A 44,988-nucleotide genomic window follows, 5' to 3' on the forward strand; every position below is an offset into this window, starting at 1 on the left:
CTCTTGTTGGCATGGATTGGATTCTTCAACGAGGCGGCTGTTCGTGGCGCGGCGTTTTCATATGCCGACAAGCTGATGCTGGCCTGTGAAAGTCTGCTGGCCTCCGAAAGTAAAGGCCGGAAGCCGCGGAGCACTTTGAAGCCGGCCTGTACATAGCGAATGTGTCTTGAAGCACTGTTCTCGTCCACGAGGTTCGTCCCTTGTGATAGAAGGGCGTCCAGCGTCAATCTGAAACTACGAGAATTCTGCCGATGGCGTGCTCTGGTGTGTATTCCGGCCCAACGTGACCGAGCATTCCGATTGATCGTGACCGGTCATTCCGGGCGAACGTGACCGATTTCCCGGGCTTTCCGGAATCCGCGGTCACGATGCCGGAATCGGCGGTCACGATACCGGAATGGTGTCGTACAGCGCCGTAACGGTGTTACGCATATCCACAACCTCGACGGGTACGCTGCCAGATTTTTTGTCTGGACAAGCATGCCCGCACCGAGGATCGCTATGCGTAAAATCAAGGAAGTACTGCGTCTGAAACTTGACGCCAGGTTGTCTCACGAGCAGATCGCTGCCGCCCTCGATCTGTCCAAAGGCGTCGTGACCAAATACGTTGGCCTGGCCGCTGCAGCCGGGCTGGACTGGGCCGCTGTCCAGTCGCTCGACGACGTGACGCTGGAGCGGCGCCTGTTGGCCTCCCCCGAGAAGCCGCGTCATCATGTGCAGCCCGACTTCGGGCGCATCCATCACGAACTGCGACGCAAGGGCGTGACGCTCATGCTGCTGTGGGAGGAGTACCGGGCCGAGTACGCCGAGCGTCAGACCTACGGCTATTCGCAGTTCTGTGAGAACTACCGGCACTTCGCCAAACGGCTCAAGCGCTCCATGCGGCAGATCCACCGCGGCGGCGAGAAACTGTTCATCGACTTCGCCGGCCCGACTCTCGCTCTAGCCGATGGCGGTCGCGCCCATATCTACGTCGCCGCGATGGGCGCGTCCGGCTATACGTTCGCCTGCGCCACCGAACGCGAAACGATGGCCGACTGGCTCGACTCGACGGCGCGGACCCTGGCCTTTTATGGTGGCGTGCCGGCACTGATCGTGCCCGACAATCCCCGCGCCCTGATCCCCGAGGCGAACCGTTACGAGCCGCGCGCTAACGACACCGTGCTCGACTTCGCCCGGCATTACTGCACCTCGTTTCTTCCGGCGCGCCCCTATCATCCACAGGACAAGGCCAAGGCGGAATCGGCCGTGCAGGTCGTCGAGCGCTGGATCCTCGCCCGCCTGCGTCACCAGCGCTTTGCCAGCGTACACGAGGTGAACCGGGCGATTGCCCCGCTGCTGCAGCGGCTCAACGACCACCCGTTCCAGAAACTGCCCGGCAGCCGTGCCAGCGCCTTTGCCCAGCTGGATGCGCCGGCGCTGTCGCCGTTGCCAGCACAACGTTACGAGCTGGCCACCTTCAAGACCGTCAAGGTGCACATCGACTATCACGTCGAGGTCGACCAGCATCGTTACAGCGTGCCGCATGCGTTGGTTGGGCAGTCCCTGGAGGCTCGCGTGACGCGCACCACTGTCGAACTCCTGCATCGCGGGCAACGAGTCGCCTGTCATGCCCACAGCTCGCAAGTCGGCAAATTCTCCACGGTCAACGAGCACATGCCGGCCGCTCACCGTGCCCACCGCGAGTGGAGCCCGCAACGCCTGATCGACTGGGGGCAGCGCATCGGCCCGGCCACGGCGGAAGTCGTCACGCGGCACCTGGCCGAGCACAAGCATCCGGAGCATGGCAACCGCGCCTGCCTAGGCTTGCTGTCGCTGGCCAAGCGTTATGGCCGCTCAAGGCTGGAAGCCGCCTGCATGCTGGCGCTGCAGCTGGGCGCCTGCAAATACCGGCATGTGCGCAACATCCTGGCTAACAACCGCGATCAAAGCGCACCGGCTCCCGCCCGCGACTGGGTCAGCCCCGATCACACGCACGTGCGCGGCCCCGGCTATTATCAATAAGGATAACGACATGATGATGCATCACACCCTTGCCCACCTGCGCACCCTGAAACTGGAGGGCCTCGCCGGCGCGCTGGAGGAACAACTCATCCAGCCGGGACTGGCGAACCTGAGCTTCGAGGAACGGCTCACGATGCTGGTGGACCGCGAGGTCCATCACCGCAACGAGCGCTAGCTGACGCGCCTGTTGAAGAACGCCCGGCTCAAATATGGGCAGGCGACGTTGGAAGATCTCGACAGCCGGGCCGGCCGGGGCGTCGACCGCTCTCAGATCATGAGCCTGGCCATGGGTGAGTGGGTCAGCGCAGGCCACTGCATCCTGATCACCGGACCGACGGGCGTCGGCAAGTCCTGGTTGGCTTGCGCACTGGCGCAGTATGCGTGCCGACGCGGCCACTCCGCGCTGTATCAGCGCGTGCCACGCCTGCCCGAAGAGCTGCGCATCCGCCACGGCAGCGGGGCGTTCGGCAAATGGCTGCTTCAACTGGCCAAAACCGACGTCGTTGTCCTGAACGACTGGGGCATGGGTGCCATCGACAGTATGACCCGCTCCGACCTGCTGGAAGTCGTCGACGACCGGGCCGGGCGCAAAGCCACCATCATCACATCACAACTGCCGATCGAGTACTGGCACGCGTGGATCGGCGACGCCACGATAGCCGATGCCATGCTCGACCGGCTGATGCAGCACCATCACCGCATTACGCTGACCGGCGATTCGCTGCGCCCGAGAAAGGCTCAGTCAGTACAGGGTGGCGAAGCAGGCATCGCCGCACCGATCGTCGTTGGCGCACAGGGATAAAGAAGAAATGGCAAAGACAGCAGCGCAGCGTCAGGCCCAGTACCGAGCCAAACGCCAGATGGCAGAGGCAGATGGCAACGGCGAACGTCAGTTGAGCATGTGGATCGGCACCAGCGCCTTCCTTGGATTGGCCCGGCTCGCATGCCGTTACGGAGTAACGAAACGGGAATTGATCGAAGGCCTCATCAAGATCGAGGATGACCGCGTGATCGCGACACTCGAACTGGATACGCCAGAATGGGACGAGTACTTCGCTGCCTGAACCGTTACGCAGGAACGCATCGAAAATCGTGATCAAAGGAGGAGAAAATCGACTCATCGTGACCGCGCCCTCTACAATCTGAACCGCGTAACACCCACCCGTGCGCAACGGTCACGTTGCGCCGGAATTGGCGGTCACGTTCACCGGAATACGCACTCTGGTCCTTTTGGGGCACGGTACGGCCTTTGGTGCCCAGCGGGCCTTCACAGATGGTTCGTGCGTCGGCGCTGCTAGATGCCACGCTGCGGGACGCCGCGGTGCTACTGATCAGGAATCGAGAGGGATATGCAAATGTATCGCGTTGTGGGCAGATCTCGCGAACATGATTGAAGGACCGTCGCATGTTGATCATCATTGAAAGGCCCTCTGTCCGCCCAAAGAAGGGGCGGCGAGGACCTACAGTTGAGATGCCACGCTCAACCATCGCCGTTCGAACGATAATTGGACGCCCAATATTAGGTGTCGGTCCTCTCTACGAAAACGACGGCGGGACGCATGCATGGAACACAATAAATCTGTCAATCCAGATTCCTGCGGAAAGCCCCGTCGCGCAACGAAAGGCGTGTGGCGGATTGACACTAATGTGCTCTACGGAGAGCGAGAGGATGGTGTTCGAGGCACTCTCACAGGCAGAGAAGCCTGGCGCCTGCACCTCGTAGAAGACACCGCCGAGAGAGCCGGTCTCGCGATGCATGGTGTCCGCGCCGACGAGCGGTGCGAGATTGCGGATGATTTCTTCAAGCGTGGCGCGCTGCGACTGGCTGGTAATCTTGGTCGTGGTGACAAAGCAGCTCCCCGAGCTGCGGGCGTCGACGATCTCAGCGCGCTCCGTGTTCCAGTCCGCCAGTGCTTCGTGTGTGCTTGTGGCTTTGGCCGACTGGTGACCGCACTTGCCGCAGACGAAGTGCTCAAAGGAGACGCTGTCCACGTGCGCCACCTCGATCGAGCCACATTTTTTACAGGGGAGGACACGTTGGGGCATACACCACCGCCCATCTCATGCGGCTCACTCGGTGGTAGCGCGCTTTTTTAGTGCTCGACCTGTAACTCTGCAACCAACTCCTCCCTGCTCGCGCCAGCGTAGTCATCGCGCTTGAGTTTAAGGTTATCGAGCATAAAGCCGTGCGTCAGTTCGAAGCCATCAAGCAGTGTGTACCAGTTCATGACATATAGCTTCATGCGCGGGTCATCAGTCACGAGGCCTGGGTCGTTGCGCAAGACGTGAGCGTTCAGACGACTGGTGATAATGGAGTCCGCAGAGGAAATCTGGCGCCCAAGGAGGATGAGCTCAAAATGCATTTTGTCTGACTTGAACTGTGGCTCATTAGCGATGATTTCCGCGTAGTCCTCGAGCTGCCGAAGGTGTTTCTTGTTAAGCGAGATCGCTGGCCGTTTTATCTCCACCACGATGCATTTGTAGACCCTGTTCCCCAGCGAATCAAAGGCGGGAAACTTTCGCGCCATGAAGAGGTCGACTTGCCTCTGTGCACCGGAAAAATCTGCCTCTTCATCTACGTCTTCCATGTTCAGCGGAGACCGTGCCATGACTTCATCTCGCATGCGACGAACAATCTTGGCGAAGGTGTCCTCCTCCGCGCCTATGGTCTCGTAGCGCGGCCCGAACAGCCATGTGTTGCTCTCGATAATCTTTTGCAGGTCAGGCGTCTCTAGAACCTCGCGGTAGTGTTCATTCATCACATACCGCAACTGCTGTACTGCGGTAGCCCGGCGTTGCAGCACCTCGATGCTAGCGACGATATTTTCGAGCGTTGTGCGATGCAGCTGCTTTGCTAGGTCTTGCATTGCCTTCGCATCAAGGTCGAGCGCGCTTTCTAGCAGCTCGAACAGAGCGTCGTTCTCATTCGATATGGCGAGCCTATCTAGAAGTCGAATAATGAGCTTCGCCTGCTTCTTGGTGGTCTTATGGAAGACACGGGGTTCAGCGATGTAAATGTTTCGCACCAGGTCGCGAGTATGCTGGTGCCGCCATGCCTTCTCTGTGTCATCCATTCCCGCGTAGCTCGGGAAATAGCCTTCATCTTCGTAGCCCTGCACGACCTCCTCGGCTCGTACGCGCAGGAAATCGTCATAGATAGACTGGCTCAAGCGGTCCAACTGTGACTTGAATTTCTTCCAGGTTGACGATGCCGGTGTGTGCGCTTCCGGAGTCAGCAGATCCTGCTCTTTCGAGAAGGTGTCAGCCCATGCGGATGTCACACATATGCTGGTGAAAAAATTGGGCTTCTGGTTGAGCGAGCTCAGCACTTTGTAGACCGGTGCACCACTCGAATTGAGCAGGTATAGGTATGACTTCTCCGAGGTGGGCCGTTTCTCCCAGCGAATCACCTGAGCTTGGAAGATAGCGTCCTCGGCTGCGATTTCCTCCTGAACCGTTTCATGTTTGGGAACCAGAACGGGAATTCCGTTCAGCACTACCTGCTTCTCCGGATGCACGACAAGGTACCAGCCGAACTCGGCCGAGAACTTCTCGCGAAGCTCGTCCAACTCCGGCAGAGCGCCCGTGAAGTGCGTGAGTTCCACCAGTGTGCCCTTTCCTTGCGTCAGTAGCACCTGCTTTTGCTCGGACCTCTCCAGAAGCCGCCCTTCAAAATCTTTAATGGTCGGTTCGGCGACGTCGATTACTGCATCGACGTTGTTGAACCTGGTGAACCATGATGCGTTACGGCAAAGCAGATGAAACGCGAGGCGCCCACGACCATGCTCACCTTTCATCGAGAGGTTGGCCTTCTTCGCCGAGTCGTTGAAGCTACCAAATGTGTCGTTTAAGGTATCGAACTCAATGCCGTCACCATTATCCAGTACGGCGACACCCTCCACGCCGTGCATATCGTTCTCGACCACCGTGACAGTTACGAAGCTCGCGGCAGCATCGAAGCCATTCCAGACGAGCTCGAACAGCGGTTGCCAAGGCTCCGCGTTCTTGAAGTGCTTCTTGATACCGGAATTGCCGATGGCGGCGCTACCCTTGAAGACAGTATTCTTTTTCATCCGTTCCCCCGTCATATTTCTGACGATTTTTGCATATTTCCTCGGGTGAGGGCCGTTCCGAAGCTGAAGCCGACATTTGGTACTAGAGCGCTGACGTCTACAACTGGCCTGCCGGTCGGATGCAGTTGGCCGCTTTCGAATGTGCCAATGACGTTCGAATGTCGAAGCCACCCTTCCGTCGACCGTCGCGTCATGGCCGACCAGCGCCCAACGACCTAGCGTAGGAACCTCCCCAAACGAACATTCTATGCAAAACACATAAGTCGACCCTGAGCAGCGGGCCGGCATCCCGCATTGCAATGGTCCTTACACGCTTAAGCGCCCGATGCGTCAAGCTTTCGCCATTCTCCCGAAGAACGCCGCGCGCGGACTCGGAGGCCCCCCGGTTCACAAAGAAATATGATGCCCGTTCATGGAGGGGCGATCCAGGTTGTTCGGCGCTCTGGGGCTCAGTCGTTAGACCGCGAACCCAGAAATGTCGCAACCTTCGCCTTGCTGGTTTTCTGCAATTGAGCCATGAGGGCGTGATCGATTCGCTTGAGCCCGTAAGTTTGAGCGATGTCGTGCTGCAATCGGCACCAGAGATGACTGGCGATCTCAGCGTCAACCATCGCCCGGTGCGCACGACCCGATTTCGGTAACCGAAGCACTTCCGCCAAGCTAGCCAGGCGGTGACTCTGGGCGCGTGGATAGATCCGCCTGGCGACGAGCATCGTGCAAGCAAACGAATGATCCGCTGGCACGCCAAGAAGCCCCAGTTCTGCCTGCCAAAACCGCTTGTCGAAACCGGCGTTGTGGGCAACGACAGGATGGTTTCCAACAAACGCAGCAGATTCCCTCATGACTTTCGATACTGGGGGAGCCGAGGCGATCATGTCGTTCGTGATGCCGGTGAGGGCAACGACATCGGACGGGATGCGCCGGCCAGCGTTCATCAAGCTCTGGTAACGATCAACAATCTGACCGTCACGCAGGAGGATGACGGCAATCTCGGTAGCGCGGTCGCCCAGATTCGGCGAAAGCCCGGTTGTTTCGAAGTCGAGTACCGCAACGGTCTGCATGTTTCTTTCGTTCACTATTCAGTTGATGCCGTACTACGCACGCTTGTCCAAGCCTGGCGAGCCGCACCTTGGTTTGTTCGCCCGGCAGCCGCTCAGGCCAGTTCGCCAACCAACGACACACGCAGAGCCTGGATTTTCAGGGTATTCGTGGCGACGCGCCCGGATCCGGAGGCGTTGAATGAAGGGCGTATTCTACGCCTCGTGAACCGCCATTCTTTATATCGGCGCTAACGCCGTCGCGCGTTACGGGGGCGAACGTGGAGGGTTGACAGATGCAAACGCCTGGACTGACGCGAAGCTCAAGGAGCTGCGCTTTCATCTCGCTGGAGTTGAGGATTGCGGGTTCACCGGCATCGGGCAAGCCGTCGGATTCAGCGGAGGGCGGGCCGCGGGACCGCATCCGGCGATTTTTGAAATCGCGTAGTTTAGTAGATAAACAGACATGTTTTGATAATTAAACTTATCTTAATGGTCACATTAAGGATCGGTTTATGAAGGGAACTCGAGCGGGCTAGTTGCTCTGAAAACCGCCGACGCCTTCCTGGAGCGCCCCTGTGGCTTGCGTCGAACAGTAGGGGCATTGCGGGTTCTGTCGCGATAGCGCGGTGCGCTAGAATTCGCATATCCTCATGAATCACGAACGAGATGGGCAGAACGAAGAATTCATCGCATGCGACGTCTACCGTGGGGATCGGCAAGGTTCTAAAGCGCTCGCACTATCCGCTGGACGTGATTCTGCTGTGTGTGCGGTGGTACGTGGCGTACTCGCTGAGCCTGCGCAACCTCGAAGAAGTGATTGCCGAGCGGGGAATTGAGGTCGATCACTCGAGCGTACACCGGTGGGTCATCAAGCTCGTACCCTTGATCGAAAAGGCATTTCGGCGAATCAAGCGCCCGGCCGGCAAAAGCTGGCGCATGGACGAGACATATGTCAAGGTCAAAGGCCACTGGAAATATTTGTACCGGGCCGTCGACAAGGAAGGCAACACCGTCGATTTCCTGTTGCGAGCCCATCGTGACAAGGCTCCTGCGCGCCGGTATTATCGAGAAGGCGATTGCCCAGAACGGCGAGCCCGAAACTGTCACCGTGGACAAGAGTGGCGCCAATCTGGCCGCGCTCGAAACGATCAACACCGAGCGGGAGACGCCGATCATGATCCGGCAGAACAAGTAGCTGAACAATATCGTCGAGCAGGATCACCGAGCCGCCAAACGCATCGTCAAGCCGATGATGGGCTTCAAGAGTTTCCGGTGCGCACGTATCATTCTGTCTGGCATTGAGCTGATGCACATGATTCGCAAAGGGCAGATGCTGGACAAGCGCGATATCAAAACTGCTGCCGAGCCATTCTATTCGCTGATCATATAAGCATTCCTATTCATGCCGGAATGCGCGTGCCTCACTTCTCTTATTGAGACACAACGTTGGGACCTGTTACCTCGAGAGATGGGTTGCGGCAGCGGCATGAGTTGCTGGCGTCACCTACGTGACTGGCAAGCCGCTGGCGTCTGGGAGCAGTTGCACGAGGTGCTGCTTGCGCGATTGCGCGCAGCTGACCAAATCGACTGGTCTCGCGTCATCGTCGATTCCTCTTCAATCCGCGCTGTGGGCTCAGGTCAAAAACAGGACCGAATCCGACAGACCGCGCGCGACCCGGTTCAAAGCACCATCTCATCACCGAAGCGCAGGGCATCCCGCTCGCGGTGATCCTGACCGGCGCCCACCGCAACGATGTCACTGAACTTCAAGCGCTGGTCGAGGCAATTCCGCCAATCTGCGGCAAGCGTGGCAAACCACTATCAAAGCCTCGGCTCGTTCAGGGCGACAGCGGTTATGACCACGACAAATATCGACGTCCACTACACGCCGCCGGCATTGCAACCGAAATCGCTCGACGTGGTCAGCCTCATGGTAATGGGCTGGGCAAAACACGCTGGGTCGTGGAGCGGACCATCTCGTGGCTTCGCAACTTCCGCCAACTGCGCATCCGCTTCGAACAGCTGGCTTTCATCCACGAGGCATTCCTCAGAATCGCCTGCTGCATCATATGCTGGCAACGCCTGCAAAAGTCATTCTGCTAACACCTCTTAAACTAGCGCGACAGAACCAAAAACTCACCGTTCCACCCGGGCAAATCGCGCGCTGTCTCCAGCGTGGCTCGCGGGCGCGGCGACAGGAGCCCTCTCGGCGGGTGTTTCAATCTGTGGCAGCGTCCTTACCCTGAATGCCACGAGCAGCAATTCGAGAAGACGGCGGACATTTCCGTCGCCCAGCGAATATAGAATCGATCGGGATTCCCTGCGCGTCTGAACCAGGCCCGCTTTGCGCAGCTCTGCAAGTTGCTGCGAAAGCGCGGGCTGCTTGATGTCCAGCTGCTCCTCGATCTGTCCCACGGACTGTTCGCCTTGCGCGATCTGGCAAAGCAATTGAAGCCGGTTAGCATTGCCAAGCAATCGCATAAGTTCTGCGGCTTCGCTCGCGTGCTCCTGTAGCGCCTCGAAGTCCTCCGGCGTGGTTCTCATGGCGATGGCCGCTCCCTGTAGTACCACGGCGCGCTGCCTTGCCCGCTTTGCAAGGCGCCATCGAGCGAGACCGGCGCCAGTTCCAGCATCGGCATGCCGGGCTGCCAGCCTTCGGGCGTGGACGCGCTGGCGTTGTCCGCGGCTTGCAGGGCGCGCACGAGACGCAGTTGCTCGTCGACCGAGCGGCCCACATTCAACGGATACCAGGTGATCGCCCGGATTATCCCTTCTGGATCGATCACATAGCTCGCCCGGATTGCCGCCGCATCGGGCGCAAGCGGGTCGAGCATGCCGTAGGCCGTGGCGACGGCCATCGATGGATCCTCGATGATAGGAAACGTCACCGTGACGCCGAAGTGCTCGTGGATGTCCCGCAACCACGCCAGATGCGCATAGAGGCTGTCGATGGACAGCCCGAGAAGCTTGCAGCCAATCGCGTCAAATTTGTCCTGGGCCTTCACGAGACTGACGAACTCGCTGGTGCATACCGGCGTGAAGTCGGCTGGGTGGGCGAAAAAGAGCAGCCAACTGCCGCGGTAGTCCGCGAGCGAGCGTTCGCCGCAAGTGGTTCGGGCGCGAAATTCTGGTGCGGGATCGCCGATTCGAATCGCGCGGGTGACCGTGAGGGGATCGTTCATGGTGTGCATTGTGTTCGTCGCAAGTATATCGGGGCAGCGGAGGGCCGTGTAACGAGACTTATTATTTCCTAACCTGTGAAAATAAAACGTTTGCTTCGCGAGAGTCGAACCGGAGCACGCGGCACGCCGCATAAGCCGCTGCGGCAGTTGGCCACGCTTGATCTGCTACTAAAAGTTACTCGATTACATAAAATATGAAACTATCAGAGGCGGGGACATATGTCGCCTCCGTGGTTTCACCGATGCAGTGAATCGAAGCGCCAATCGTTGAGCGCCGGTGCGTGGCCGACTATCCGCCGCAGGACCGGAATCCGGGATTCGGCTCGTCAAGCTTTTAGCGGAGCATTTCATGATCAACGACACCGTGGTTGAGCTGTCGCGGCTTCAGTTCGCCGCCACCGCGCTCTATCACTTCCTCTTCGTCCCGTTGACCTTGGGACTCACTTTTCTTCTCGCGGTGATGGAGACCGTGTACGTCATCACCGGCAAGAAGATCTACCGGGAGATCACGCAGTTCTGGAGCGGCTTGTTCCTCATTAATTTCGCGCTCGGCGTGGCGACCGGGCTCACGATGGAGTTCGAGTTCGGCACGAACTGGTCATTCTATTCGGGCTTCGTTGGCGACATCTTCGGCGCTCCCCTCGCGATCGAGGGGCTGATGGCCTTTTTCATGGAGTCCACTTTCATCGGCCTGATGGCGTTCGGCTGGGATCGCCTCTCGAAAGCGCAGCATCTGACCGTCACCTATCTCGTCGCGCTGGGTTCCAACTTCTCGGCGCTGTGGATTCTCGTGGCCAACGGCTTCATGCAGAACCCCCAGGGCGCGGCCTTCAACCCGGTCACGATGCGCATGGAACTCACGAGCCTCGGCGCGCTCATCTTTAGCGAGGACGCCCAGACGAAGTTCGTGCACACGAGTATCGCGGGCTACGTCACGGCCGCCATCTTCGTGACGGGCATCAGCGCGTACTACCTGCTGCGGGGCCGGCACGTCGAGATCGCGAAGCGTTCGTTTCGCATGGCGAGCCTGTTCGGCGTGCTTTCGGTGGCGGGCGTGATTACGCTCGGCGACGCACTGGGCTTCGTGGGCGGCCATGCGCAACCCTCGAAGCTGGCCGCCATGGAGGCGATGTGGCAGACGGAGAAGGCGCCCGCGCCGTTCAACATTGCGACCTGGCCGGTTCAGGGCGAACAGCGCAACGCGTGGAGCATTCAGATTCCCTATGTGCTCACGCCGCTCCTCACCCATACGTTCGATACGACCGTTCCGGGTATCGACCGCATCGAGGCCGATGCTGCCCGGCGCATCAAGAACGGTATTCCCGCCGTCGAGGCGCTCAAGGTGCTGAGTTCCGATCCGGCCAACGCCCTGGCGCTGGCGCAGTTCAATGCGCACCGCGAAGACCTCGGCTACGGCTTTCTCGTGAAGCGCTACGCGCAAGATCAGGACGTTGCGAACGCAACTGACGAGAATATCGCACGCGCATCCCGCGACGCCATCCCGAACGTGTTCACGATCTTCTGGGTGTTCCGCGCCATGGTGGCCTGCGGACTGCTGATGCTCGCGTATTTCGTGATATCGGTGATCCTTTCGCTGCGCGGCGATCTGATGCGGCATCGCTGGTTCCTCAAGCTGGCGCCGTGGATGATCCCCGTTCCCTTCATCGCCTGCGAAATGGGCTGGGTCACGGCGGAGGTCGGCCGGCAGCCCTGGACGGTGTTCGGCGTGCTTCCCACCTGGATGTCCGCGTCGAGCCACAGCGTGGGCTACATGATTTTCTCGCTGGCGGGCTTCGTGCTCATCTATACGGTGTTCGCCGCTGTCGAAATCTTTCTGATGGTCAGGGCGATTCGCAAGGGGCCGGAAAGTCACGATGCTGACGGACACGCAGACGGCATCGCCGCGGGCGGCGAACTGGCTGCGCTGGGCATCTCGACGGTCAAGGAGCATTAATGGAACTCTATCTTTTCTTCAAGGTGCTCTGGTGGCTACTCCTCGGCGTGCTGCTGATGGGGCTGGCGATCATGGTCGGCATGGACATGGGCGTGGGTGCGCTGCTGCGCTACGTCGGACGGACCGACACCGAGCGGCGCATCGCGCTCAATACGATCGCGCCGCATTGGGACGGCAATCAGGTCTGGTTCATTCTGGGCGGCGGCGCGATCTTTGCCGCCTTTCCCCTGATCTACGCAACCGCGTTTTCGGGGCTCTACATCGTCATGCTGCTGCTGCTGTGGACAATGATCGTGCGGCCGCTGGGATTCGAGTATCGAAGCAAGCTGCCGACGGCCGCATGGCGCAATGCGTGGGACTGGGCGCTCGTCGTGAGCGGCGCCGTGCCGATGATCGTGTACGGCGCCGGCATGGGGAACATGCTGCTGGGCGTGCCCTTCCATTTCGGCTGGGATTTGACCTCTTTCTACACGGGCAGCTTCCTCAGCCTGCTCAATCCGTTTGCCGTCATGTGCGGGGTGCTGTCGCTGTCGCTGTCGGCCTGGATGGGCGGCGCGATGCTCATGGGCCGCACCGAGCGCGGGCCGCTCTGGACGAGGGCCAGGCGTGCGGCGACGGTGGGCGGCATGGTCGCGATCGTGCTGTTCACGATCGGCGGGATCTGGGTGAGCCATCTGCATGGCTACCGCATCGCACACGCGCCGCTGCCGGGCGTGGCGCAGACGCCGCTGCAACAGAGCGTCGTGGTTGCCGAAGGCGCATGGCTCGACAATTTCCGAAGCCATCCCGTGTTGTGGGCCGTGCCGGCCCTCGGATATATCGGCATGCTGCTAGGTTTGCCAGCGATCCGCGCCGGCCGCTCCACGCTCGCCTGGTGGTTTGGCGCGCTTGCCTGGATTGGCGTGATCGGCACGGCAGGTGTGAGCCTGTTCCCGTTCCTCATGCCGTCGTCCAGCGATCCGTCACAAAGCCTGACGGTATGGAACGCGGTATCGAGCCGTAACACGCTCATGTGGATGACCGGATGGACGGCGGTGTTCATGCCCGCAATCATCGCGTACACGAGCTGGGCGTTCTACATCATGCGCGGCAAGGTGAAGGCCGAGCACGTCGAGTCGAATCCGCACGCCTATTGAGGAGTCCGTCATGAAAATCCTGCGTCATTTTCTGTTGTTCATGGTCGTTGCGATGCTGGCCATCGTGTTTGGCGTGGTGGTCGGCGACTATGGAGCCTGGTACTTCTCCTGGCTCATCGGGACGGCCACGATCGTGCTGTTTGCTGTGGCCGGCGGCGTTCTGTTCGATACACAGGAGAAAGAGCGACCCTGATGTCGCCGCGCAAGGAGCCCTCCATGAAGATTTCGCTTGGTGCACTTGCAGCGCGATGGAACCGCTCCGATTCCTTTGCGTTCTACGATGCCGTCGCGCTTTCGTCAGTCGATGTCGTCTACGTCGGTATCGCCGTTCGCGGGGTCCAGGGCGGTTTGCAACAGAGGGACTGTCTTGCGGTTGCACGCGAACTCTCGTCGGGTGGCAAGGAGGTCGTGCTTTCGGTGCGTGCAGGCGCGGACCTTCCTGGGAGCGAAGACGCGCATGCATGGATCGAGGATTGCGAACTCCCGGTTGAAGTCGGCGACGCGAGGACATTCCGGTTGCTGGCCGGGAAGGTGCCATTGGTGATGGGAGCGGGCATGCCGTGCGCAAGCGCTGTCGAACTCAGGCGGCTGGTCGAACTGGGGGCGCGGCGCCGGGTGATGACCGCGGTATGCAAGGGGGAGGTCGCGCAGGCGCTCGCCTGCGCGGTCGAATCTCGCTGCGAGATGGAGCTGCCGGTATTGTCGCCGCGCCGATTTGCGCGTTGGCGGTGTCGCGTCGAGGCTTGCAATTATGAAGGATGGCCGCTGCACGCGATGCCGGGTTGCGATCTCGCTGCATCGCCAGACGAGACCGCGCCCGACTGGGCATCCGATCTGGATGAGCTTCGGCGCGCGGGCGTGGGGGTTTTGCGCGTGACGCCGCGCGATACGGGGGACATCGGGTTGTCACAGGCGCTGTGCGAGTGGGTGCGGGGCGACATCGATGCGCGGGCCGCCTATGCGGAATATGCGGCGTCTCCCGAGCGTAGTCGTGTACGCGTGCCCGGCGCGCTTCACCCCTGGCAACGGTCCATCTTCCAGCGAATCTATGCTCGCGTCAGGTGATTTCGTGTTGCTCCTGTTGCGTGTCGAAAAGCACGCCGCCGGCGGTCGCGAACAAGACGATCAACGCCGTACCGACCAGCCACGAGAAGTACCAGAGGCCGTAGTTGCCGATGATGACGCCAAGCACGATGGCGCAGACGGCGAGCGTGAGGTACAGCATGAACTGCGAAGCGGTTTTCATTGTGTCTCCATGGCCCATCCGGCAGCGTAACGCCGTGCATGACGGCATCGGCAACGAAGGATTATAGGAGCCGCTGCGCTCACCAGGTATTCGCATATGTCCTCATCACAGGCACAGGCAGGTAAAACTATCGATCGCTGGCTCGCCGGACGCGCCGCGTCCGTTCGCGTCGGCATCGCAAGCGTAGTCACGCTCGGCATGGCGTCGGGTTTGCTCTTGATGGGGCAGGCAGCGTTGCTTGCGTGGACCCTGAGCGCCGTGGTGATGGACGGAGCCGGGCTTGCCCGGGTGTGGCCAGCGCTGGTGGCAATGTTGCCGATCTTCGCCCTGCGCTTCGTGCTGATCCGGCTGGCGGAGCGCACGGCCTTCACGAGTGCCGCCTCCATGCGGCAGACACTGCGCGGCGAACTGTTGCGCAAGTTGCAGGCGCTCGGTCCGGTGTGGCTCCGTGGTGAAGCGACCGGGGCGCTTGCGACTCATCTCGTCCAGGGTGTCGAGGCGATCGAGGGCTACTACGCGCGATGGCTGCCGGGGCGTGCGCTGACGGTCCTGCTGCCGTTCGCCATCCTGATCGTCATATTTCCGGTGGACTGGACTTCAGGGCTCGTACTGCTGATTACGGCGCCGTTGATTCCGCTGTTCATGATCTTGCTGGGCAAGGCCGCAGCCGAGGCGAGCCAGCGTCAGTGGACGCTGCTCGCGCAACTGGGCGCGCGGTTTCTCGACTCCTTGCAGGGCATCACGACGCTGAGGCTCTTCAATGCGGGTCGGCGCGAGGCGGCCGTCGTCGCACGGTTGTCGGAGGCGTATCGCAGCAGCACCATGAAGGTGCTGAGGGTCGCCTTCCTGTCGTCGGTCGTACTGGAATTTCTCGCCACGCTGGGTATCGCGGTGGTCGCCGTATTGGTGGGTTTTCACTTGTTTTACGGGAAAATCCCACTGCTGCGCGGGCTGTTCGTCCTGTTACTCGTGCCTGAGTTCTATATCCCGCTGCGCACGATGGGAAGCCATTATCACGAGCGGCTCGACGCGATCGCCGCAGCCGAACGCATCATGGAAATACTCGATCTCCCCACGCCGGCCGAAACCGGTGCGCGGCTGCCGTTGCCGGCCGCGAGCGATTACACCATCCGCTTCGACGATGTGCGTCATGTCTGGCCGACCGGGCAGGCCGCGCTCGACGGACTGCATTGCGTCGCGCAAGCCGGGCGTATCACGGCGCTGGTCGGGCCGAGTGGCGCAGGCAAGAGCACGGTGCTCAACCTGTTGCTGGGGTTTGCACGACCGACGGCCGGAACGATTTCCATCAACGGCCAGCCGCTGAACGAGACCGACCTCGACGACTGGCGTTCGCGAGTCGCATGGGTCCCGCAGCGCCCCCACGTTTTTGCCGGCACGGTACTGGACAATCTGCGGATCGCCCGGCCCGATGCCGACCGTGCCGCCGTGCGCGCGGCTGCGGCAAGCGCGGGCGCCGACGCATTTATTCAGTCGCTGCCGCATGGATACGACACCCAGCTCGGCGAGCGTGGCGCCGGGCTCTCGGGCGGGCAGATCCAGCGGCTCGCGCTGGCCCGCGCGTTCCTGAAAGACGCCCCGGTGTTGCTGCTCGACGAGCCGACTGCGTGCCTCGACGCCGATACCGAGGCGACGATCCACGATTCGCTGCGGCACCTCGCGCGCGGGCGGACCGTGCTGTTGATCGCGCACCGGCTTGCCACCGCAGCCCTGGCCGATACGATTGTCGTCATGGAGCAGGGCAGGGTCGTGCAGTCGGGCGCGCACGGGCAACTTGCGGCTGCGCAGGGACTTTATCGTCAACTCATTGAGGCTCAAGCCGATACGGAGGCCCGCACATGAAAGCGACTCCTCGCATCTCGCAGCCAGCGATGGACGACGGCGCCGTCGCTCGTGCCGACCTGTGGCGGCTCATCGCATTGTTTCGCCCTTACTGGTTATGGATGGCGGCGGGAGCGGCGTTGTCGCTGGCGACCGTGCTTGCCAACGTTGCGCTAATGGCCATTGCGGGTTGGTTCATTGCGTCGATGGCGCTGGCGGGCGTCACGCATCTCGCATTCGACTATTTCACGCCTGCCGCGCTGATCCGCGCCTGCGCGATCGTCCGCACAGGCGGCCGGTATCTCGAGCGGCTCGTTACGCACGAAGCGACGTTGCGGCTGCTCGCGCGGTTGCGCGTATGGCTCTATGTCCGCATCGAACCTCTCGCTCCGGCCGGGCTCGGACAGGTACGCGGCGCGGACCTCGCCACGCGCATTCAGTCCGACATCGACAGTCTCAGCAATCTCTATCTTCGCGCGCTCGTGCCCGTGGTTGCGGGTGGCGTTGGGACGCTGGTCATTGTCGCGATCGTGTCCGCGTACAGCGCTCCTGTCGCGGTGATCACGTTCGTGTTCTTGTTGCTGGCAGGGGCCGTGCTGCCTTGTTTCGGCTTTGCGTCGACGCGCGAACCGGCCCGTGCCTGTATTGCCTTGCGGGCCGAATTGCACGAAATCGTGGTGGACAGTCTGCAAGGGCTGGGCGAGCTTCAGGTCTACGGGGCTGCGCCCGCATACGCTCAAAAGGTCGACCGGTTATCGGCGCGGTTGATCGGCCAGCAGAAAACGATTAGTCATGCTAGAGGAACGTCCCAGGGCGCTCTCGCCGCTTGTGCATCGGGCGCGATGTGGTGTGCGTTGCTGCTCGCCATCCCACGACTGGCATCTCCTTCGCTGTCGCCCGCCGACATGGCCATGTTGGCGTTTCTGGTGTTTGCAAGTTTCGAGGCGGTCATGCCAATCCCTGCGGCGCTCCAGCTTGTCGGCGAGAGCCTTGCCGCCGCGCGCCGCATCTTCGAGCTGGCCGATGCCACGCTCCCGGTTCAGGATCCCGCCGAGCCGGTTGCGCTCACAGCGCGAAACGATCTGGTCGTGAGTCATCTGGAGTTCCGGTATGACGAAACGTCGCCTTGGGTGCTACGCGATCTTTCGTTCGATCTTCCGGCTGGCGGCCGGCTTGCGATAGTCGGAGCAAGCGGCGCAGGCAAGAGTACGCTCGTGCAGCTGTTGCTGCGCTTTCTGGAGTATTCGAATGGAAGCATTGAGCTGGGAGGCGTGGATCTGCGCGATTGCGCCGCCGACGCGGTGCGCGCCCGCATCGCCGTCGTTTCGCAGGATACGTATCTCTTCAACGACACGATCCGGGCGAATCTGCTGATCGCGCGGCCGGACGCAGACCAGACAAGCCTCGAGGCAGCGTGCCGCGATGCACAGCTGCATGAGTTCATCTGCGGTCTGCCGCGTGGCTACGACACACAGGTTGGCGAAGCGGGGACAAGGCTGTCGGGAGGGCAGGCGCGGCGGCTTGCCATTGCTCGCGCACTTCTGCTCGACGCACCGATCCTGGTACTGGACGAACCGACCGAGGGGCTGGACACGGTGACCGCGCAGGCCTTGATGAGCGCCATCGTCAGGCTGATGGCGGGGCGCAGCGTCGTGCTCATTACGCACAAGCTGACCGACGCGACACGGGAGTTCGACAAGATTCTCGTGCTGGACGAATCGATCGAGATGCACGCTTTATCAGCCACGATGTTCTGATGACTTCCGGCGAAACGGGCCGTAAATGGATCTAGCAACGCTTAAGCAAATTGAAGACCTGAAGCGCAAAGCCGATGAATATCGGTCTCAACGGCTTTCAAGGGTGACCAAGGCTTCGGAAGCTTTCAGTGAAACGATTGAGACAGACTTCTCCACGCATTTCGAAACGGCTGGGTTCACGGTGTCGCCCGTGCCTCAGGGGATCGATGCGTGCTATGGCACACTCGTTTTCGCACTGCGTAGAAGTGTGGCCTCGGAAAGCGGCACGACCGACTCCTTCACCTTGTCCGGCGGCCCGCTGCAAGCGCCCCTGGAGATCTTCGTCGTTCACGAAGGACCGCCGGATTGGAGCTTCCCAACGACCGTCACAGGCGAGCATTCAGAACTCGAGCAAGCGCGTCGCGCGCTAGACTTTGCGTATAGGGCAATAGACGGACCACTCGCACGTTTCAAGTTATTGCTGTGCGAAAACAGCGGCAACACCTGCTACACGTCGATGGCGGATCTTCTCAACCAATTTCTCCCGCAGTCTTGATTCTGATCGCGCGAAGTCAAGGCGTTCAAGGATAACGTCAAAGGTCGTCCAGACACGCCTGCGGGTAACTTGACTGACTTTCCATCGACCGGCTTCGAGTCCGGTCCGTTCGGCTCGCGGCGGTTCTGGGCCAGGCAGGCGCGAGAGATCGGCGGCAGGGGGAAGTGAGCGCTTCGGGCTTTTCGCAGAATGTCACATTGACATCGGTTGGTGTAACACTGACGCTGCACGCGGCCGTTTGACCCGAGCGTGAGCGGCACGTACATGGGTTCTGTCGCGGTAAGACCGATCGATTGGCCAAATCCAATATGGTATGGATTCCTCATCTAGCCAGCGAATAGAACTGCTGTGCGGGAGTTTGACCGATGCGGCTATCGTCCAGCTGCCCCTTGACGATCATGTGCATGACTTCGATGCCGCCCAGGAGAATGCGGGCGCAACGAAATTTCTTGAACCCGAGCATCGGGCGGGTCCGGCGCTTTATCGCTCGGTGGTCCTGTTCGACGATGTTATTCAGATACTTCGACTGACGGATCCTGATCGGCGTCTCGCGCTCCGCGTTGATCGACTCAAGCGCAGTGAGATTCGCCCCGCTTTTATCGATCGTCACCACCTCGGGTTCGCCGTTCTGCTCGATCGATTTTTCGAAGTAGCGCTTCGCGGCAGCCTTGTCACGGTGGGCGCGCAGCAGGAAATCGATCGTGTCTCCCGCCTTGTCCACGGCCCGGTACAAGTACTTCCACCGTCCCTTGACTTTGAGATACGTCTCATCTACGCGCCAGCTCCTGCCGACTGCCCGCTTGCGACGTCGGAACGTCTTTTCCAGAACGGGCAGCAACTTGATCACCCACCGGTGCACGGTCGAATGGTCGACATCGATGCCGCGCTCAGCCATCATCTCCTCGAGATTTCGCAGGCTCAGCCCATAAGCCACATACCAGCGCACGCACATCAGGATAACATCGAGCGGATAGTGCAGTCGCTTCAGAACCTTCGCGATACCAAGCGCAAGTGCCGTTCTCGGCGTCGGTGCCTTCTTCATCATGGGGTCAGTGTCGTTTCATCAGACGCGCATTCTAGCGCCCCCGCGCTAATGCGACACAACCACACTGAAGTGGCTCAGGAAAGAGCGTGAGCGTCGCTTGCGCGCAGCGGCAGCCTTACTGCGCAAGGACTGGAAATAGGTCTGCCAGTCACGGGCGCACTCTTGCACGGCGGGCCGCTCAGAGGTGGCCGTGCACACGGCTCGGCTCCCGCGATCTACCGAGCGGTGCGCGGGCCCGGTCACGTTCCACGGCATAGGGGGCATTCGAGCAAAGCAGGCGGCGACACGTCCGGGCTACATCCACTCATGACTAATATGATTAGAATACCTAACCAAAATAACATAAGCCTTATTATCGTACTTTTATTTATCTGTATTCCAAATAGGCGACCGCACGCGCCGGGCAGAATGTCCGCTCGGTCGAACTCGAGTTCCACAGGGTAACGTGCACCCCGACGCCGAACGCGCGGTGTGCAATCGCATCCGGGATGCAGAAAAGCGGCTGCTACGTCCTCTCGCCGCTGCTTTTCCCCCCACGCGCCTGCTCTGGCTGGATTTTCCCGACGACATGCATGCGCCGGAGGTTGTGGATCCCCGCATGCGTGTTGCCCTGCATAGAGAAACTGCAAACGACACCTGACATGATTTCCAATTCGCCGCGAGTCACGCTCATTGTTGCCTTAGTCACGCAGCCAATGACTGTATAGCGATGCTTCCAGAATGCGTCTCGACGATGTTACGCGCCGGTTCAGCATGAGAAACATCGTCCGCGCACCGTCGGCGAAGGTGCGACGCCAACTCGCGGTATCGGTAAATGCCGAAATGGCTGATCGTTGCGCTCGTGCTAGGATTTCCCCAACAGGGGAGGAAAAGCGATGGCAGTACACGCTATAACTGCGGTTCGGATGGACGGGAATTCGCAAAGGGTCACACACGTGCTTTGGGGCCAGGTGTCCGTGAGTGGAGAACAATTTGAGGTCGCTCCGCACCCATCGCCTGTAATCGAAGTGGTGGATGCACTGGCTAAGGGCGACACCGTCGTAACAGTCTTTCCACTGGATGGACAGCGTGTCGCCGGCCCAGAGGTCCGACGCGTTATCGACCAGGCTGGACGCGAAGGCATTGAAATGGTGGTCGCTGATTCCGATGCGGGTCGAACGCTCGCGGACCTGCCACGGCTTGATCACGAATAGACCGGGTCGGCTCCAACGGGTGCAGTACCCCCGCCCATGTACTGACGCCGAGCACTTGTCTTGAGTGATTCGGTCCCCGTCGATGGGAATGCGGTTACCTGTTCGGATACGTCCTTTGATGCCTATCGCGGCTCGGAATTTGCGCATCGAAGGACATCCATTGGTAAATCTCCGCACCGGCGGGAAGGGAGTTAAGGCATGAACGACCGGCCCATTTGCATAGGCGCACAGGAATACAAGGTGACCGCTTTGTCGAGCGGTCTGGGGCGCTGGATAGCGCGCATCGTCCACACTGACCACGCGGCTTGCCCGGCCACCATGGAGGTTGCCGATATTCAAGGTGACTTCGGAACGGTTGAAGAGACCCTTGATTCCGGCGTCCGCCTCTGCAAGCACATGGCGAAGCGTTTCGCGGTGCAATAACTGCTCAAAGGCCCCATACGCTTGTCTCTGAACACGCTTCACCTCCCGCGCAGTCAATGCGCTCGATCTTCGCGATAATCAGAGCGTTGGCTCGCGCCTCGGTGTCGATGGCTTCCACCATAGCGCAGACCACGGCCACAGAAAAGTGTTGTGAGGCACTGAAAGGCTTGGAACGCATAGCAGGCAACGGCGAGGGTGGCCGCCCTCCACCTGCCGCGCTCGCTCGGATAGCACATCGCGTTTAACCAGGGTACGTTGCCATGTCGCCAGGAGAGTTCTGATCGTCGTTCCCGTCCCCTTGGCCGGCCCGGCGACGCAGAATACGCAAGCCCCGCGCCTCCCGGGACGTTCACGATTCCCGATGAGATGCAAGGGCAAAATTTTTCACCAGCAGTATTGCTCCTTGGTTCCCATGCGGTATACGCTTCGTTCTGCGCGGGGAGCAAAAAAAGTTTGTTTTTTGATGCATATTTTTCGCGCCGGTTTTTGGAGAGGTCTCCCGACCTACCCAAAAAAGAGCCCCGGCTCTCGCCAGGGCTTCCCGTTAGGTGATGATGGAAACTAGCGAATCGAACGCGCGGTGTACCCACACATGAAACGTATTCGATCCGGCTAGCGCGACGGCTAGCTCAATGGCTAGCCTTGCGAAAAAATCGCTGAGCATTGCCGTGCTCCTTTTAGGTGGTCGGAGCGTGGTGAAGTTAGGCTTGTGGCTCTTACGGCCCCGCAGGTGGCAGCCTGCGGTGGCTGGAAGTGCCCTATCTTTTCGGCTGGAAGCGCCTATCCCTAGCTCCCAGCTATCGCACACTCTAGCGGAATAAATGAGCCGATCAAACGGCTTTTTTTGCTGGTCCTATCTTGACAAGACCGCAAGCCAAGCAGCCCGGGAGCCCCCGCCGCACGGGCTTTCGAGTGGTCTGCGAAGCGCGCGCAAAGTGGCCGTCTTTATCCACGCGTATTGCACAAGATTTCAGCACTTTCCGGAGCTTCACAACACTACATATGGCATTGGGTCGGTCGTCTCCCGATGCCGTCAATCACGAGGAGCTCGAGGAGCGTGACGTTGATACTTTGCCTGCGCATGATCTATTCGACGTCGTACACGTCCCCGAACTTGCAGCGCTTAACGTAAAAGAGGCCCGGGAAGGGGCCTCGGTGAAAACTTCAGCTTTCTGCTGACTGTGCTACTCTGAGCGCATCCGTTGAAAATTCAACGCGGTGCAACGCGCACAGATCCGCTCAATGTGCCATCGCAATGGCGATATACACCGTGCCGGCACAGTAGTACACGCCGGCAAGCAGCAAGTACAGGTTTGCTGTACCCATGTGCCTCCTCAAAGGTTGGTTGCATGGCTCGAAGGGTCCGTCCTGTATCTTTCCTAGGGACGCTGGACGGTTCCCTTCCCCTTCACAAAACGGCGCGAAATTCTCGCGCCGTTTGCTTTTTGGGCGCACAAAGCATCACGCCCGAATCAATGCTAACAGGTTCAAGACCCCTTGCCTGGAATTGGCGGTTCCCCGAATCCCGTTTGCGAGCGTTGTCCCGTCTGTTTGGCGGATCGGAAGGCGTGTGCCGACGCTTTGTAGTTGCCGACGAAAGTATCCTTGATACCGTTCCGCACGCTCACCATGGCGCGCCGCCCAAAAGCCGGTACAGCGTCACGCGCGAGATCACTTTTCGTCGACGAACGACATCATCACGTGCTCCTCGTCGATCTTCATGATGTTGTCGACGATCTCCACCACGCCGTGCATCACCCAGACGACCAGCTCGCGCACTTCGTCATCATGCTGCCGGACCCACGAAACGGATCGACGACAAGTCAGGCGCGCGGCCACACTTGCCACGCTCGCGACCGTAAAGCTCGAAACCGCGATACACCGCCGCGCCCTCGACGATCTGTTAGCCCGGCAGGTCAAACCACTCCCGCGGCTGGCTGTCCATCTGGTAAGGCTGCTCGAGGTGGTGACACAAACGCCCGCCGGCCGGAGCTTTTCGCGGCTGGCATGGCCGCGAAGGTCTACCTGGGTCGCAACGCCGCCCCAGCGCGGCAGAGCGACCTTGCCCGGTCCGCAGCCTCACGGTGAGCGCGCCAGTACCGTAGCAGGGCATTCGGTGTCCGCATCGAGCGCGAAAAATCAGAAAACCGCGAAAAATAAAAATAGTGCGAAAAATGCGAAAATGTGTATAATCGTTTTATCCCACAGTCCGCGAGGGCCGATCGCATGCCTAACCTTCCGCAGCTTGCACACCACTTCGTGATTGTTGCCAACGAGTTCGGGCGACTGTTCGTCCCGGTCACGCGTGCGGTGCGACCGGGTGAGTATGCCTTGCGCGAACCGAGCGTAGAGGTGACTGTCGGGCGTGAGCCGCTGGAATGGGATATTGAGCCTCCGCGATATTTCGGGGGCGTCGTCACGGAAATGAGGCTCGGGAGTTTGAGCAATAGAGATGACGTTTCGGGTGAATCGTCGGGCAACGCTGGTTTCGAATTCGAGGACCGATACGGGTTGGCTGAAGTCCGGCAGGGGGCAGCTTTTGCCACGAGCGGCCTAGGCGCGATCTGGGAACGATGGATCGCCAAGGTCCAACGCGCGCCCCGGCGCCAAGCCCTGGCGCGTGCCTGGCGGGTTCAAGAACCGTCCCGCGTGAGAAGGTACATGCTTGTGGAAGGTCTCCTCGTTTCGGCGGGGCGGCTCGCAAAGGATTATTTGCTCGAGACCTTGCGTGAACTTTCAGCCAGCCATCGTGATCTGGCCAGCAAGCGCGCGCTCGCGCGCGTCGCACACATGCACGTCCGGCCAACCAGCGGTCCGGCGGCTGAAACGGGTAGTGCAGCGGCGATCGCCAAGCGGATGAACCCGCTTGGCGCTCCCCCGCATCTCGTCTGAAGGAGACCGATATGCCACATGTAATTGACGACCGAAACCACGGATCCAGCGGAATCAAGATTCATGCGATTCTGGCTGAGGGAGACCGTAGTACCGGCGCGCGCGCAGCGCGGGATGTAGCCGAGATTTTCGCGACGGATATTGAAGGCGTCCTGCGCGAGAAAATGGCACCCGGTCTGGTTGATGAGCAGCTTCATCGCCTGGTTCGCAAGGCTCTTGAGGACCGTCTCACCACGATGCTTGTCATCGAGGCGGGAGTGTCGCAAGCGGCTGTGCCGGCGTCGTTGCCTGTGGGCAATCTCAAGCCCTCGGATGTGATAGGACAGGAACTGGTTCAACTCTCGCTCGCCAGCTTGTATCGATGCGTGGACACGAACCGGTTCTATTGCGTGAAGCCACCCGGCCAGAGCAATGGCCGCGTGTTTCCGGAATGGCAGTTTGTACAGCCGGTGCCCGAATTGCTTCCTGCCGTCTTGTCTGCGCTTCGAGGGTCGGCGACGACTGAGGTTCACGCCTTTCTCGTGACCGCTCGGGACGAGCTCAACGAGCTTGCGCCGGCCGAATTGTTGGCCGGCAAGCCGTTCGCAGGCCGTGGAGAACTCCACAGCAGCCAGAAGCGTCTTTTGCAACTGCCTGCTGCGGAACGACAACGGCGCGTTCTTGTCTCTGCCGAGCGTCAAAGGGAAGGTGTGGAGCGCTAAACGGCCCACCATGCAGAAAAACATCGAGCTGGACCCGCCCGGCGACTTCGTCGCAGCAATGCCGTCCGTCGGGCAAATCATCGCTGGTCTCGCTAATGAGACCGTACTCATCAGTAGTCGGGAACCTCTTTACCGTGCGGCGTGGTCGCCCCACGCGATTCTCCCGGTACAGGCATCGCGCCCGTATCGCTTTGGTCCGCCTGATGCCCTCCGCGCGGCAGACGGTACAGTGCCGTTCTGGTGGTTGTATCTCGCGCCGATGACCGACACGACGGTTTGGGAGGCACGTTTTTGCCTGAACGACGTCACGCGCCCCGGGACGTTCTACATCGACCCGGCCGCCGAGCGCAACGGACTGATCGCAACGCTGTCATTCCCCCGAGACTTGCTGCTATGGAACCTCAACGGTGAGGCATCGAGCCGCCTCGGCATTTATGACCAGCTGTCGAGTCCGGATTACGACTGGTGCCAGGAGTTCGGCGCCCGCGTGCATGCAGCCATGGCGCAGATCGACGTTCAGTCGAGGCCTGATGGATTCATGTATCCGTCGCGTCGCGTGCGTGGCTACGCGGCAATCGTTCTGTCGTCGGAAGCGGTTGGGTCGATGCGTACCCAGGTGACGTCGCAATGCGAAAAGTTTGTCGACCATCCAGTCTATGAGCGACTGCGCGACCATCCGCTACGCGTGCCACCGCCGCTCGCCTGAGTTCTGATATCGAGGGACCCACCCAGGTGTCCTTTTGATTTTCGTGCAGGATTCCGGTTAGGCTCACCACGTCTGGTGAGGCTTTGCCTTGTGCCCCCTCAATATTTTTAATTTAAAATCAACTTGTTGCTGACTACTTCGCTAACCACTGTCGGCTGACGTAGACCGAAATGAATCTGTCGCTGGCTAACAGGAGTGGACGCATGCTTTATCGGCCATCTTGTGGGTTTGCAGTGGAACCTACGGCGTCACGACAAGCTCCGTATGCATTCCCGCTGCATAGTGTCCCGGCTTGTTGCAGATCAGCGCGTAGTGTCCGGGCGCAAGCTTGAATGACACGCGCTTGCTGTTTCCCGGTGCGATATCTTCGATTTCACCGATCTTGTTGAGCCTGCGCTCAAGCACCTTTCCTTTACTGACGGGGAGTGCATCGTCCGAGAGATCTGTCTTGAGCACAACGAGTTCGTGTTCCATGTTGTTGTTCGCAGCATTCCTGACTTCTAGTGTGATGTGGCCTGCCTTCACGTTGTGCGTCCCAAGCTGGATCGAGTTCGATAGCAGTGTCGCGTTGACGGTTTGTTCCGCCCAGCTTGCATGTGATGTCATCCCGAGTGTGATCACGCCGGCGAGGATAGTGAATCTGGAAGTCGCATACATGGTCGCCTCCTTTGTGCATCGACATATCGCGCATGCCACGCGTCGAGTGATTACCGCGCGCAGTTTTTTTGGGCGCGCAAACGCCTCTGCCGGTTGGATGGCATGAACGCATTCTGCGCCGCGCAATACGTGAAGTAAGCGTGGACGATGGCGGGTATATTCCAGGTCCGCCCCACTCACGAACCCAGGATGGCGATCTTGCGGCTGTTTTGAAGATACCGGTACTCGTGCCACGTGAGGACGATGACGACAGCGTCCAGTGCCGTCACCAGCAGTAACCAGACCGAATGGGTGTTCGTGAAGCGGTAGGTCTGGTAGGCGATGAACAGCGCGAAGATAACGATCGAGACAGGGAAGTACCAGAGTTTTTCGCGCAGCAAACCGGCCACGAGCCAGAGCTTTATCACCCCGTGTCCAAGCAGATAGAGCGCGGCGAATCGCTGGGCATCGACAGACAGGTGCTGCACGGTGTGAAGGAGAAGGTTTGCCACGAGATCGTGTGGATCCTCGGCAAACTCATCACGGGTGACCCACAGCACAAGCGCCAGAAAGTACCGTTGCGGGACCAGCCAGGTCGCGACACCGGCGGCAATTTCGGCAATCGCGAAGACTGCCTTGAAGCCCAAAGTCAATTCGAACAGCAGGTGCAGGTTCTTCTCGCCCGGTGACCTCCTTTTGTCCGTCTCATGCATTCGTGGTCCCCGGTTCTGCGGCTTCGTCGCGCGCGAAGCGGCCGTAGCGCAAGGCCAGCGTTGGCAGGACGATCAGGTTCAGCGCGGTCGATGTGAGCAGGCCGCCAAGGATGACAATGGCCATCGGCCCTTCGATTTCGTTGCCTGGCGCGCCGCTCGTCACGGCGAGCGGCGCGAGCGCGAGCGCGGTGACCAACGCGGTCATGAGGATCGGCACGAGCCGTTCCGACGCGCCGCGCACAGCGGTGTCGGTAGTCCATGCCAACCCTTCGATGTGCACCAGATGCTCGTAATGGCTAATCAGCATGATCGAATTGCGCAGCGAGATGCCGAGCAGCGTGACGAAACCCACCATGCTGCCAAGCGACAGGTTCCCGCCGGTGAGCACCACGCCCAGCACGCCACCCACGAGTGCGAAGGGCAGGTTGATCAGAACCAGCAACACGGCGCGCCGGTTTTTCATCGCGAGGAATAGCAGCAACGCGATGCCCACCAGCGCCATCCCGCCGTACGCGAGCAGGTCGCGCTGCGACTGCGCGCGCTCTTCGCTCTCGCCGCTGAAAACGGCGTACGTACCCGTCGGCATCCTGATCTCGCGATTCACACGCGCCTGCGCTTCCTTCACGAAGTCACTGACCGCCCGGCTGCCGAGATTCACCGACACCGTCTGCACGCGCTGGCCGCCGCCGTGCGTGATCTGGTAGCGGCCGGCGACCTGCCAGATCGTCGCGAGCGTGGAAAGCGGCACGGAAAATCCATCTGCATTGCTTAGCATGAGTTTGCCCACGTCGCTGACCGATCTGCGCTGTGCCGGGTCGAGCACGACGGCGACGTCATAGGCGCGCCCGCCCTCGTAGATTTGCGTGACGGTTACACCGGCATACGCAGCCTGGATCGCGTCGAGCACTTCGACCGGGCGAAAGCTCCAGCGGCTCAGTGCGTCCGGATTGAGCTTCACGTCCAGTTCGGGAATGCCAGGTGGCGAATCCACCCGCACGCTGGCGACGCCGTGGATCGTACCGATCAACTGGGCAATCTGCTGCGCCGTTCGATCGATGACGTCGAGATTGCTGCCGAAGACATTCACAACCACGGGCGCTGTCGTACCCGAAATGGTTTCGTCGATCCGCTCTTCGAGAAACGTGTTGACCGAGGTGGAGAGGCCCGGAAAGCGCGCCAGCGCCTGTCGGATCCGGTATAGCGCCCAGTGCTGGGCCGATGCCCCCATCGGCTTGAGGTCGACCTCGAACTCGGAGAGCTGCACGCCGGTCGGGTCGACCACGCCGTTCGCGCGGCCCGCCCGTTGCGCGACGAGCCGCACGCCCGGCACCTGCATCAGCGCTTGCGAGACCTGCGTGCCGACCCGCATCGATTCCGCGAGCGAGGTGCCCGGCGCGAGCCCCATGTGAACGGTGTAGTGCCCTTCGCGCAGTTGCGGAATGAAGCTTCCGCTCATGAAGGGAAGCGACGCGAGCGCGGCGGCGCACATCACCGCGATGATCGTCATGATCGCCGTCACATGCTGTTCGACTTTCGTGAGCAGTGCGATGTAGCGGATCTTGAGGCGGCCGATCAGGCGAGGTTCCCGCTCCGGCAAGGGCCCCTTCGCCAGCAGTGCGAGCGCCATCGCGGGCGTAAGCGTGAGGGCGACGCCAAGCGACGCGAGCACAGCGAGGATATAGGCGACGCCCAGCGGGGCGAAGAGGCGTCCACCGATACCCGTGAGCGTGAGCACGGGCAAAAAGATCAGCATCACGATGAAGGTGGCGAATACCACGGCGCTGCGGACTTCGAGCGAGGCACGCAGCACGACGTGAAACGCCGGCAGCGGCTCATCCAATGTGCGGTTTTCGCGCAGGCGGCGATAGATATTCTCGACGTCGATGATGGCGTCGTCGACCACTTCGCCCAGCGCAATGGCGAGCCCGCCCAGCGTCATCGTGTTCAGACTGACGCCCAACGCGGTGAGCACGATGATCGCGACGAGCAGCGACATGGGAATCGCAACGGCGGAGATCACGGCGGTGCGCACGTTGAGCAGAAACAGGAACAGCACGGCGATGACCAGCAAGGCCCCGGCGATGAGCACCATACGCAGGTGGCCGACGGAAGCCTCGATGAAGTTGGCTGGCCGGAAGACGTCTGGATTCACGTCCACGCCCTGGCGGGTAAGTTCGGGCCCGAGCCCGGCAAGCGTCCTTTCGATGTCGCGCGTCACGGCCATCGTGTTGGTCCCGTACTGGCTCTCCATCACGACCATCACGCCGGGCCTGCCCATGATCGATGCCGCGCCCGCAGCGGGTGCGTCGCCCCAGGTCACGCTGGCGACGTCGCCAAGGCGAACCGCCGCGCCGTTGCTCGCACGCAGCACGACTCCGGCGAGTTTTTGCGGCGTGGCGATCTGGCCATCGGCGTTGACGGCAATGCGCTGATTGCGGGTCTCGATGAATCCGGCGCCGCGCACGCCCGTGGCCTGGCGCGCCGCGGCCACGACACCCTGGATCGACAGGCCGTGGCGGGTCAGCTTCGCGGGGTCGATCTGAATCTGCATCTGGCGCGTATCGCCGCCGAACACGATCACGTCGGCCACGCCGCGCGCACTCAGCAACTGCGGTTTGACGGTCCACTGCGCGATGTCGTAAAGGTCCGCGAGCGAGCGCGTCTTCGACGTCAGGCCGATGGTGCGCACGACGCTCGTCGTCGTGGTGAGCGGCAGGAGCTGGGGAGCCGGAACGCCTGCCGGAAGCGCACCCGCGAGAGCGCTGATGCGCTCGGTGACGAGCTGCCGTGTCTGCATCACGTTGGCATGGTCGTCGAAAACGAGCGTGACCGAGGAGAGGCCCTGCATGGACCGCGAGCGGATCGAGCGCAGGCCGGTCATGCCGCCGAGGGCGTTTTCGACCGGCTGTGTGACGAGGGTCTCTACCTGCTCGCTGGTCATGCCTGGCGCGGCCGTCTGCACGATGCTCATCGGCGGCGCGAATTCGGGAAAGACATCGAGCTTCGCGCGTGTGATCGAGAAGAGGCCGTAGCCGGCCGTCATGATGGCCAGCGAGAAAATGACGCCGCGAAAGCGCAGCGAAAAGCGGATGATCGCGTCAAGCATGGGACGTTGCGTGGGGTTGTTCTGGGCGCGGTCTGCACAGCCGGGTCGCGGGATCAGTCATCGCACTCCGGCGGGTCCTTGCAGGCGGTGCCGATGCTCTGCGGCCTGGTCTCTTCGGAGAGCAGCAGTTGTGCGCCCTGCGTGACGATCTGGTCGCCGGCGTGAAAGCCGGCTGTCACGCCGGCTGTCACCATGAAGCCGCGATCGCCCTCGTTGCCCGCCGGCACGTAGCGCCGCGTGAAGCGGTCCGGCGCCGTGCGCACGTAAGCCCACGTTTGACCGCCGTACCACACCACCGCCTGCCCGGGAATCAGCAGCCCGGATACCGCCTCGCTCGATGTCGGCACGCGCGCACTCGTGCGCAGGTTCGCGGGCAGTGCGGTATCGGCGACATAGAGCCACGGCGTTCCCTGTACGGCGGGATCGGCGAGCGGCGAAGCGGAGAGCCTTTGAGCGGGCACGGTATGGCCGTCGCGTGCGTCGATTGCGATTTGCACGGGCGGCGGCGCGGCGAAGCTGGAAGGCAGCGTGATACGGAGCACGACCGACTGGCCCGCCTGGAGACGCTGGAACAGCGTCGAGGCGGGCGCCGTCGCGGCGCTGGCGAGTGGAGCGCCGAACTGCTGGCGCAACGTGCCGGAAAGACCCTCCAGCGCGATTCGCGCAGACCGCAGTTTTGCCGCGTCGCCTTGCATTGCCGACTGCGCGGCCTGGAGACTTTTCTGCGAGATATTGCGGTCGTCGGCGAAGAGCGTGCGGCTGCTGTCGTACTGTGCCCGTGAGGCGGCCGCCTGAGCGCTGAACGTGTCGACGTCCGCGCGTGCGCTTGCGAGCCGGTTGCGCAGATCGAAAAGCGGCTGTAGATCGACGACCGTGGCGTCGGCGTGTATGCCGGGCTGGGTCCTGACGGCGGCAAGCGGTGCGACTTCGATGTGCCCCGCGCGCTGCGCATCGGGGCTCACGACCACGACCGTTTCGCCGTTGACCGTCTGCACGGCGGGCGGCGGTGCGGGCTGTGCCGCCGCGGCGGCCGACGCCCCGGAGTCGTCAAACGCCTGGTTGATGATGTACCAGCCCGTGCCTGCGCAGAGGGCCAGTGAAAGGGCGCAAAAGAAGATCAGCCGGAGTTTCATCGTGTCGTGCTTTCACTGAGGGTGCGGCTCGCTGCGTCGTGGTCGAGCGGCGACTGCATCGCATCTTCGAGTGCGCCGGCAGCCTGCTGGACGGCGACTTCGGCGTCCAGCCGGGCGTTTTCACTCGTCTGATAGTCGGCTTTCGCCTGTGTGAAGCTCAGCCGGTCTTCGTTGCCGGTGGAGAACGCCGCCGCCTGGCTGTCGCGTTGCCGCCGGGCCGCCGCGAGGTGGGCGTCGGCGATCTGCAATGCTTCGGTGCTCGACCGGTAGCGCGTCAGGGCGTGCGCCAGGTCGCCTATGATCCGGTCCTGGAGCGCGCCGGTGCGCACGGCCGCTTCCTTGCGTTTGGCCTCGGCCTGTTTGATGCCCCCCTGGTTCTGGTCGAAGATCGGCAACGTGATGCCGGCCAGGCCGAAGGCGATCTTGTTGGTGCCGGTGTCGTACGTGTAGCCGGGGCCGAGGTGGATGTCGGGGTACTGTTTCGCGACTTCGAGTTGAAGCGCCGATTCGGCTGCGGCGTAATCGGCAAGGGAGGCGCGCAGGTCGGCGCGATGGAAGATCGCCGTGCGCTGTGCGTCCGCCGCCGGCGGCGTGGGTGCTGCCGCGCCGAAAGCGCTCAGATCGAGCGTCACGCTGTCGAGCGCGCCGACCGGCACGCCGATGGCGGCCGCCAGTTGCGCGCGCGCGTCCGCTTCGGCGCTTCGCGCGGCGGCCAGATCGCTCTGGGCCTGGGTGTCGGCAAGCACGGCGGCGTCGACGTCGGGCTGCGAGAACTGGCCCGCTGCGAGGCGGTGGCGGCTCATGACCGTGATTTGCCGTTGGGCTTGCGCCTTCGCGGAGAGGATCACGATGCGCGCACTCGCGGCGTACAGGGCGAGCATGGCGTCCCGGACCTGCGCGCTGACCGACCACGCCGTGGTGACGATGTTCAGCCGCGCCGCTTCCGCCAGGTGCGTCGCCTGATCGACGCGATAGCCGCGCTTGTGCGCGGTCTCGATCGGGATATCGAGCGAAGGGCCCCACGTGAAGGGCGCTCCGGGCCCCGGATTGGGTGTGTTGAACTGGAACGGTAGCTGAAGGACCGGGTTGGGCAGCGCGTTGGCGACGTCGATGCCGGCGTTGGCGGTGCCCCATTGGGCGCGGGCCAGGTCGAGCGCGGGGCTGTAGTGGAACGCCGCCAGGGTGAGCAGTTCGCGGTTCCAGCGCGCGGGGGGCCACGGTGTGATCTCGTGGCCGGTTTCGCGCACGATCCATGCGTGCAGTTCGTCGTTTGCGAGCGAGCGCTGCCCGAACTCCCGGGCAATCTGGTCAGGGGCGATTGGCTGGGGATGATAGGTCGTACAGCCGCCCACCCCCGTCAAGGCGATGAAGACAATCCATAGCGCGCGGCGCATTCAGGCATCCCGTTGGACGTTGTGCCGCCCATGTGGGCGGCTTTCGGGACGAAGACTACGCCACGGCTTGTGAAGTTTTCGTCAAGAACCCGTTGGGTTCCCGTGGCGCCTCGCTCAGGTCCGGCTCGCAGCCGGAAGACGCAGCGAGACGCGCGTGCCCTGGCCGGGCTCGCTGCCGATCTCGATCGGCCACCCGTAGCGCTCGCACAGCTTCCTGACGATGGACAGGCCGATCCCGACACCAGCGGGCGAGGCGTCCGGCGATCCCGCCTGGTAGAACCGGTCAAAGACATGCGGGATCGCATGCGCCGGAATACCCGGCCCCGTGTCCTCGATAGACAGCCAGCCTTCGGCGTAGCGAAAGTGCAGGCCGCCGCGGTCGGTATGGCGCACGGCATTGTCGACGAGGTTGGAGAGCACGATCGCAAGCGCCGGCCGGTTCGCCATGACATGAAGGTCGCCGTCTATGTCGATGGTCGTCTGAAGCCCCTTTTGGGCGAGCCGGTCGGCAAACGGTGTCAGCGCGGTTTCGATCATCTTCGCCATCGCCACCGGCTCCACTTCGCACGCGGAGTCTTCCCGCGCGAGCATGAGCAGCGCGTTGGCGAGTTCGCGCATGTTGTCTGCCGCTCGCTCGATCTGCTGTAAACGCGCGCGCGATTTGCCGCGGATTGCCGCATCCTGCTCGAGCAGCTCGCAGCTTGTCTTGATGGTCGTGAGCGGCGTGCGCAGTTCATGGCTGACGTTCCCCGTGAACGCCTTCTCGCGCGCGATCATGCCGGCCATGCGCTGGTGGTAGTCGTTGAAGGCCTCCACAAGCCCTGCGAGTTCGGTTTCATCGTATTTGCCCGGCTGGATCGGCGCCGATTCTCCGAGCCGCAGCGTCTTCACCTGCCTGGCGAGCCCCGCAACCTGTCGCACCAGCAGGCCGGACAGGCCAAAGGACAGCCATATCGTAAGGAGTGCAAATATGCCCGTTCCGCCCATCAACGCATTGATGACTTCCTTGAAATGCTTTTCGTAGATGTTGAAGTCGTAGACCCGGTACAGGCGTGCCGTGCCTGCTGTTCCCATGGGCGCGATGGCGACGTGGATCTCCCGTTCGTCGATGATGATTTCGTGCGTGCCGAATGGCAGGTTCCTGACCGTCGCGGGCAGCGCGACGGACTCGCGATCCGCGCCGGAAACGTAGCCGTTCATTCGTACGTCGAATGGCGGCAGCAATGCCGGATTGGCCTGGTAGCCCTTGAGCACGTTTGTCATGTCGTCGCGGATAAGCGCCGCGATCAGGCGCTCTTCCTGCGCTTCGGCCAGCGCCCGCACGCCCAGCGCTTGGGCGAGCAGCAGCGCGATGGTCAGCACCGAAAAGAACAGGGCGACCTTGAAGCGCAGGCTATTTCGCATCGCCGCCACTCGTCGCGAGCCGGTACCCGACGCCATGCAGCGTTTCGATCACGTCCGTTTCGGCGGGCCGGGACAGCGCCCGGCGCAGGGTATAGACGTGTGTGCGCAGCGTGTCGCTGTCCGGCAGTTCCTCCCCCCAGACTTCGGCCTCGAGCTCGGCGCGGGTGAAGGTGCGGTGGGGCGACTGCATCAGGACGCGCAGCAAGTGAAGGCATTTGGGCGGAAGCTTGACGGGGCGTCCGGCGCGTTCGACCGTCATCGTCGACAGGTCGAGGCGCACGTCCGCGAAGCGAAGATCCATGGTGGCGACCTGGCCACGATAGCGCTTGATCATGGCGCCCAGCCGTGCGCCCACTTCTTTCAACGAGAACGGCTTGACCAGGTAATCATCGGCGCCGTGCACGAAACCCGCGAGCTTGTCGTCAAGCGCGTCGCGCGCGGTCAGCATCAGCACGGGGGTGTCGCGGGCCGCCTCTTCCCGCAGCCTGCGACAGAGCGTGAGGCCGTCCATGCCCGGCAGTGACAGATCGAGAAGGATGGCGTCCCAGGAGTCGGCGAGCGCCATCTGCAACCCCGCGTTGCCATTGGCCGCTACGTCGACCTCATAGCCGCCGGCCTCGAGATAGTCGTAGAGGTTCGCGGCGATCGCGGAGTCGTCTTCGACAATGAGTACCTTCATGGACATCCGATTAACACGTGCCAGCTGGAAGAGTGGTGATGCTACCGCAGACTGTGTCTTGTGCTGCGGTTGCGAAAATCCGGTTGCCTCTCGATCTCGCGTCGTCGGTGCTTATGCACGTAAGGTTGCGTCCAGATTACAGGTAAAGTTGCCGATATCGCGTCGGGGCGTCCCGAGCGCCCGATCCAGCGGACACTTGGGCCTGACCTTCTCACAACGCGGGCAGGCGGGGGGCATGGCGACCGACGCGTGCCGCAGGTTGTGTCCAGCACGGGTCACCGGAGGTTCCCGATGAAGCCGCTGAGCGCGTTTTTCTGCAAGTTGTTGCGACGGTTTTCCGATATGGAGCCTGGAGCTGTGGTTGGCGGCGAAGAGGGGTGGCGATTTGTGCTTCGCCGTACGGGTTTTGCGAAGTTGGCGGTGGCCGTCATGCTGGTACTTGGCGGCATCTGGCTGTTTCTCGGGATTCTCGAAGACATCCTCAGCGGGGACCCCCTGGTCGCCGTCGACCGGATGCTCCACAAGGGGCTGCATGGGCTTCGCACTCCGCTCGTCGACCACGTGATGGTGGCAGCTTCGGAGCTTGGCGATGCTGCGGTCACGATTCCCGTCTTTCTGGCCGTGCTGTCTGTGCTCCTGGTTCGGCGCGAATGGCGGACGGCCGGGTACTGGATCGTCGCAATCGCGATGGCTGAAGCATCAGTGAAATTAATCAAATTTGCTGTGCAACGGTCACGACCGGTGTCTATCTACGAAGGTATTGAAAGCTTTTCCTTTCCAAGCGGCCACGCGACACTGAGCATTGTCATCTATGGCTTCCTCACGTACCTCGTCTGTCGCGGCCATCAAAAGCGCGCGCAGTTCAGGATTGCCGTGATAAGTGGTTCGGTAATAGCACTGATATCCATCTCCCGCCTGTACCTCGGTGTTCACTGGTTATCCGACATTCTGGCCGGTCTAAGCCTCGGCACGGCATGGATCGTGTTTCTTTCCGTAGCCCATCATCTCAGGGACCGCGATACACGAGGTTCGCCCGTGCTGTTGGTGGTCGCGCTCGTCACATTGCTGACGACTGCTGTGGTTCACATATCACTCCACCACAGTGCTGATCTTGTTCGCTATGTGATGTAGCTGAAGACGCATATGTGGTCAAACCGGCTCGCGCATTGGATCCGGTCAGGGAACCTGCCAGCAACACAGCGATCGTGGACGGGATGCCAGGAATCGCGTCGGGCCGTCCACGCGCAGGCGGTTTTATGGTGACCGCCTTTCCTGGTCTTCGGCGCTGGACCGACATTGCGCAGAACAGCGCGGCGTCCGGCCAGGCATGCGCCGGTTCAAACGGGATTCTGGTCGATAAAAAGTTAACTTGTAGAGAGTGCTACATCAACGTAGCATATCCTACATGAAATCACTATCGACCTGGTCGGTCCTTGTACTGACCCTGCCCACCGAGAACGCGACGGCCCGCATGCGTTTCTGGCGCGCACTCAAGGCGCGGGGCTGCGCCGTCCTGCGCGACGGCATCTACCTCTTGCCGTACACGGAAGCGGGCGAGGGCGTGCTGCGTGAGCTTTCGAGCGCCATTGGTGAAAGCGGTGGCACAGCCCATCTGCTGCGCGCGCCCAGCCTGGACGAGTCGCAAGAAGGCGAATTCCGCGCGCTGTTTGACCGCGCCGACGAGTACGACGGCCTCATCCGCACGCTCGCCGATGCCCGGAAGGCGGTTTCAGGCCAGTCGGCCGCCGAACTGACGAAGGTGTTGCGGCGCCTGCGCAAGGACTACGAAGCCATTGCTGCGATCGACTTCTTTCCGGGCGAGGCGGCAACGCGTGCCGAGGCGGCCTGGCAGGATTTTGTGGCGCACGTCGATACGGTTCTCTCCCCTGGCGAGCCACACCCGGCAGACCGCGCAATCCGTTCGCTCTCTGCCGGGGACTATCAGGGGCGGACGTGGGCGACCCGCTGGCGAATGTGGGTCGACCGTGTGGCGAGTGCATGGCTGATCCGCCGGTTCATCGACCGGGACGCTCGCTTCATCTGGTTGACTTCGCCGGACGCCTGCCCGCCGGACGCGCTCGGCTTCGATTTCGACGGCGCCGCCTTTACCCATGTCGGCGAACGCGTCACGTTCGAGGTACTGCTGGCGAGTTTCGGGCTGGACACGGATCCGGCGCTACTGCGGCTCGGCGCACTGGTTCACGCGCTCGATGTGGGCGGTGCGAATGTGCCAGAAGCCATCGGTTTCGAAGCGGTCATGGCCGGCACCCGCGAGCGAGCGGCAGACGACGACCAGGTGCTCGACGGCATGAGCCCGGTGCTCGACTCGATGTATGCCCACTTCGCGGCAAGCGAAAAAGGCAGCGACAAGGGAAGGCGCTCATGAGCACGACGGCCGCGCATGTGCCCGGCTATACGCTCGGCCAGATGGCGCGCTCTACATGCTGAAGCTCGGCACGGTCGGTTTTGGCGGACCGGTTGCGCTCGTTGGCTACATGCGTCGCGATCTGGTTGAGCAGCGCGGCTGGATCGCCGAGGCGGACTATCGCGAAGGGCTCGCACTGGCGCAAATGATGCCCGGTCCACTCGCCGCGCAGCTTGGCATCTATCTCGGCTTCGTGCACTACCGACTTCTGGGCGCAACGGTCGCGGGCCTCGCTTTCGTACTGCCGTCATTCCTGATGGTCGTCGCGCTGGGCTGGGCCTATACGCATTTTGGTGGACTCTCGTGGATGCAGGCGGTTTTCTACGGCGTTGGTGCGGCGGTAGTCGGCATCATCGCGATGAGCGCCTGCAAGCTGACGACGAAGACGCTAGGCGCGGACCAGCTGCTCTGGGTCGTCTACCTGATTCTCGCGGCGGTGACGGTCGCCACGGAATCCGAAATTGCGTGGCTTTTCATCGCGGGTGGCGTCGTCAACTGGCTGCGCCGCTCGCCGCCCCGCTGGCTCGGTAAAGGCGGTCTCAACGCACTGGCTGTGACCCAGGCGCCCACACTTGCAGGCGTGTTCAGCGGCCTGGATCTCCCACTGCTTGGCCAGATTGGCCTTTTCTTCACGAAGGCGGGTGCCTTCGTGTTCGGCTCTGGCCTTGCGATCGTGCCGTTCCTCTACGGCGGCGTCGTGACCGAACACCACTGGCTCAACGACAAACAGTTCGTCGATGCCGTGGCAGTCGCGATGATCACACCGGGGCCGGTCGTCATCACGGTCGGCTTTATCGGCTATCTGGTTGCAGGCCTGGCTGGTGCCTGTGTCGCCGCGCTCGGCACGTTTCTGCCGTGCTATCTGTTCACCGTGCTACCCGCACCGTACTTCAAGAAATACGGGCGGCTTCCGGCCGTCAAGGCGTTTGTCGACGGCATTACCGCCGCGGCCGTTGGTGCGATTGCCGGTTCGGTCATCGTGATTGCGAGGCGTTCGGTCATCGACTGGCCTACCGCGCTGATCGCGCTCGCAACCGTGGTGCTGCTGTGGCGCTTCAGGAAGCTTCCGGAGCCTGTGATCGTCGTCGCAGCCGCCCTGATCGGGCTCACGCTCTATCCGCTTCTCCACCTGCACGCCACATAAACCGCGTGCGGGAAACCTGTGAGGAATGCAAATGAAAACGCGTCGCAACTTTCTGCACGACACCGCCGCAGTCGGCGCAGGAGTCATGCTTGCCCAGGCGCAGATGGTTCACGCTTCCAGTACGCCTGGCTATGTCGACAGGCTTGTCAGCGCGGACGGCAAGTATGCGGCGGCGCCACTGCCGTTTGCCTACGATGCGCTCGAACCAGTCGTTGATGCCCGAACGGTGGAGCTCCATTACAACTTCCATCACAAGCCGGCCGCCGCCGCCGCGAACAAGGCGGAGGAAGGGCTCGCCAGGGCACGCGAGACCGGCGACTTCGCGCTGGTGAAGTTTCACGAGAAGGAGCTTGCCTACCAGTTGTCCAGCCACATCCTGCACACTATTTACTGGACGAGCATTTCGGGCAAGGGTGGTGAGCCAAAGGGCGAGCTCGCAAAGGTGATCGACAGCCACTTCGGCTCCTACGAGAAGTTCAAGGCGCAACTCGTTGCAGCGACCGTTGCGACTGAAGCCTCAGGCTGGGGTGTCGTCGGCTATCTCCCGGCGTCCGGAAAGCTCATGATCCTCCAGTGCGAGAACCACCAGAAGCTCACGGCATGGGGCATCCAGCCGATCCTGGTCATCGACGTCTTTGAGCATGCCTACTACCTGAAGTATCAGAACCGCCGCAATGAGTATGTCAGCCAGCTGTTCAGCATCATCAACTGGGACAACGCTGCGATGAGACTTCAGGCGGCTATGCCGTCACGCTCGTCGGCCTGATCCCTGCGCGGAGTCTGTACGTGCGTGGCGTGCCTCCGACACGAAAGCACAGGTGCTGCAATGACTCCTGCCAGGGCGCCAGTATCTAGCCTGCCTCCGTCTGCGGACGTGGACCATAGCGTATGGCTGCTGCTCGCCGCACGGAGCCTGCGCGGACTCTGCGACGGATTCGTCGCCGTGCTGCTGCCGGCGTATCTGCTCTCGCTCGGTTTCGGCAAGCTTACGGTTGGCCTGATCGGCACTGTCACGCTGCTGGGATCGGCTGTTGCGACGATTGCCGTCGGCCTGCTGGGTAGCCATTACCCGCAGCGTGCGCTGCTGCTCTTCGCTGCGGCGCTGATGGCGGCAACGGGTGTTGCGTTTGGATTCCTGTCATCACTCTGGCCGCTGCTCGTGGTGGCGTTTGTCGGCACGCTCAATCCGGGTTCGGGTGATGTCAGCCTGTTTCTGCCACTTGAGCACGCACGCCTCGCAGAATCGGCGAAGGGCGACGCCCGAACCGCGCTCTTCGCCCGCTATAGCCTGGTGGGTGGATTCTCGGCTGCACTGGGCGCTTTGCTGGCCGGACTACCGGACTGGATTGCGGCGCATGCGGGCGTGTCCGCGCTCTTCGCCATGCGCGCAATGTTTATCGTCTACGCGGTAACGGGCCTCATGGTCTTCCTGCTGTACCTCAGGTTGCCGAAACGCGAGGCACACACGACGGCCGCCCGCACACCGCTCGGCCCGTCTCGCGGAATTGTCACACGTCTCGCAATGCTCTTCAGCGTAGATGCGTTTGCGGGAGGGCTGCTCGTGAACTCGCTGCTCACGCTGTGGCTGATCCAGCGCTTTGGCCTCTCGCTCGCGGCTGCTGGCCAGTTCTTTTTCTGGTCAGGCCTGCTCAGCGCGGGGTCGCAACTGGCCGCGGTCCCGATCGCGCGAAGGATCGGCCTGCTCAACACCATGGTGTTCACTCACATTCCGTCGAGCGTGTGCCTGATTGCTGCCGCCTTCACGCCAACGCTGTCGCTGACCCTGGTGTTATTGCTTGTGCGCAGCGCGCTCTCTCAGCTTGATGTGCCGACGCGCAGTGCTTACGTGATGGCCGTCGTGACGCCACCTGAACGGCCGGCCGCTGCCAGCTTTACGGCGGTGCCGCGTAGCCTGGCGGCGGCCGTCGCGCCAACGATTGCCGGCGGCCTGCTTGGAGCGGGATGGCTTGGGGCGCCGCTGATCGCATGTGGCGCACTCAAGATCGCCTACGATCTCGCGGTGCTTGCCTCTTTCCGTCATATCAAGGCGGACGGGGGACCATCGTGAAGAGCGCACGCGCAGGCCATCGCTTCGCCTCGGCACTCATCGGCGTGCTTTTCGCGATCGCGGTTGCAGCCGGGACCGGTGCCGGTTGCGGCGCACATGGTGCGGACGACGCGGAAACCGGCAATTTGCCACTGAAGCACGTGGAGGATGTCCCGCTACCCGGACGAGCAACGCGGTTCGACTATGAAAGCTACGACCCTGCCAGGCACCTGCTCTTCATCGCGCACCTGGGCGACAGCGAAGTGGTGGTGTTCGATACCGTTGCGTCCCGCGTCGTCGCGCGCATACCCGGCGTCGCGTCAGTGCATGGCGTGCTGGTCGTGCCCGAACTGTCCCGTGTGTACGCGTCGGCAACCGGCACGAATGAGGTCGTCGCGATAGACGAGCGCACGCTGAAAATCATCTCCCGGGCGCCTGGCGGCATCTATCCGGACGGCATGGCGTACGTGCCCGACTTACGCAGGCTCTACGTTTCAGATGAGACGGGAGAGACCGAGACGGTGATAGATGTCCCGGGCAATCGCGTGATTGCCACGATTGCGCTCGACGGAGAAGTTGGCAATTCGCAATACGACCCGGTTTCGCGCCACATCTTCGTCAACGTGCAGACGCGACGCCAGCTGGTGGAGATCGATCCGGGCAGCAATACGATTGTTTCCCGTATCGATCTGCCGGGTGCGAAAGGCAATCACGGCCTGCTGATTGTCCCGGAGTCGCGTCTTGCGTTGATCGCGTGTGAGGACAACGATCGCCTCTTGGTGCTCGACATGCGCACGATGAAGGTTGTCTCGGCGTTCGACGTCGGCGGCGATCCTGACGTGCTTACGTACGATCCCGCGTTGCGCGTGGCTTTTGTGGCAGGCGAGGCCGGCGTCGTCTCGATGTTCAGTGTCGACGCCTTCCGCGTGTCGAAGATTGGCGACGGACATGTGGGACCGAACGCGCACGTTGTCGATGTCGATGCGGCGACGCACCGGTCGTTCTTCCCGTTGAAAGGCGTCGACGGGCATCCTGTGCTGCGGATCATGGCGCCGCGATAAGGTATTCGCCCCGTCAGTCCTGTTTCGACGCCTGCGTCGTTTCGTGTCCCAGCTTCGCCTGTCGCCGGGACCTTTCATTGAGGATCTGGTGGCGCCGGTGGTCGGTCATCTTCCTCCAGCCCCGTGCTTCCTCGCGCGTCCGGTAGCAACCGGTACAGAATCCGGTCTTGCCATCGAACGCGCAAAGATCGATGCAGGGTGATTTGACGGCCATGGCTCAGGCCGCGGCGCGGGGGGCGTTTACCTCAACCGTCACGTGTGACAGTCCCTTGAAGCGCTTGAGTGCGGCATGGTAGTAGCCGGGGCTGCGCAGTGCCTCACGGGTGACCACCGACACGATCGCGCTCATGTGCCCGGGGCCTACACGCCACACATGGAGGTCAAGAACAGTGTCCCCGTTGTCTTCAATGAGATGGCGCACGTTCTCGGCCATGCGGCGGTCCGGGTTCATGTCGAGCAGAATGCCCCCCGTGTCGCGCATGAGACCCCACGACCAGTTTGCGATAACGAGGGCACCGATAATGCCCGCAAGCGGGTCCATCCAGACCCAGCCAAACTCGCGGGCCAGCAGCAGGCCAATGATGGCCAGCACGGAAACGGCGGCGTCCGCAATGACGTGAACGTAGGCCGATCGAATGTTGTGGTCGCGGTGCGCAGCTGCCGATGCGTCGTTGTGGTCGTGGTCATGCTCTTCGAACGCAAACTGCTGCTCGCCATCGGGCAGGTGGACAACAGCCTGGAATGCGTGCGGCTCGGGAATGTCATCCTTCGATTCCAGGTAGCCACCGCGGTCCGCGAACGCGAAGGTCTGCCGAGTGCCGTCCGGGCGGATCGTCGTGACGGAAACGGCATCGGCGCTCAGTTTCGAGGAAGCCGTTTCGGGCGTGATGCGGAAGACAGGCGGTACACCGTCTTCGAAGACCGACAAGGCAAATGCGCCAGCGCCAGCGAAGATGTGATGCACCTCGTCCTCGTGACCGTGTTCGTCATCATGGCCGTGGCTATGTCCATGACCGTGGCTATGTCCATGGCTATGGCCGTGGTGATTGCCGCTCAGCAGCCAGACGCTCGCAAGATTGACGAGCAGGCCAAGCACGGCAATTGGGATGGCTTCACCGAAGTGAATCGGTACCGGCGAAAGGAAGCGTGAAACGGCTTCGTACGCAATGAGCAGCGCGATCATGGCGAGCACGATGGCGCTGCTAAAGCCTGCAAGATCCCCCAGTTTGCCCGTGCCGAATACGAAACGGCTGTCGCTCGCATGCTTGCGTGCGTACGTGTACGCGAGCGCGGCAATGAGCATCGCGCCAGCGTGCGTCGACATGTGCAGGCCATCGGCGACAAGTGCCAGTGAGCCAAAAAGGCTGCCGCCAACGATCTCGGCCACCATCATCGCGCTGCACAGCGCAATCACCATCCACGTCCTGCGCTCGTTGTCCTCATGGGCCGCGCCCAGAAAGATATGGTCGTGTCCCGCCCCGAAAGCGGCGTCCTCAAACCTGCTCATGTTTCTCTCACTTGAAGTAGCTGTGGACAACTTCGATCAGCTGCTCTTTCCCGCTGCCATGATCGTGGTCGGCTTCCGCGTCGACGAGATGGGTGCGGATATGGTCCTCGAGCACCACGGCGAGCAGGCCGTTCATCGCGCCGCGGCTGCTCGTGATGAGTTGCAGCACATCCATGCAGCCGCGTTCATCCTCAAGCGCGCGCTCGATGGCCTCGACCTGTCCCTTGATGCGGCGCACCCGGTTAAGCAGTTTCTGTTTGTCGCGAATGGTGTGGCTCACAGCGGGCCCCTAAATACGGTAGGGGGGTATATTACCCTGGATAGGGTACTGAGGTATAGGTTTTACCTCGGAGCATGTCAGGAATTTCCCGGGACGATTCGGCGGGAGGCCGGGGCCTGCGAGGGAGGAGCGTGTCCGGGCAGCGGAGTCGCCGGAGTTGCAGCGGAGAGCCCGGGATCGAAGCTGGCACGCTTTAAGCCAGCCCTAAGCTACACCCGGATACGATCCCGGCGTTCGATAGTCAGCAGCGGTGGAATTAATAACTTCCTGGTAATTTTCGGCGTGAGCCTGTTCGCGCTCTCGTCACTGGTGTTTCTGGTTGCGCTCCTTGCCGGCGGCGTACCCTAGGCTTTTTCCTGGCCCGCGTATGCGGCCGCGCTCCTCGAACGTGCTATTTGATGCCGTCCCTATCGAATGCAAGGCGAACCGCAAGTCAGTGTCGTCAGGCAGATTCCGCGCAGCGTGTGGGTTCTCGGATGTGTGAGTCTTTTCATGGACATCTCATCCGAAATCATTCACAGCCTGCTGCCCATGTTTCTGCTGGCTACCCTCGGCGCCGGCGCGGGCACGATTGGATTCATTGAAGGCATCGCGGAGGCCACGGCTCCCATCGTCAAGGTATTTTCTGGGACGTTGAGTGATTACCTCGGCAACCGGAAATGGCTGGCTGTAGCCGGGTATTCGCTTGGTGCACTGAGCAAGCCGCTTTTTGCCCTCGCACCGAAAGTTGAAGTCGTGGTGGCGGCACGCGTCATTGACCGTGTCGGCAAGGGTATCCGCGGCGCGCCTCGCGATGCGCTCGTCGCGGATGTCACGCCGCAGCACCTGCGCGGCGCCGCCTTCGGCCTGCGTCAGTCACTCGATACGGTCGGTGCGTTCCTCGGACCGCTGCTGGCCGTTCTCATCATGCTGGTGTGGGCCGATAACTTTCGGCTCGCCTTCTGGCTTGCAGTCATTCCCGGCGTGCTCGCGGTTGCGCTGTTGACGTTTGGTATCAGGGAGCCCAAACACGAGGCAAGTGCTAAAAGAACTAACCCTGTGCGATGGGAAAATCTCAGGGGCCTTGGGTTGGACTACTGGTCGGTCGTCGCAATCGGCGCAATTTTCGCGCTCGCGCGTTTCAGCGAGGCGTTTCTGGTTCTTCGCGCCATGGGTAGCGGCGTACCGATTGCGCTCGTTCCGCTGGTCATGGTGGCAATGAATTTCGTCTACGCACTGTCCGCATATCCCAGTGGGAAACTCGCGGACACGATGAGCCATACGCGGCTGCTGGCAGGTGGTCTCATAGTCCTGATTGGCGCCGACCTCGTGCTCGCACACGGCACCAACTGGAGCGTGGTCGTCGTGGGCGTCGCGCTTTGGGGCTTGCACATGGGGATGACACAAGGTCTGCTTGCCACGATGGTCGCAGACACGGCGCCCGCTCATCTGCGCGGTACCGCGTTTGGTTTCTTCAATCTACTTAGCGGTATCGTGACGCTGGTTTCGAGCGTTGTGGCCGGGCAGTTGTGGGAGCGCCAGGGCGCAGCCACGACGTTCTATGCAGGGGCAGCCTTCGGGATCGCAACCGTCGTGCTACTCCTCTTTCATCCGACGCCCCACACAGGAAAAACCCGCTGAGCCGCTGGGGCGGTCAATGACGGGCCTGCTTTTGAATCTCGCCAGCCAGTAAGGTCAATTGGAACACTTCGGCGTTCCTCGATCTGAACATTCGCCATCGGCCGAGGCGATTC

At 61.7% G+C, this 44,988-nt stretch carries 37 protein-coding genes and 4 pseudogenes (1 of these 41 cut by a window edge); 24 read left to right on the forward strand and 17 right to left on the reverse strand.

The genetic code is table 11. The features are described from left to right. From C7401_RS27695 to C7401_RS27710, 4 genes and pseudogenes are all read left to right on the forward strand, one after another. Window positions 1-156, forward strand: partial view of a hypothetical protein gene (locus C7401_RS27695; protein ID WP_181565709.1) — the 3' portion only. It extends 684 nt beyond the left edge of the window; only the last 156 of its 840 coding nucleotides appear in the window; the start codon falls outside the window, past its left edge; its stop codon occupies window positions 154-156. Between the two features lie 324 nt (window positions 157-480). Further along, complete coding sequence (istA, locus tag C7401_RS27700; RefSeq protein WP_112174620.1) at window positions 481-2,004, forward strand: IS21 family transposase; 1,524 nt, start codon at window positions 481-483, stop codon at window positions 2,002-2,004. Between the two features lie 10 nt (window positions 2,005-2,014). Next, window positions 2,015-2,806: pseudogene (gene istB, locus C7401_RS27705) on the forward strand (IS21-like element helper ATPase IstB). A 7-nt stretch (window positions 2,807-2,813) separates the two neighbouring features. Then, complete coding sequence (locus C7401_RS27710) at window positions 2,814-3,068, forward strand: hypothetical protein (protein ID WP_258397271.1); 255 nt, start codon at window positions 2,814-2,816, stop codon at window positions 3,066-3,068. Between the two features lie 472 nt (window positions 3,069-3,540). Here the strand turns inward: C7401_RS27710 and C7401_RS27715 are convergent, their stop codons facing one another. The 3 genes from C7401_RS27715 to C7401_RS27725 form a co-directional block, all read right to left on the reverse strand. Continuing rightward, window positions 3,541-3,996: a hypothetical protein gene (locus C7401_RS27715; protein WP_146758011.1), complete on the reverse strand. Its 456-nt coding sequence runs from the start codon at window positions 3,994-3,996 to the stop codon at window positions 3,541-3,543. Window positions 3,997-4,097: 101 nt separating this feature from the next. Beyond that, window positions 4,098-6,077: an ATP-binding protein gene (locus C7401_RS27720; RefSeq protein ID WP_220092861.1), complete on the reverse strand. Its 1,980-nt coding sequence runs from the start codon at window positions 6,075-6,077 to the stop codon at window positions 4,098-4,100. 449 nt (window positions 6,078-6,526) lie between these two features. Next, the gene (locus tag C7401_RS27725) at window positions 6,527-7,138 is read right to left on the reverse strand and encodes a 3'-5' exonuclease (protein ID WP_112174623.1); all 612 of its coding nucleotides are present in this window, start codon (window positions 7,136-7,138) and stop codon (window positions 6,527-6,529) included. 645 nt (window positions 7,139-7,783) lie between these two features. Between C7401_RS27725 and C7401_RS27730 the strand changes: the two are divergent. Next, window positions 7,784-8,507, forward strand: a pseudogene (locus C7401_RS27730) (IS6 family transposase). 54 nt (window positions 8,508-8,561) lie between these two features. After that, window positions 8,562-9,220 (forward strand): annotated as a pseudogene (locus C7401_RS27735) (IS5 family transposase); the annotation flags it as partial. Window positions 9,221-9,253: 33 nt separating this feature from the next. Here C7401_RS27735 and C7401_RS27740 read toward each other — a convergent pair. Beyond that, window positions 9,254-9,661, reverse strand: coding sequence for an ArsR/SmtB family transcription factor (locus C7401_RS27740; RefSeq protein WP_112174624.1), 408 nt, complete (start codon window positions 9,659-9,661; stop codon window positions 9,254-9,256). Continuing rightward, window positions 9,658-10,299: a peroxiredoxin gene (locus C7401_RS27745; protein ID WP_208948922.1), complete on the reverse strand. Its 642-nt coding sequence runs from the start codon at window positions 10,297-10,299 to the stop codon at window positions 9,658-9,660. Before C7401_RS27745 ends, C7401_RS27740 begins: the two co-directional genes overlap by 4 nt. Window positions 10,300-10,648: 349 nt before the next feature. Here C7401_RS27745 and C7401_RS27750 point away from each other — a divergent pair, with 349 nt between their 5' ends. Genes C7401_RS27750 through C7401_RS27765 form a run of 4 tightly spaced genes read left to right on the forward strand, consistent with a single transcriptional unit; the run spans window position 10,649 to window position 14,454 of the window. Next, window positions 10,649-12,253 carry a cytochrome ubiquinol oxidase subunit I gene (locus tag C7401_RS27750; protein WP_112174626.1) on the forward strand — a complete coding sequence of 535 codons (1,605 nt, stop codon included), beginning with the start codon at window positions 10,649-10,651 and terminating at the stop codon, window positions 12,251-12,253. Next, complete coding sequence (gene cydB / locus C7401_RS27755; RefSeq protein ID WP_112174627.1) at window positions 12,253-13,389, forward strand: cytochrome d ubiquinol oxidase subunit II; 1,137 nt, start codon at window positions 12,253-12,255, stop codon at window positions 13,387-13,389. The genes C7401_RS27750 and cydB overlap by 1 nt, the downstream gene beginning before the upstream one ends. Before the next feature lie 10 nt (window positions 13,390-13,399). Next, a complete protein-coding gene (locus tag C7401_RS27760; RefSeq protein WP_112174628.1) occupies window positions 13,400-13,582 on the forward strand; it encodes a hypothetical protein in 183 nt (60 codons plus the stop codon). 23 nt (window positions 13,583-13,605) lie between these two features. Then, window positions 13,606-14,454 (forward strand): hypothetical protein, encoded by an 849-nt coding sequence (locus C7401_RS27765; RefSeq protein WP_133254428.1) that lies wholly within the window; start codon window positions 13,606-13,608, stop codon window positions 14,452-14,454. Here the strand turns inward: C7401_RS27765 and C7401_RS27770 are convergent. Continuing rightward, on the reverse strand, window positions 14,447-14,635 hold the full coding sequence (locus C7401_RS27770) for a hypothetical protein (RefSeq protein ID WP_112174630.1): 189 nt from the start codon (window positions 14,633-14,635) through the stop codon (window positions 14,447-14,449). The two genes, C7401_RS27765 and C7401_RS27770, sit on opposite strands and share 8 nt — an antisense overlap. A gap of 96 nt (window positions 14,636-14,731) precedes the next feature. Between C7401_RS27770 and cydD the strand changes: the two genes are divergently transcribed. The 3 genes from cydD to C7401_RS27785 are packed head-to-tail and all read left to right on the forward strand — an operon-like array spanning window position 14,732 to window position 18,766. Beyond that, window positions 14,732-16,495 (forward strand): thiol reductant ABC exporter subunit CydD, encoded by a 1,764-nt coding sequence (gene cydD / locus C7401_RS27775; RefSeq protein ID WP_112174631.1) that lies wholly within the window; start codon window positions 14,732-14,734, stop codon window positions 16,493-16,495. A gap of 29 nt (window positions 16,496-16,524) precedes the next feature. Continuing rightward, a complete protein-coding gene (gene cydC / locus C7401_RS27780) occupies window positions 16,525-18,231 on the forward strand; it encodes a thiol reductant ABC exporter subunit CydC (RefSeq protein WP_224043879.1) in 1,707 nt (568 codons plus the stop codon). A gap of 25 nt (window positions 18,232-18,256) precedes the next feature. After that, window positions 18,257-18,766, forward strand: coding sequence for a hypothetical protein (locus C7401_RS27785; RefSeq protein ID WP_112174633.1), 510 nt, complete (start codon window positions 18,257-18,259; stop codon window positions 18,764-18,766). Between the two features lie 322 nt (window positions 18,767-19,088). On the opposite strand, the gene C7401_RS27790 is transcribed toward C7401_RS27785, so the two are convergent. After that, the gene (locus C7401_RS27790; protein ID WP_372460499.1) at window positions 19,089-19,811 is read right to left on the reverse strand and encodes an IS6 family transposase; all 723 of its coding nucleotides are present in this window, start codon (window positions 19,809-19,811) and stop codon (window positions 19,089-19,091) included. Between the two features lie 1,391 nt (window positions 19,812-21,202). On the opposite strand from C7401_RS27790, the gene C7401_RS27800 reads away from it, so the two are divergent. The 4 genes from C7401_RS27800 (at window position 21,203) to C7401_RS27815 (ending at window position 25,726) form a co-directional block, all read left to right on the forward strand. After that, window positions 21,203-21,427, forward strand: a complete 225-nt coding sequence (locus C7401_RS27800) for a hypothetical protein (RefSeq protein ID WP_112174635.1) — start codon at window positions 21,203-21,205, stop codon at window positions 21,425-21,427. A 2,226-nt stretch (window positions 21,428-23,653) separates the two neighbouring features. Continuing rightward, window positions 23,654-24,319: a hypothetical protein gene (locus C7401_RS27805; RefSeq protein WP_112174636.1), complete on the forward strand. Its 666-nt coding sequence runs from the start codon at window positions 23,654-23,656 to the stop codon at window positions 24,317-24,319. A gap of 11 nt (window positions 24,320-24,330) precedes the next feature. Further along, window positions 24,331-25,020, forward strand: a complete 690-nt coding sequence (locus C7401_RS27810) for a hypothetical protein (protein WP_112174637.1) — start codon at window positions 24,331-24,333, stop codon at window positions 25,018-25,020. A gap of 10 nt (window positions 25,021-25,030) precedes the next feature. Further along, window positions 25,031-25,726, forward strand: coding sequence for an RES family NAD+ phosphorylase (locus C7401_RS27815; RefSeq protein WP_112174638.1), 696 nt, complete (start codon window positions 25,031-25,033; stop codon window positions 25,724-25,726). 240 nt (window positions 25,727-25,966) lie between these two features. On the opposite strand, the gene C7401_RS27820 is transcribed toward C7401_RS27815, so the two are convergent. The 7 genes from C7401_RS27820 to C7401_RS27850 form a co-directional block, all read right to left on the reverse strand. Further along, the gene (locus C7401_RS27820; protein WP_112174639.1) at window positions 25,967-26,383 is read right to left on the reverse strand and encodes a plastocyanin/azurin family copper-binding protein; all 417 of its coding nucleotides are present in this window, start codon (window positions 26,381-26,383) and stop codon (window positions 25,967-25,969) included. Between the two features lie 176 nt (window positions 26,384-26,559). Then, window positions 26,560-27,075 carry a DUF2127 domain-containing protein gene (locus C7401_RS27825; protein ID WP_112174640.1) on the reverse strand — a complete coding sequence of 172 codons (516 nt, stop codon included), beginning with the start codon at window positions 27,073-27,075 and terminating at the stop codon, window positions 26,560-26,562. Then, entirely contained in the window at window positions 27,068-30,181 is a 3,114-nt protein-coding gene (locus C7401_RS27830; RefSeq protein WP_112174641.1) for an efflux RND transporter permease subunit, read from the reverse strand. The genes C7401_RS27825 and C7401_RS27830 overlap by 8 nt, the downstream gene beginning before the upstream one ends. Before the next feature lie 53 nt (window positions 30,182-30,234). Further along, the gene (locus C7401_RS27835; RefSeq protein WP_112174642.1) at window positions 30,235-31,314 is read right to left on the reverse strand and encodes an efflux RND transporter periplasmic adaptor subunit; all 1,080 of its coding nucleotides are present in this window, start codon (window positions 31,312-31,314) and stop codon (window positions 30,235-30,237) included. After that, window positions 31,311-32,708: a TolC family protein gene (locus C7401_RS27840; protein ID WP_112174643.1), complete on the reverse strand. Its 1,398-nt coding sequence runs from the start codon at window positions 32,706-32,708 to the stop codon at window positions 31,311-31,313. The genes C7401_RS27835 and C7401_RS27840 overlap by 4 nt, the downstream gene beginning before the upstream one ends. A 114-nt stretch (window positions 32,709-32,822) precedes the next feature. Then, window positions 32,823-34,112, reverse strand: a complete 1,290-nt coding sequence (locus C7401_RS27845; RefSeq protein ID WP_112174664.1) for a sensor histidine kinase — start codon at window positions 34,110-34,112, stop codon at window positions 32,823-32,825. Continuing rightward, window positions 34,102-34,791, reverse strand: a complete 690-nt coding sequence (locus C7401_RS27850; protein ID WP_112174663.1) for a response regulator transcription factor — start codon at window positions 34,789-34,791, stop codon at window positions 34,102-34,104. The genes C7401_RS27845 and C7401_RS27850 overlap by 11 nt, the downstream gene beginning before the upstream one ends. 291 nt (window positions 34,792-35,082) lie before the next feature. On the opposite strand from C7401_RS27850, the gene C7401_RS27855 reads away from it, so the two are divergent. The 6 genes and pseudogenes from C7401_RS27855 (at window position 35,083) to C7401_RS27880 (ending at window position 41,468) form a co-directional block, all read left to right on the forward strand. Then, window positions 35,083-35,922 carry a phosphatase PAP2 family protein gene (locus C7401_RS27855; protein ID WP_244314767.1) on the forward strand — a complete coding sequence of 280 codons (840 nt, stop codon included), beginning with the start codon at window positions 35,083-35,085 and terminating at the stop codon, window positions 35,920-35,922. A gap of 274 nt (window positions 35,923-36,196) precedes the next feature. Beyond that, entirely contained in the window at window positions 36,197-37,177 is a 981-nt protein-coding gene (locus C7401_RS27860) for a chromate resistance protein ChrB domain-containing protein (RefSeq protein ID WP_112174644.1), read from the forward strand. Next, window positions 37,174-38,360 (forward strand): annotated as a pseudogene (locus tag C7401_RS27865) (chromate transporter). Before C7401_RS27860 ends, C7401_RS27865 begins: the two are co-directional and overlap by 4 nt. A 31-nt stretch (window positions 38,361-38,391) precedes the next feature. Then, entirely contained in the window at window positions 38,392-39,126 is a 735-nt protein-coding gene (locus tag C7401_RS27870) for a superoxide dismutase (protein WP_224043866.1), read from the forward strand. Window positions 39,127-39,186: 60 nt separating this feature from the next. Further along, window positions 39,187-40,428: an MFS transporter gene (locus C7401_RS27875; RefSeq protein ID WP_112174646.1), complete on the forward strand. Its 1,242-nt coding sequence runs from the start codon at window positions 39,187-39,189 to the stop codon at window positions 40,426-40,428. 56 nt (window positions 40,429-40,484) lie between these two features. Next, window positions 40,485-41,468: a YncE family protein gene (locus C7401_RS27880; RefSeq protein ID WP_372460501.1), complete on the forward strand. Its 984-nt coding sequence runs from the start codon at window positions 40,485-40,487 to the stop codon at window positions 41,466-41,468. Window positions 41,469-41,481: 13 nt separating this feature from the next. Here C7401_RS27880 and C7401_RS27885 read toward each other — a convergent pair whose 3' ends face one another. Genes C7401_RS27885 through C7401_RS27895 form a run of 3 tightly spaced genes read right to left on the reverse strand, consistent with a single transcriptional unit; the run spans window position 41,482 to window position 43,255 of the window. After that, window positions 41,482-41,682 (reverse strand): DUF1289 domain-containing protein, encoded by a 201-nt coding sequence (locus C7401_RS27885; protein ID WP_112174648.1) that lies wholly within the window; start codon window positions 41,680-41,682, stop codon window positions 41,482-41,484. A 3-nt stretch (window positions 41,683-41,685) separates the two neighbouring features. Continuing rightward, window positions 41,686-42,975, reverse strand: coding sequence for a CDF family Co(II)/Ni(II) efflux transporter DmeF (gene dmeF, locus C7401_RS27890; protein ID WP_112174649.1), 1,290 nt, complete (start codon window positions 42,973-42,975; stop codon window positions 41,686-41,688). 7 nt (window positions 42,976-42,982) lie between these two features. After that, on the reverse strand, window positions 42,983-43,255 hold the full coding sequence (locus C7401_RS27895) for a metal/formaldehyde-sensitive transcriptional repressor (RefSeq protein WP_112174650.1): 273 nt from the start codon (window positions 43,253-43,255) through the stop codon (window positions 42,983-42,985). Window positions 43,256-43,669: 414 nt separating this feature from the next. Between C7401_RS27895 and C7401_RS27900 the strand changes: the two genes are divergently transcribed. After that, window positions 43,670-44,875, forward strand: a complete 1,206-nt coding sequence (locus tag C7401_RS27900; protein WP_112174651.1) for an MFS transporter — start codon at window positions 43,670-43,672, stop codon at window positions 44,873-44,875. Window positions 44,876-44,988: the final 113 nt, after the last annotated feature.

Origin of the sequence: Paraburkholderia unamae (assembly GCF_003268775.1) — a bacterium.
GTDB lineage: Bacteria > Pseudomonadota > Gammaproteobacteria > Burkholderiales > Burkholderiaceae > Paraburkholderia > Paraburkholderia unamae.

Excerpts from the sequence above, each read along its gene's own strand:
- cydC (WP_224043879.1), top strand. The coding sequence starts at position 16,525 with ATGGACGACGGCGCCGTCGCTCGTGCCGACCTGTGGCGGCTCATCGCA.
- C7401_RS27855 (WP_244314767.1), top strand. The coding sequence starts at position 35,083 with ATGAAGCCGCTGAGCGCGTTTTTCTGCAAGTTGTTGCGACGGTTTTCC.
- C7401_RS27875 (WP_112174646.1), top strand. The coding sequence starts at position 39,187 with ATGACTCCTGCCAGGGCGCCAGTATCTAGCCTGCCTCCGTCTGCGGAC.
- C7401_RS27725 (WP_112174623.1), bottom strand. The coding sequence starts at position 7,138 with ATGCAGACCGTTGCGGTACTCGACTTCGAAACAACCGGGCTTTCGCCG.
- C7401_RS27815 (WP_112174638.1), top strand. The coding sequence starts at position 25,031 with ATGCAGAAAAACATCGAGCTGGACCCGCCCGGCGACTTCGTCGCAGCA.
- C7401_RS27765 (WP_133254428.1), top strand. The coding sequence starts at position 13,606 with ATGAAGATTTCGCTTGGTGCACTTGCAGCGCGATGGAACCGCTCCGAT.
- C7401_RS27820 (WP_112174639.1), bottom strand. The coding sequence starts at position 26,383 with ATGTATGCGACTTCCAGATTCACTATCCTCGCCGGCGTGATCACACTC.
- istA (WP_112174620.1), top strand. The coding sequence starts at position 481 with ATGCCCGCACCGAGGATCGCTATGCGTAAAATCAAGGAAGTACTGCGT.
- cydB (WP_112174627.1), top strand. The coding sequence starts at position 12,253 with ATGGAACTCTATCTTTTCTTCAAGGTGCTCTGGTGGCTACTCCTCGGC.
- C7401_RS27845 (WP_112174664.1), bottom strand. The coding sequence starts at position 34,112 with ATGCGAAATAGCCTGCGCTTCAAGGTCGCCCTGTTCTTTTCGGTGCTG.
- C7401_RS27790 (WP_372460499.1), bottom strand. The coding sequence starts at position 19,811 with ATGATGAAGAAGGCACCGACGCCGAGAACGGCACTTGCGCTTGGTATC.
- C7401_RS27760 (WP_112174628.1), top strand. The coding sequence starts at position 13,400 with ATGAAAATCCTGCGTCATTTTCTGTTGTTCATGGTCGTTGCGATGCTG.
- C7401_RS27740 (WP_112174624.1), bottom strand. The coding sequence starts at position 9,661 with ATGAGAACCACGCCGGAGGACTTCGAGGCGCTACAGGAGCACGCGAGC.
- C7401_RS27835 (WP_112174642.1), bottom strand. The coding sequence starts at position 31,314 with ATGAAACTCCGGCTGATCTTCTTTTGCGCCCTTTCACTGGCCCTCTGC.
- C7401_RS27745 (WP_208948922.1), bottom strand. The coding sequence starts at position 10,299 with ATGAACGATCCCCTCACGGTCACCCGCGCGATTCGAATCGGCGATCCC.
- C7401_RS27710 (WP_258397271.1), top strand. The coding sequence starts at position 2,814 with ATGGCAAAGACAGCAGCGCAGCGTCAGGCCCAGTACCGAGCCAAACGC.
- C7401_RS27810 (WP_112174637.1), top strand. The coding sequence starts at position 24,331 with ATGCCACATGTAATTGACGACCGAAACCACGGATCCAGCGGAATCAAG.
- C7401_RS27830 (WP_112174641.1), bottom strand. The coding sequence starts at position 30,181 with ATGCTTGACGCGATCATCCGCTTTTCGCTGCGCTTTCGCGGCGTCATT.
- C7401_RS27770 (WP_112174630.1), bottom strand. The coding sequence starts at position 14,635 with ATGAAAACCGCTTCGCAGTTCATGCTGTACCTCACGCTCGCCGTCTGC.
- C7401_RS27850 (WP_112174663.1), bottom strand. The coding sequence starts at position 34,791 with ATGAAGGTACTCATTGTCGAAGACGACTCCGCGATCGCCGCGAACCTC.
- C7401_RS27805 (WP_112174636.1), top strand. The coding sequence starts at position 23,654 with ATGCCTAACCTTCCGCAGCTTGCACACCACTTCGTGATTGTTGCCAAC.
- C7401_RS27750 (WP_112174626.1), top strand. The coding sequence starts at position 10,649 with ATGATCAACGACACCGTGGTTGAGCTGTCGCGGCTTCAGTTCGCCGCC.
- dmeF (WP_112174649.1), bottom strand. The coding sequence starts at position 42,975 with ATGAGCAGGTTTGAGGACGCCGCTTTCGGGGCGGGACACGACCATATC.
- C7401_RS27800 (WP_112174635.1), top strand. The coding sequence starts at position 21,203 with ATGAACGACCGGCCCATTTGCATAGGCGCACAGGAATACAAGGTGACC.
- C7401_RS27720 (WP_220092861.1), bottom strand. The coding sequence starts at position 6,077 with ATGAAAAAGAATACTGTCTTCAAGGGTAGCGCCGCCATCGGCAATTCC.
- C7401_RS27825 (WP_112174640.1), bottom strand. The coding sequence starts at position 27,075 with ATGCATGAGACGGACAAAAGGAGGTCACCGGGCGAGAAGAACCTGCAC.
- C7401_RS27785 (WP_112174633.1), top strand. The coding sequence starts at position 18,257 with ATGGATCTAGCAACGCTTAAGCAAATTGAAGACCTGAAGCGCAAAGCC.
- C7401_RS27840 (WP_112174643.1), bottom strand. The coding sequence starts at position 32,708 with ATGCGCCGCGCGCTATGGATTGTCTTCATCGCCTTGACGGGGGTGGGC.
- C7401_RS27860 (WP_112174644.1), top strand. The coding sequence starts at position 36,197 with ATGAAATCACTATCGACCTGGTCGGTCCTTGTACTGACCCTGCCCACC.
- C7401_RS27870 (WP_224043866.1), top strand. The coding sequence starts at position 38,392 with ATGAAAACGCGTCGCAACTTTCTGCACGACACCGCCGCAGTCGGCGCA.
- C7401_RS27885 (WP_112174648.1), bottom strand. The coding sequence starts at position 41,682 with ATGGCCGTCAAATCACCCTGCATCGATCTTTGCGCGTTCGATGGCAAG.
- cydD (WP_112174631.1), top strand. The coding sequence starts at position 14,732 with ATGTCCTCATCACAGGCACAGGCAGGTAAAACTATCGATCGCTGGCTC.
- C7401_RS27900 (WP_112174651.1), top strand. The coding sequence starts at position 43,670 with ATGCAAGGCGAACCGCAAGTCAGTGTCGTCAGGCAGATTCCGCGCAGC.